This is a genomic window from Pseudomonas sputi, assembly GCF_021603585.1.
GTDB classification, from domain to species: domain Bacteria; phylum Pseudomonadota; class Gammaproteobacteria; order Pseudomonadales; family Pseudomonadaceae; genus Aquipseudomonas; species Aquipseudomonas sputi.
Window position 1 is genome coordinate 1 of sequence record NZ_BQHI01000028.1, and the last position, 55,950, is coordinate 55,950.

Annotated in this window: 54 protein-coding genes and 2 pseudogenes (1 of these 56 only partly in view); 28 read left to right on the top strand and 28 right to left on the bottom strand. The window is 62.5% G+C overall.

Annotation, left to right across the window (positions count from 1 at the left end; translation table 11 throughout):
- Positions 1-229 (top strand): annotated as a pseudogene (locus tag L6D81_RS29765) (hypothetical protein); the annotation flags it as partial.
- Here L6D81_RS29765 and L6D81_RS25140 read toward each other — a convergent pair.
- The 8 genes and pseudogenes from L6D81_RS25140 to cbiE form a co-directional block, all read right to left on the bottom strand.
- Positions 203-547: pseudogene (locus L6D81_RS25140) on the bottom strand (DUF2946 domain-containing protein); the annotation flags it as partial. The pseudogenes L6D81_RS29765 and L6D81_RS25140 overlap by 27 nt on opposite strands.
- Positions 548-568: 21 nt before the next feature.
- Complete coding sequence (locus L6D81_RS25145) at positions 569-1,048, bottom strand: copper chaperone PCu(A)C (protein ID WP_236182364.1); 480 nt, start codon at positions 1,046-1,048, stop codon at positions 569-571.
- 48 nt (positions 1,049-1,096) lie between these two features.
- Positions 1,097-1,498, bottom strand: a complete 402-nt coding sequence (locus L6D81_RS25150) for a DUF2946 domain-containing protein (RefSeq protein WP_236182365.1) — start codon at positions 1,496-1,498, stop codon at positions 1,097-1,099.
- 97 nt (positions 1,499-1,595) lie between these two features.
- The gene (locus L6D81_RS25155; RefSeq protein WP_085609233.1) at positions 1,596-1,886 is read right to left on the bottom strand and encodes an addiction module antidote protein; all 291 of its coding nucleotides are present in this window, start codon (positions 1,884-1,886) and stop codon (positions 1,596-1,598) included.
- Positions 1,887-1,889: 3 nt separating this feature from the next.
- On the bottom strand, positions 1,890-2,192 hold the full coding sequence (locus tag L6D81_RS25160; protein ID WP_236182366.1) for a type II toxin-antitoxin system RelE/ParE family toxin: 303 nt from the start codon (positions 2,190-2,192) through the stop codon (positions 1,890-1,892).
- 191 nt (positions 2,193-2,383) lie between these two features.
- Positions 2,384-3,112: a cobalt-precorrin-6A reductase gene (locus L6D81_RS25165; RefSeq protein ID WP_236182367.1), complete on the bottom strand. Its 729-nt coding sequence runs from the start codon at positions 3,110-3,112 to the stop codon at positions 2,384-2,386.
- Positions 3,109-4,206, bottom strand: a complete 1,098-nt coding sequence (locus tag L6D81_RS25170) for a cobalt-precorrin-5B (C(1))-methyltransferase (protein WP_236182368.1) — start codon at positions 4,204-4,206, stop codon at positions 3,109-3,111. The genes L6D81_RS25165 and L6D81_RS25170 overlap by 4 nt, the downstream gene beginning before the upstream one ends.
- Positions 4,199-5,410, bottom strand: coding sequence for a precorrin-6y C5,15-methyltransferase (decarboxylating) subunit CbiE (gene cbiE / locus L6D81_RS25175; protein WP_236182369.1), 1,212 nt, complete (start codon positions 5,408-5,410; stop codon positions 4,199-4,201). The genes L6D81_RS25170 and cbiE overlap by 8 nt, the downstream gene beginning before the upstream one ends.
- 144 nt (positions 5,411-5,554) lie before the next feature.
- Between cbiE and cobG the strand changes: the two genes are divergently transcribed.
- Genes cobG through cobJ form a run of 4 tightly spaced genes read left to right on the top strand, consistent with a single transcriptional unit; the run spans position 5,555 to position 9,906 of the window.
- Positions 5,555-6,853: a precorrin-3B synthase gene (gene cobG / locus L6D81_RS25180; RefSeq protein ID WP_276574241.1), complete on the top strand. Its 1,299-nt coding sequence runs from the start codon at positions 5,555-5,557 to the stop codon at positions 6,851-6,853.
- A complete protein-coding gene (locus tag L6D81_RS25185) occupies positions 6,846-7,472 on the top strand; it encodes a precorrin-8X methylmutase (RefSeq protein ID WP_236182370.1) in 627 nt (208 codons plus the stop codon). The genes cobG and L6D81_RS25185 overlap by 8 nt, the downstream gene beginning before the upstream one ends.
- Entirely contained in the window at positions 7,469-8,203 is a 735-nt protein-coding gene (locus L6D81_RS25190; RefSeq protein ID WP_373874342.1) for a precorrin-2 C(20)-methyltransferase, read from the top strand. Before L6D81_RS25185 ends, L6D81_RS25190 begins: the two co-directional genes overlap by 4 nt.
- On the top strand, positions 8,203-9,906 hold the full coding sequence (cobJ, locus tag L6D81_RS25195; RefSeq protein ID WP_236182371.1) for a precorrin-3B C(17)-methyltransferase: 1,704 nt from the start codon (positions 8,203-8,205) through the stop codon (positions 9,904-9,906). The genes L6D81_RS25190 and cobJ overlap by 1 nt, the downstream gene beginning before the upstream one ends.
- A gap of 58 nt (positions 9,907-9,964) precedes the next feature.
- On the opposite strand, the gene L6D81_RS25200 is transcribed toward cobJ, so the two are convergent.
- The 14 genes from L6D81_RS25200 to gcbA form a co-directional block, all read right to left on the bottom strand.
- Positions 9,965-10,561, bottom strand: coding sequence for a MarC family protein (locus tag L6D81_RS25200; RefSeq protein WP_179692808.1), 597 nt, complete (start codon positions 10,559-10,561; stop codon positions 9,965-9,967).
- A 62-nt stretch (positions 10,562-10,623) separates the two neighbouring features.
- The gene (locus L6D81_RS25205) at positions 10,624-13,401 is read right to left on the bottom strand and encodes a hybrid sensor histidine kinase/response regulator (protein ID WP_236182372.1); all 2,778 of its coding nucleotides are present in this window, start codon (positions 13,399-13,401) and stop codon (positions 10,624-10,626) included.
- 102 nt (positions 13,402-13,503) lie between these two features.
- A complete protein-coding gene (gene purD / locus L6D81_RS25210) occupies positions 13,504-14,796 on the bottom strand; it encodes a phosphoribosylamine--glycine ligase (RefSeq protein ID WP_236182373.1) in 1,293 nt (430 codons plus the stop codon).
- Between the two features lie 189 nt (positions 14,797-14,985).
- On the bottom strand, positions 14,986-16,593 hold the full coding sequence (gene purH / locus L6D81_RS25215; protein ID WP_039772035.1) for a bifunctional phosphoribosylaminoimidazolecarboxamide formyltransferase/IMP cyclohydrolase: 1,608 nt from the start codon (positions 16,591-16,593) through the stop codon (positions 14,986-14,988).
- An 82-nt stretch (positions 16,594-16,675) separates the two neighbouring features.
- A complete protein-coding gene (fis, locus tag L6D81_RS25220) occupies positions 16,676-16,996 on the bottom strand; it encodes a DNA-binding transcriptional regulator Fis (RefSeq protein WP_002555375.1) in 321 nt (106 codons plus the stop codon).
- Positions 16,993-18,003 (bottom strand): tRNA dihydrouridine synthase DusB, encoded by a 1,011-nt coding sequence (gene dusB / locus L6D81_RS25225; protein WP_007951027.1) that lies wholly within the window; start codon positions 18,001-18,003, stop codon positions 16,993-16,995. Before dusB ends, fis begins: the two co-directional genes overlap by 4 nt.
- Before the next feature lie 185 nt (positions 18,004-18,188).
- The gene (locus tag L6D81_RS25230) at positions 18,189-19,439 is read right to left on the bottom strand and encodes a DUF3426 domain-containing protein (RefSeq protein WP_236182374.1); all 1,251 of its coding nucleotides are present in this window, start codon (positions 19,437-19,439) and stop codon (positions 18,189-18,191) included.
- 30 nt (positions 19,440-19,469) lie between these two features.
- On the bottom strand, positions 19,470-20,348 hold the full coding sequence (prmA, locus tag L6D81_RS25235) for a 50S ribosomal protein L11 methyltransferase (RefSeq protein ID WP_236182375.1): 879 nt from the start codon (positions 20,346-20,348) through the stop codon (positions 19,470-19,472).
- 166 nt (positions 20,349-20,514) lie between these two features.
- The gene (gene accC, locus L6D81_RS25240; protein WP_085655569.1) at positions 20,515-21,873 is read right to left on the bottom strand and encodes an acetyl-CoA carboxylase biotin carboxylase subunit; all 1,359 of its coding nucleotides are present in this window, start codon (positions 21,871-21,873) and stop codon (positions 20,515-20,517) included.
- A 17-nt stretch (positions 21,874-21,890) separates the two neighbouring features.
- Complete coding sequence (gene accB / locus L6D81_RS25245; RefSeq protein WP_064379210.1) at positions 21,891-22,361, bottom strand: acetyl-CoA carboxylase biotin carboxyl carrier protein; 471 nt, start codon at positions 22,359-22,361, stop codon at positions 21,891-21,893.
- Between the two features lie 24 nt (positions 22,362-22,385).
- Positions 22,386-22,841 (bottom strand): type II 3-dehydroquinate dehydratase, encoded by a 456-nt coding sequence (aroQ, locus tag L6D81_RS25250; RefSeq protein WP_064593231.1) that lies wholly within the window; start codon positions 22,839-22,841, stop codon positions 22,386-22,388.
- A 132-nt stretch (positions 22,842-22,973) separates the two neighbouring features.
- The gene (locus L6D81_RS25255) at positions 22,974-24,731 is read right to left on the bottom strand and encodes a protein-disulfide reductase DsbD (RefSeq protein ID WP_236182376.1); all 1,758 of its coding nucleotides are present in this window, start codon (positions 24,729-24,731) and stop codon (positions 22,974-22,976) included.
- Between the two features lie 58 nt (positions 24,732-24,789).
- Entirely contained in the window at positions 24,790-26,736 is a 1,947-nt protein-coding gene (locus L6D81_RS25260) for a methyl-accepting chemotaxis protein (RefSeq protein ID WP_236182377.1), read from the bottom strand.
- A 50-nt stretch (positions 26,737-26,786) separates the two neighbouring features.
- Positions 26,787-28,457 (bottom strand): diguanylate cyclase GcbA, encoded by a 1,671-nt coding sequence (gene gcbA / locus L6D81_RS25265; RefSeq protein WP_236182378.1) that lies wholly within the window; start codon positions 28,455-28,457, stop codon positions 26,787-26,789.
- 326 nt (positions 28,458-28,783) lie between these two features.
- On the opposite strand from gcbA, the gene L6D81_RS25270 reads away from it, so the two are divergent.
- The 10 genes from L6D81_RS25270 (at position 28,784) to L6D81_RS25315 (ending at position 38,438) form a co-directional block, all read left to right on the top strand.
- Positions 28,784-29,932 (top strand): DUF2515 family protein, encoded by a 1,149-nt coding sequence (locus L6D81_RS25270; protein WP_236182411.1) that lies wholly within the window; start codon positions 28,784-28,786, stop codon positions 29,930-29,932.
- On the top strand, positions 29,932-30,651 hold the full coding sequence (locus tag L6D81_RS25275; RefSeq protein WP_236182379.1) for a hypothetical protein: 720 nt from the start codon (positions 29,932-29,934) through the stop codon (positions 30,649-30,651). Before L6D81_RS25270 ends, L6D81_RS25275 begins: the two co-directional genes overlap by 1 nt.
- Complete coding sequence (locus tag L6D81_RS25280) at positions 30,630-31,136, top strand: Hcp family type VI secretion system effector (RefSeq protein ID WP_236182380.1); 507 nt, start codon at positions 30,630-30,632, stop codon at positions 31,134-31,136. Before L6D81_RS25275 ends, L6D81_RS25280 begins: the two co-directional genes overlap by 22 nt.
- A complete protein-coding gene (locus L6D81_RS25285) occupies positions 31,133-31,609 on the top strand; it encodes a hypothetical protein (protein WP_236182381.1) in 477 nt (158 codons plus the stop codon). Before L6D81_RS25280 ends, L6D81_RS25285 begins: the two co-directional genes overlap by 4 nt.
- 137 nt (positions 31,610-31,746) lie before the next feature.
- Positions 31,747-32,814 (top strand): DUF2333 family protein, encoded by a 1,068-nt coding sequence (locus L6D81_RS25290; RefSeq protein ID WP_236182382.1) that lies wholly within the window; start codon positions 31,747-31,749, stop codon positions 32,812-32,814.
- A gap of 3 nt (positions 32,815-32,817) precedes the next feature.
- Positions 32,818-33,375, top strand: a complete 558-nt coding sequence (locus L6D81_RS25295; RefSeq protein WP_236182383.1) for an NUDIX hydrolase — start codon at positions 32,818-32,820, stop codon at positions 33,373-33,375.
- 186 nt (positions 33,376-33,561) lie between these two features.
- Positions 33,562-33,933, top strand: coding sequence for a translation initiation factor Sui1 (locus tag L6D81_RS25300; protein WP_041068080.1), 372 nt, complete (start codon positions 33,562-33,564; stop codon positions 33,931-33,933).
- Positions 33,934-34,151: 218 nt separating this feature from the next.
- The gene (gene speA, locus L6D81_RS25305; RefSeq protein ID WP_011332271.1) at positions 34,152-36,065 is read left to right on the top strand and encodes an arginine decarboxylase; all 1,914 of its coding nucleotides are present in this window, start codon (positions 34,152-34,154) and stop codon (positions 36,063-36,065) included.
- 232 nt (positions 36,066-36,297) lie between these two features.
- Positions 36,298-37,647, top strand: coding sequence for a type VI secretion system Vgr family protein (locus tag L6D81_RS25310; RefSeq protein WP_236182384.1), 1,350 nt, complete (start codon positions 36,298-36,300; stop codon positions 37,645-37,647).
- On the top strand, positions 37,644-38,438 hold the full coding sequence (locus L6D81_RS25315) for a DUF4123 domain-containing protein (protein ID WP_236182385.1): 795 nt from the start codon (positions 37,644-37,646) through the stop codon (positions 38,436-38,438). Before L6D81_RS25310 ends, L6D81_RS25315 begins: the two co-directional genes overlap by 4 nt.
- A 9-nt stretch (positions 38,439-38,447) precedes the next feature.
- Here the strand turns inward: L6D81_RS25315 and L6D81_RS25320 are convergent, their stop codons facing one another.
- A complete protein-coding gene (locus L6D81_RS25320; RefSeq protein ID WP_236182386.1) occupies positions 38,448-39,797 on the bottom strand; it encodes an MATE family efflux transporter in 1,350 nt (449 codons plus the stop codon).
- A gap of 37 nt (positions 39,798-39,834) precedes the next feature.
- Entirely contained in the window at positions 39,835-40,128 is a 294-nt protein-coding gene (locus L6D81_RS25325; RefSeq protein WP_007951010.1) for a hypothetical protein, read from the bottom strand.
- Between the two features lie 143 nt (positions 40,129-40,271).
- Between L6D81_RS25325 and L6D81_RS25330 the strand changes: the two genes are divergently transcribed.
- From L6D81_RS25330 to L6D81_RS25350, 5 genes are all read left to right on the top strand, one after another.
- Positions 40,272-40,574 (top strand): MazG-like family protein, encoded by a 303-nt coding sequence (locus L6D81_RS25330; protein ID WP_011332275.1) that lies wholly within the window; start codon positions 40,272-40,274, stop codon positions 40,572-40,574.
- The gene (locus L6D81_RS25335) at positions 40,574-41,323 is read left to right on the top strand and encodes a methyltransferase (RefSeq protein ID WP_236182387.1); all 750 of its coding nucleotides are present in this window, start codon (positions 40,574-40,576) and stop codon (positions 41,321-41,323) included. Before L6D81_RS25330 ends, L6D81_RS25335 begins: the two co-directional genes overlap by 1 nt.
- A 12-nt stretch (positions 41,324-41,335) precedes the next feature.
- Complete coding sequence (locus L6D81_RS25340) at positions 41,336-41,950, top strand: DUF4136 domain-containing protein (RefSeq protein WP_236182388.1); 615 nt, start codon at positions 41,336-41,338, stop codon at positions 41,948-41,950.
- 53 nt (positions 41,951-42,003) lie between these two features.
- Entirely contained in the window at positions 42,004-42,561 is a 558-nt protein-coding gene (locus L6D81_RS25345; protein ID WP_236182389.1) for a DUF4136 domain-containing protein, read from the top strand.
- Between the two features lie 151 nt (positions 42,562-42,712).
- Positions 42,713-44,710, top strand: a complete 1,998-nt coding sequence (locus L6D81_RS25350; RefSeq protein WP_236182390.1) for a pilus assembly protein TadG-related protein — start codon at positions 42,713-42,715, stop codon at positions 44,708-44,710.
- Here L6D81_RS25350 and L6D81_RS25355 read toward each other — a convergent pair.
- Both L6D81_RS25355 and L6D81_RS25360 read right to left on the bottom strand, forming a co-directional pair.
- Entirely contained in the window at positions 44,707-47,454 is a 2,748-nt protein-coding gene (locus L6D81_RS25355; RefSeq protein WP_236182391.1) for a PAS domain-containing sensor histidine kinase, read from the bottom strand. The genes L6D81_RS25350 and L6D81_RS25355 overlap by 4 nt on opposite strands.
- The gene (locus tag L6D81_RS25360; protein WP_236182392.1) at positions 47,451-47,897 is read right to left on the bottom strand and encodes a TadE/TadG family type IV pilus assembly protein; all 447 of its coding nucleotides are present in this window, start codon (positions 47,895-47,897) and stop codon (positions 47,451-47,453) included. Before L6D81_RS25360 ends, L6D81_RS25355 begins: the two co-directional genes overlap by 4 nt.
- A 75-nt stretch (positions 47,898-47,972) precedes the next feature.
- Here L6D81_RS25360 and L6D81_RS25365 point away from each other — a divergent pair, with 75 nt between their 5' ends.
- Together L6D81_RS25365 and L6D81_RS25370 are read left to right on the top strand one after the other, a co-directional pair.
- Positions 47,973-48,443: an A24 family peptidase gene (locus tag L6D81_RS25365; RefSeq protein ID WP_236182393.1), complete on the top strand. Its 471-nt coding sequence runs from the start codon at positions 47,973-47,975 to the stop codon at positions 48,441-48,443.
- 126 nt (positions 48,444-48,569) lie between these two features.
- Entirely contained in the window at positions 48,570-49,346 is a 777-nt protein-coding gene (locus tag L6D81_RS25370) for a response regulator transcription factor (protein WP_276574243.1), read from the top strand.
- 22 nt (positions 49,347-49,368) lie between these two features.
- On the opposite strand, the gene L6D81_RS25375 is transcribed toward L6D81_RS25370, so the two are convergent.
- Both L6D81_RS25375 and L6D81_RS25380 read right to left on the bottom strand, forming a co-directional pair.
- A complete protein-coding gene (locus tag L6D81_RS25375; protein ID WP_236182395.1) occupies positions 49,369-49,776 on the bottom strand; it encodes a response regulator in 408 nt (135 codons plus the stop codon).
- Positions 49,777-49,839: 63 nt separating this feature from the next.
- Positions 49,840-50,049 carry a Flp family type IVb pilin gene (locus L6D81_RS25380; protein WP_373874345.1) on the bottom strand — a complete coding sequence of 70 codons (210 nt, stop codon included), beginning with the start codon at positions 50,047-50,049 and terminating at the stop codon, positions 49,840-49,842.
- A gap of 340 nt (positions 50,050-50,389) precedes the next feature.
- Between L6D81_RS25380 and cpaB the strand changes: the two genes are divergently transcribed.
- The 6 genes in view from cpaB to L6D81_RS25410 are tightly spaced (at most 20 nt apart) and all read left to right on the top strand, a layout consistent with a single transcriptional unit that may run on beyond the window.
- Positions 50,390-51,331, top strand: a complete 942-nt coding sequence (gene cpaB, locus L6D81_RS25385) for a Flp pilus assembly protein CpaB (protein WP_236182397.1) — start codon at positions 50,390-50,392, stop codon at positions 51,329-51,331.
- 20 nt (positions 51,332-51,351) lie between these two features.
- On the top strand, positions 51,352-52,575 hold the full coding sequence (locus L6D81_RS25390; protein ID WP_236182398.1) for a type II and III secretion system protein family protein: 1,224 nt from the start codon (positions 51,352-51,354) through the stop codon (positions 52,573-52,575).
- Positions 52,572-53,762 (top strand): CpaE/TadZ family protein, encoded by a 1,191-nt coding sequence (locus tag L6D81_RS25395; RefSeq protein ID WP_236182399.1) that lies wholly within the window; start codon positions 52,572-52,574, stop codon positions 53,760-53,762. Before L6D81_RS25390 ends, L6D81_RS25395 begins: the two co-directional genes overlap by 4 nt.
- Entirely contained in the window at positions 53,759-55,027 is a 1,269-nt protein-coding gene (locus tag L6D81_RS25400) for a TadA family conjugal transfer-associated ATPase (protein ID WP_236182400.1), read from the top strand. The genes L6D81_RS25395 and L6D81_RS25400 overlap by 4 nt, the downstream gene beginning before the upstream one ends.
- A gap of 18 nt (positions 55,028-55,045) precedes the next feature.
- Positions 55,046-55,930 carry a type II secretion system F family protein gene (locus tag L6D81_RS25405; RefSeq protein WP_236182401.1) on the top strand — a complete coding sequence of 295 codons (885 nt, stop codon included), beginning with the start codon at positions 55,046-55,048 and terminating at the stop codon, positions 55,928-55,930.
- Between the two features lies 1 nt (position 55,931).
- A protein-coding gene (locus L6D81_RS25410) for a type II secretion system F family protein (RefSeq protein WP_236182402.1) crosses the window boundary here: on the top strand, positions 55,932-55,950 show its 5' portion. Its footprint extends 866 nt past the window's final position; only the first 19 of its 885 coding nucleotides appear in the window; the start codon lies at positions 55,932-55,934; its stop codon lies beyond the right edge, outside the window.

The following is a 55,950-nucleotide window of genomic DNA, read 5'->3' on the forward strand; positions in this document are numbered from 1 at the left end:
CTATCCGCTGACCCTCGGCGTGACGCTGGGTGAAACCCTGGCGCTGCACATGAGCTTCGACCAGGCGCATTTCAGCGTCGCCACGGTCGAGCGCCTGAGCGCGCAGTTGTTGCACTTGCTGGAGCAGCACAGCAAGAAAGGCCACCTGCTGGTGTTCGGCGATGACCAGACGGTTTTCCCGAACCTCGGCCAACCGACCGCGTACGTGCAAGGCAGCGGCATGGCCGCCGCCGGTCAGCGCCGGGCAATTGAACAGCAGGCTGCAATAACCGCATTTTTCCCACAGCACGTGGTGCGAGGATTGCGGCGGGCAGTGTTCCGCCGAGGGTTTCGCTTCATGCGCGGAATGATCCATTCCCGGCATGTCCATCGACATGTCCATGCTCATCGGCATGGAGGTCGAGGCGTGCTGATCCATCGGCATCGACTGGGAAATCAGCGGGCCGATGAAGATCATCAACATGGCGAACAGGGCGATCCAGCTGCCGCGGGTCAGGTGTTCAGTCTGACGGCGTTGCAGGGAGGGCCTGGCGCTCAGGGGGCGCATGGACGGAGTCTGCCGGAACGGTTACTGGGCGTGCGCGTGGTCTTGTGTGGCTTCCGGTGGCTTCTTCTGCACGGCGACCTCGACGGTCACGTCACCGGCCTTCTCGAAGTGCATCGTCAGGGGAAAGCGCTTGCCGTCGGTCAGCAGGCTGCGGTCAGTCGGGTTCATCAGCATCACGTGATAGGCCATCGGCGCGAAGGTCACGTTTCCACCGGCCGGGATGGCCACGTTCGGCACCTGTTGCATCTTCATCAGATCGCCCTGCATCACGTGCTCGTGCAGTTCCGCTGTCGGGGCGATCGGCGAGTCGACGCTGAGCAGGCGGTCAGCCGTCTTGCCGGCGTTGTGAATGATGAAATACGCGGCGACCGTCGGCGCGTTCGGCGGCAGTTCCTGCGACCATGGATGGGCGATTTCCAGCTCACCCGCCTTGTATTCGTGGGCATGGGCGAAGCACGCCGGCAGCAACAGCGCAGCGATGACGATGAATTTGTTCAACATGGCAGTTCTCCAGAACGATTTGAAACGCAGGTCAAATGCGGGAACAAATCAAACCAGAGGAGAGGCGCGGGGGTTGAGGCTCGGCCATTGCTGGCGCGGTGTCGGGGTTTGCAGCAAGACGGGCGCCACGCTGCGATTGCTTTCGTACCGGGCGAAATACAGCTGCGGCGAATGCCCCGGCAACGCCACCACCGGCGCCGATCCGGAACAACACCAGCAATGCTGCATGGTCGAATGAGTGTCACCGCTCTGCGGCGCTTTCTGATCGAGGCTGCCGATGTCGATCGCCACCATCTTCGTCCCGCTGCCGGTGCAGAAACTGCTCCAAAGCAACTGCTCGGCCGGCGTCTGCGCCGCCTGCGCCATCGTTCCCGTCAACGGCATGGCGAGCATGTTGAACAGCACTGCGAAGCAGGCGATCCAGGCAAATGCGAGCCGGTGTCGGTTCATGGGACAGATCCGTAGGGTGGGCGATCAGGCGCGGCTATTTAGCCTGATCAGGGCCGATAAGTAAAAAAGCGTCGTGCGGTTTGGTGTCGCAGAGGATTCAGCCTGCTACGGCATGCAGCCGCAAACCCAGCGCCTTCATGACTTTCATGATAGTCGCGAATTCCGGATTTCCAGTGCTGCTCAGCGCTTTATAAAGGCTTTCGCGACCCAGCCCTGCATCTCGTGCAACCTGGGTCATGCCTTGGGCGCGGGCAATGTCATTAAGTGCTGCACGGATGAGAACGCCATCGCCAGCATCTTCGTCAAAACAAGCGTCCAGGTAAGCCGCCATTTCCTCGGGCGTTTTAAGAAACTCTGCAGCGTCGAAGCGGGTGAATTTTTCGGTCATGACTTACTCCTCATTACCGATGCTTTGCGCCATCCGGATGGCGCGTTTGATATCTCGTTTTTGTGTCGACTTGTCGCCCCCCAGCAGTAGCAGATAAATCACGTCACCTTTATGTGTGAAGTACATCCTGTAGCCGGGACCGTAATGAACACGCATTTCATAAACGGCACTGCCAACGAACTCGCAATCACCCATGTTTCCATGCTCTGCGCCTCGAAGTCTGGCGATGATGCGAGCTTTGCCGTTGGTGTCTTTCATCGAGTCGAGCCAATCGGCAAATGCAGGGGATCGTTCAAATTCGATCATGTCGAAATCGTATTCCTTGGGATACAGACTGACAAGCCGCATTTTTCTTGAACGCTGCAATGCGCTTCAAGAATTTGCTCGCTGCAAATCTGTGGGGATTAAAGGAATCGAAATCTTGGCGTGAGGTGGCAAGAGCGAACAGTCAGCTGCTTCCTGAAAATTTGCCGGTCAAATCAAGGATTAGCTCGAAATCAGGAATTATCTGACGTAGAGAGGGCTTCCAGGACTTCAGACGTACTCATGAACTCCCGATCAACCCCCGCCAATTTCGGCCGTTTCAAAACCATCACCGGCACCCCAAGCTCCCGCGCCACTTCCAGCTTCGGCTCGGTCGCGGTGCTGCCGCTGTTCTTGCTGATCAGCACGTCGATCTGCCGGCGTTTGAACAGCGCCCGCTCATCTTCCAGCAGAAACGGCCCACGGGCGCCGATGACTTCGCAGCGTTCGTTGCCGGGGTAGGCGTCGAGGGCGCGCAGGGTCCAGAACTGGTGCGCGGGGATTTCGTCGAGGTGTTGCAGCGGTTCGCGGCCAAGGGTGAACAGGGGGCGGCGGAAGGGTTCGAGGGCGGTGATCAGTTCGGCCCAGTCGGCGACTTCGCGCCAGTCATCGCCGGGTTGCGGTTGCCACGCGGCGCGGCGCAGGGCCCAGCAGGGGATGCCGGTGAGTTGCGCAGCGGTGGCAGCGTTCCGGCTGATTTGTGCGGCGTAGGGATGGGTCGCGTCGAGCAAAAGTGTGATGCTTTCGTCGCGAATGAACTGCGCCAGACCTTCGGCGCCGCCGTAGCCGCCGACCCGCACCTGACACGCCAGATCGGTTGGCACCCGGCCCACCCCGGCCAGGCTGTAAATGTGTTGCGGCCCCAACGTGCGCGCGATCGCCAGCGCTTCAGTCACGCCGCCCAGCAACAAGATACGTTTCACACAAATGCCCCCGCATGACCGACGATGCCGCCCTGACGATCAATCGCAAACACCTCGACCTGCACCTGCGCCGGCACCACGCTGCGGGCGAATTCCAGCGCATGGCGGCAAACTTCATCACCGAGGGCAACACCCGCCGCACTGGCCATCGCCAACGCCTGCTGGCTGGTGTTCGCCCCGCGAATGGCTTGCTGCAAGGTGTCGTCGGCGCCAATTGCCGCCGCCCACTCGGCCAGTTGCGGCAGGTCGATGCTCGAATGACGCGAGTGCAGGTCCATGTGCCCGGCCGCCAGTTTGCTGATCTTACCGAAGCCGCCGCACAGGCTGAGTTTATCCACAGGTACTTTGCGCAGGTGCTTGAGCACCGCGCCGACGAAGTCGCCCATTTCGATCAGGGCGATTTCCGGCAGGTTGTAGACCCGGCGCATGGTGTCTTCGCTGGCGTTGCCGGTGCAGGCGGCGATGTGCAGGTAGCCGTTGGTTTTCGCCACGTCGATGCCTTGGTGGATCGAAGCGATGTACGCCGCGCAGGAAAACGGCCGGACGATGCCGCTGGTGCCGAGAATCGACAGGCCACCCAAAATCCCCAGGCGCGGGTTCATGGTTTTCAATGCCAGGGCTTCACCGCCCTCGACATTGACCGTCACCTCGAAGCCGCCGCGATAGCCGGTTTCTTCGGCGAGCAATGTCAGATGATCGCTGATCATCTTGCGCGGCACCGGGTTGATCGCCGGCTCGCCGACGCCCAGCACCAATCCCGGCCGGGTCACGGTGCCGACGCCCTTGCCGGCCATGAAGCGAATCCCCGGCCCGGCCATCAGTCGCACCCGCGAATAGAGCAGGGCGCCGTGAGTCACGTCCGGGTCATCGCCGGCATCCTTGATCGTCCCAGCTTCAGCGCCGTCATCAGTCAGTCGACAGAACTCCAGGCGCATCTGCACCTGCTTGCCCTTGGGCAACACGATCTGCACGGCGTCCGCCACCACGCCGCCGAGCAACAGGCGGGCAGCGGCGAGGCTGGTGGCCGTGGCGCAGCTGCCGGTGGTCAGGCCACTGCGCAGGGGCGCGGGTTGTTCGGCGGTTTCGTCACGCATCGAGGGGTTTGACCAGATCGAGCAGGGTAATCGGCAACGCCTGGCGCCAGGTATCGAATTCGCCCAGCGGTTGCGCCTGGGCGATGTGGATGCGGGTCAGCTCGCCGCCGTGGCGTTCGCGCCAGCTCATCAAGGTCATTTCGCTTTGCAGGGTCACGGCGTTGGCCACCAGTCGGCCGCCGGGTTTGAGGTGTTCCCAGCAGGTGTCGAGCACGCCTTCGCGGGTCACGCCGCCGCCGATGAAGATGGCGTCCGGACGTTCCAGCCCGGTGAGGGCCTGCGGGGCACTGCCGCGAATCAGTTGCAGGCCGGGAACGCCCAAGGCATCGCGGTTGTGTTCGATCAACTGCTGTCGGCCGTCGTCGGCCTCGATGGCCAGGGCGCGGCAACTCGGGTGAGCGCGCATCCACTCAATGCCGATCGAGCCGCTGCCGGCGCCGACGTCCCACAGCAGTTCGCCTGGGGTCGGGGCGAGGCGGGCGAGGGTGATGGCGCGCACGTCGCGCTTGGTCAGTTGGCCGTCGTGCTGGAAGGCCGAGTCCGGCAGGCCGGCGAGACGCGACAGGCGCGGTGTATCCGGATCGCCCAGGCATTCGATGGCGATCACGTTGAGGTCGGCAATGAGCGGATCGTTCCAGTCGTTGGCGGTGCTGTCGATCCGGCGTTCAGCGCTGCCGCCCAGATGTTCCAGGACGCTCAGGCGACTGGCGCCGAATCCGCGTTCGCGCAGCAAGGCTGCAACGGCCGTCGGGCTTTGGCCGTCATTGCTCAGCAGCAACAGGCGTACGCCGCTGAACAGTTGCGCGTTGAGGGCGGCAAGCGGGCGAGCCACCAGCGACAGCACGCTGACGTCCTGCAACGACCAGCCCAGTCGGGCGGCCGCCAGCGAGCAGGAGGAGGGCGATGGCAGAACCAGCATCTCGGCGTCCGTAACCTGCCGCGCCAGACTCGCGCCAACGCCATAGAACATCGGATCACCGCTGGCCAGCACGCACACCGCTTCGCCGCGACGTTCGAGAACCGGGGCCAGGGAAAACGGGCTCGGCCACAATTGGCGCTCGCCACGGATGCACACCGGCAACAGATCCAGCTGACGCTGACCGCCGATGATCCGTGAAGCGTCCATCAGGGCGCGCCGGGCATTCTTGCCCAGGCCCTTGAAGCCGTCTTCACCGATTCCTACTACTGTCAGCCAGGGTGACATCTGTAGCCCCTCAAAAAAGTGTCCGCAAACGCGCTGTTCCGACGGGCAGACTTTTCATGCCGTCGGACAAAGCAGGCATAATACCGCGCCTTCGCCCGCGAAGCGCCTTTCCCACAGAGTTGCCAGCCCTTGAACGAACGCCCGATGTCCAACGCCATACGCCCCTCGGCCTGTCCGGGGTTGCTGCGTATCGTCCAGGCGCTGGATGGCGGGATCTGCCGGATCAAGCTCGATGGCGGTTCGATCACGGCCGATCAGGCCGATGCGGTGGCCAACGCCGCCGAGCGGTTTGCCGGCGGGGCGATCGAGGCGACCAACCGGGGCAATCTGCAGATCCGTGGCATCGGCGCGCAGTCCGCCGCGCTGATCGACAGCCTGCTGGCCGCCGGCCTCGGGCCGCGAACCGCAGCGGGCGACGATGTGCGCAACCTGATGCTCAGCCCCGCCGCCGGTATCGACCGGCAGATGCAATTCGATACCCGCCCGTTGGCCGGACAGATCCTCGAGACCCTGCAAAGCCATCCGCGTTTTCATGAGCTGAGCGCCAAGTTCGCCGTGCAACTGGATGGTGGTGAAGCGCTGGCGATGCTCGAACATCCCCACGATCTGTGGTTGTCGGCCTACGCAGAGCACGGCCAAACGCTGTTGGCGTTCGGCCTGGCGGGTTGCCCGACGGAGCGACCGCTGGCCGCCGTGGCGCTTGCGCACGGACATGCGCTGGTGGTGGCGGTGCTGGAATTGTTCCTCGATCTGGCCCGGCCGGATCAGGCCCGGATGCGCCATCTGCTGGAAGAATGCCCGGCGCCGAAGTTTCTGGAAGCGCTCGGTCAGCGGATCAACCTCCAGGCTGCCAGAGGTTGGCAGCGCGAAGCCGGATCAGAGGGTTTGCACCTCGGCATCCACGCTCAGCAGTTGCCCGGTCAGGTCTATGTCGGTGCCGCACCGGCGCTCGGCCGCCTCGATCCGGACATGCTGCGTGGCGCCGCACAACTGGCCAGAACCTTCGGCGACGGCAGCCTGCGTTTCACCCCTTGGCAGAGTCTGTTGCTGCCCAATGTGCGTGAGGTGGATGCCCTTCAAGTGCTCGACGAATTGGGCAAGCTGAACCTGCTGACCCATATCGAAGATCCTTTAGCGCATCTGATCGCCTGCACCGGCGCCAACGGTTGCGGCAAAGGCCTGGCCGACACCAAGCATGATGCCCGCCTGCTGGCTACGCTGTTGCCACACGCCGTGGACGTGCACCTGTCCGGCTGCCCGCGCTCCTGCGCTGCCGCGCATCGGGCTGCGGTGACGCTGCTGGCGGTCGGCCCCGGTCGCTACGATCTCTATTTTCGCGATACAGCGCTGCCGGGTTTCGGCGCGCTGCACGCCCACCACCTTACTATCGAAGCGGTCGCGACCCTGCTCGCCGCCCGCTCACGGAGCCCCCTTGATGCTTGATTACATCCGCGACGGTCAGGAGATCTATCGCAACTCCTTCGCGATCATTCGCCGCGAGGCCAACCTCGCGCGCATCCCGGCCGATCTGGAAAAACTCGCGGTGCGGGTCATCCACGCCTGCGGCATGGTCGAGGCGATCGACGGGCTGCAATTCTCCGAAGGCGCCGGCAAGGCCGGGCGCGATGCGCTGGCCGCCGGTGCGCCGATCCTGTGCGATGCGCGGATGGTTTCGGAGGGCGTGACCCGTGCGCGCCTGCCGGCCAACAACCCAGTGATCTGCACCCTGCGCGACGAGCGCGTGCCGGCGCTGGCGCGTGAGTTGGGCAACACCCGCTCGGCTGCGGCGCTGGAACTGTGGCGTCCGCATCTGGAAGGCAGCGTGGTGGTGATCGGCAACGCGCCGACCGCGCTGTTCTATCTGCTGGAAATGCTCGATGCCGGCGCCCCGAAACCGGCGCTGATCCTCGGCTTCCCGGTGGGCTTCGTCGGCGCTGCCGAATCCAAGGCCGAGCTGGCCGCCAACAGCCGTGGCGTGCCGTTCGTGATCATGCAGGGCCGCCTCGGCGGCAGCGCCATGGCCGCCGCTGCGGTCAATGCCCTCGCCACGGAGATCGAATGATGCAGGCTCAAGGACGTCTGATCGGCCTGGGCGTCGGCCCCGGTGATCCGGAACTGATTACCGTCAAGGCCCTGCGCCTGCTGCGTGAGTCGCCGGTGGTGGCGTATTTCGTGGCCAAGGGCAAAAAGGGTAACGCGTTCGGCATCATCGAAGCGCACCTGCAGGACGCGCAGAACCTGCTGCCGCTGGTGTACCCGGTGACCACCGAAGTGCTGCCGGCGCCGCTGTCCTACGAACAGGTGATCAGTGATTTCTACGATGACGCGGCAGAGGAAGTGGCCGCGCATCTGGACGCCGGTCGCGACGTGGCGGTGATCTGCGAAGGTGACCCGTTCTTCTACGGTTCCTACATGTACCTGCACGATCGCCTCGCCAGCCGTTACGAAGCCGAAGTCGTGCCGGGCGTCTGCTCGATGCTGGGCGGCGCTTCGGTGCTGGGCGCGCCGCTGGTGTATCGCAATCAGAGCCTGTCGGTGCTGTCCGGCGTGCTGCCTCATGAGGAGCTCAAGCGCCGTCTGGCCGATGCCGACGCGGCAGTGATCATGAAACTGGGGCGCAATTTCCCGAAAGTGCGCGAGGTGTTGGCAGAGCTGGGCCTGGCCGAGCGTGCGCTGTACGTCGAGCGCGCGACCATGGCCAATCAGAAGATCGTGCCGCTGGATGAGGTCGAGCCGATGTCGTCGCCGTACTTCTCGCTGATCATTGTGCCCGGCGAACGGTGGCAAGGCTGATGACCCATTCCACACCGGCCATCGTCATTCTCGGCCAGGGCGCGCTGGCCACGGCCCGTCGTCTGCAGCAGGTCTATCCCGGCGCGCAGGTTCTCGGACTGAAAGGACGCGTCGAAGGCGCCGACCGGACTTACAGCGAATTCGGCGCGACCGTGCGCGAGCTGTATCAACAGGACACGCCGATCATTGCCTTGTGCGCGGCGGGCATTGTCATCCGCACACTGGCGCCGCTGTTGCTGGAGAAAGGCGCCGAACCGCCGGTGCTCGCCGTGGCTGAAGACGGCAGCGCCGTGGTGCCGCTGCTCGGCGGTCTGGGCGGGGTGAATGTCATGGCCCGCGAGATGGCCGCGGCGCTTGAAGTGGCCGCGGCGATCACCACCAGCGGCGAATTGCGTTTCGGCACTTGCCTGCTCAACCCGCCCGGCGGTTATGCCCTCGGCGATCTTGAGCAGGGCAAACGCTTTGTCTCCGATCTGCTCGCCGGCCACAGCGTGCGCATCGACGGCGCTGCGCCGTGGCTTGAGCAAGCGCAACTGCCGGAAGATCCCCAGGCGCAGCGCTCGATTCATGTCGGCAGCGATGCTCGCGCAGCGAGCGCCAGTGAGTTGCTGATTTTTCCGCGCAGCGTGGCGGTGGCGGTCGGTGCCGATATAGCCGACCTGTCGGGCGCGATCCGCGATGCGTTGGCGCAGGCCGGTGTGGCGATTCAATCGCTGGCCTGCCTGGTGGCGGCTGATGTTCAGATGGCCAGTCCGGCATTGCGTGAAGCCGCGCTTGAACTGGCGGTGCCGCTGCGCTTTGTCGCGCCGGCGAGCGAGATAGGTGAGCTGGCTCGCGACGCAGTGCCCGACGCTCGAATCATCACAACATCCCCCGACCTTGCCATCGCCGTGGCCGATCAGCCGCTGGACGTTTCGCAGGTGGGGCGCCCGCGCGGACGTCTGGCTGTCATCGGCCTCGGTCCGGGCGCGGCCGAGCTGATGGTGCCGGCGGTAAAAGCCGAACTGGCCCGGGCCACCGACGTGCTGGGTTACGAAACCTACGTGCGCATGGCCGGCCCGTTCCGCGACGATCAGGTGCAACATTGCACCGACAACCGTGAAGAGATGCAGCGCGCCCGTCACGCCTTCAGGCTGGCCGCTCAGGGCCGTTCGGTGATTGTCGTTTCATCGGGCGATCCGGGTGTGTTCGCCATGGCGGCGGCAGTGCTCGAAGCGTTGCACGAGTCGACGGACCCGGCGTGGCACAGCGTCGATCTGGAGATCCTGCCGGGTGTGTCCGCCTCGCTCGCCACCGCCGCTCAGGCCGGTGCACCGCTGGGTCACGACTTCTGCGTGATGTCGCTCTCGGACAACCTCAAACCGTGGTCGATCATCGAGAAACGTCTGGACCTCGCTGCCGAAGCGGATCTGGCGCTGGCGTTCTACAACCCGATCTCCCGCGCCCGTCCGTGGCAACTCGGGCGCGCGCTGGAAATCGTCGCGCAACATCGCACGCCAGAAACACCCGTGGTGCTGGGGCGCGATATCGGCCGTCCCGGCCAGACGTTGCGCACCATCACGCTGGGCGCATTGACCCCGGATCAAGTTGACATGCGCACCATGGTGTTGATCGGTTCGTCGACTACCTGCACCTTCCCTCGTGTCGAGGGTGGGGCGTGGGTGTATACGCCGCGTTGGTACGGGGAAAAGCCAAACGGCTGATGCAAAAAAGCGGCTCTTGCGGAGCCGCTTTTCATTTGTTTCTCTCGCGAAACGGGTTTCAGGGCACCAGATAACCCTTCACGCCGGTAAAGATGATCTGCGCCGCGAGCGCGCACACGAACAGCCCCATCAGGCGGCTGACGATTTGCAGACCCTGGTCGCCGAGAATCCGCTCGATGCGGTTCGACAGATACAGCACCACCCCGACCGTGAAGCTGGCGAGGGCGATGCTCATGATCGCGAACAGCTTGTCGTCCCAGTGTGGCTGGCTGACGCCCATCACCAATAGCGCACCGATGGTGCCGGGGCCGACGGTCAGCGGAATCGTCAGCGGAACAATCGTCACATCCTGCTGCACGTTGTCGGTCTGCACGGCGGACTTGCCCTGCGCCATGCCCAGCGCCGAAATGAACAGCACGCTACCGGCACCGATGCGGAAGGCATCCACCGTGATGCCGAACACGTCGAAAATCACCCGCCCGAACAGATACAGCAACACGCTCGAGACCAGGGTGGCGATCGCCACTTTCCAGGCCAGACGGCGTTGTTCCTTGCGCGAATAACCACGGGTCAGACTGATGAAACAGGACAACACGAAGAACGGGCTGTAGAGCACCAGCATCTTCAGGTAAACACTGAATAACACGTGGAGCATGGCGCAGGCTCGCTGGCGGGGAAGGTCGGGGGAGTCTAACAGGCGCTATCGCGTCTGTCGGCTCACGACGGTTGCGTCGTCGCTCGGTTCTGTTGATCGCGCTGGGCCACCCAATGCTCGATCAGCTCACGCAGTTGCGACAACTCCACCGGTTTGGCCATGTGCCCGTCCATCCCGGCCTGACGCGCGCGCTCCTTGTGTTCAGCGAGGATGTGCGCCGTCAGGGCAACGATCGGCGTGCGGATGCGCTGGTTGCTGACTTCCCATGCGCGCAATTGCTGAGTCGCCGAGAACCCGTCGAGGATCGGCATTTCGCAGTCCATCAACACCAGGTCATAACGCTGGGCTTTCATTGCCTGCAGGGCTTCTTCGCCATTGCTGGCAGTGTCCGGTTGCAGATTGAGTTTGCCGAGCATGCCACGGATGACCTTGGTGGAAATCGTATTGTCTTCGGCCACCAGAATGCGGAAGTCGCTTGGCACCTTGACCGGCGCAGCGGGGCTGGCTGGCTGCGGCTGGAACACCACCTGGCCGCGGTTGCGCTGGTTCAGCTCGTCAGCGAGCGTGGTCTTGAGGGTGTAGCCGGCCACCGGTTTGGCCAGGATGCGCTTGATCCCCGAATTGCGCGCGATGATCTTGCTCGGCGCATTGCTGATGCCGGTGAGCATGATCAGCAGGATGTCGTGGTTCAGGCTCGGGTCTTCCTTGATCTTGGCCGCCAGTTGCATGCCGGTCATGCCGGGCATGTTCTGGTCCAGCAGAACCACGTCAAAGTAATCCCGCAGGTGTGCCTTGGTGCGCAGCAGGGCCAGCGCTTCCTTGCCCGACGGCACGGCGCTGACGTTCAGGCCCCAGGCGCTGCATTGCTGCACCAGCACCTTGCGGCAGGTGTCGTTGTCGTCGACCACCAGCACGCGGGCGCCTTGCAGCGGGCTGTCGAGGTCCGAGGTCGGGTGCTCCAGACGATCGGGGTCCAGCGGCAGGGTCAGCCACAGCGTGCTGCCCTGGCTGGCGCCGCTCTTGATGCCGAACTCGCCCTGCATCAAACGGATCAATTGGCGGGCGATCACCAGACCGAGATTGCCGCCCAGGCGGTTGGCCGACAGGAAGTGCTTGCTGTGCAACTCGGCGTGCATCAGTGCGTCGCGTTCTTCCTGATCCATCGGCTGGCCGCTGTCCTGCACGGCAATGCGCAGGCGTGGCCCGGCGCCGCGTTCGTCGAGGGCGACCACCACCAGCACTTCGCCTTCTTCGGTTTTCTTCAGGGCGTTTTCCAACAGACTCAGCAATGTCTGGCGCAGGCGCGTCGGGTCACCACTGATGACCCGTGGCACTTGCGGCTGGATGAAGCTGATCAGTTCAACGTTCTGCTGTTCGGCCTTGGCGCGGTAAATACTCAGGCAATCATCGATCAGCGCGTTGAGGTCGAACTGCACATCGTCCAGTTCGATCTGGCCGGACTCGAGCCGCGAGATGTCGAGGATCTCGTTGATCAGGGTCAGCAGTTCGTTGCCGGCGCTGTGGATGGTCTGCACGTAGTCGCGTTGCTTGACCGACAGCGGCGTGCCAAGCAGCAGTTCGGTCATGCCCAGTACGCCGTTCATCGGCGTGCGGATTTCGTGGCTGATCTTGGCCAGGAATTCGGCCTTGGCATTGATCTCGGCGTTGCTCGCCGCAAGGTCGCGGCTGATGCTGAAGCGGCTTTCGGTGATGCTGCGCTGGCGCTCGCCCAGGGCGATGCTCATCAGCAGGCCGCTGATGCAGATGAAACCCATCAGGGTCATGATCAGGCCTTGTGGCGCCACCAGGGTCAGACCCAGCAAGGCCGGGAGGATGATCAGCGTGCCGATGTTGAACACCACCATGGCGGCAACGAACAGCCGGGCAGGGCGGTAGCCTTTTTGCCAGTGATAGGAACCCACCAGCAACATGCTCAGGCCGGCCAGGGCGACGAGTGCATAGGTAATGATGTTCAGCGGCAGGGTGTTGACGAACAACAGCAACAGGCTGCAGATCACGATGAACAGAATGTCGCCGATCAGCAGCTTGTTCAGCGGATGCGGGCCGAGCGGAGCGAAAAAGCGGTAGGCGAACATCAGGCCGGCCGGTGCGGTCAGCAGCAGCGCCAGATAGGCGCCGGGGGTCTGGATCGCGTGCCAGTTCGGCAGCCACGGCCCGGCGAGGTTGAGCAGCAGCAACAGGCTCAGGCTCAGCAGCGCTTCACAGACGGCCAGCCACAGGCTGCTGCGCGAGCGGGTGTAGGCGTAGCGGATCAGGTTGTGCAGGATCAGCATCGCCAGACAGCCGAACAGCAGGCCGTAGACCAGGGTCTGGTTGTGATTGGCCGCGGCCATCACCGCCGATTGCAGGGTGATGTAAGGGCGCAACTGATGATCGGAGACCAGTCGCAGGTAGACATCGAGGGGCTTGTCGCTCTGCGGCAACGGCAGCATGAAGTCGCTGCTCGGCAACGGTCGTTCCACCTGGGGTTGAGCGGTGCCGGTGTCGCGTTGCTCGATCAGGCGGTCGCCGTCGAGGACATACAGATTGAGGTGCGACAGGTCTGGGGCGAAGATCCGCAGCACTTGCTCGTGCTTGCCGGGCGCCAGCCTGAAGCGCAGCCACAAGGCGCCATCGGGTTCGGCCGCGGTGAGGCGGTCAAGCTCGATAGGGCTGAATTGATTGGTGTAGCGGGCGGAGCGGATGTCGCTCAGCTGGAGGTTGCCCTGATCGTCGAGCAATACCGACCAGCCACTGCCTTGTGCGGCCTGGGCCGGGAGCATGCAGAGCAAGGTCAACAGCGTGACGGTGAAGCCTATGGCAATCCTGAGCCAGCGCACGGCGAAATCCCTTCGTAGGTTGATGCCAGAATATAACGATGCGCAGCGTCGGAACAGTCCGGCAAGGGCGATGAGCCCCTGCCGGAAACACAGCGTAGCTTATTACTGAGACTCACCGCGTTCACGGGCAATGGCACGGTAGCCAATGTCGGTGCGGTAGAAGCAGCCTTCCCAGTCGATGGCCTTGGCCAGTTTGTAGGCCTGCTCCTGGGCAGCACTCACGCTGGCACCCATGGCGGTGGCGCAGAGCACCCGACCACCGGCCGTCACGACCTTGCCGTCCTTGAGCGCAGTGCCGGCGTGGAAGACCTTGCCTTCCAGTGCAGCGGCGGCGTCCAGACCGTTGATCGACGCGCCCTTGGCGTAGTCGCCCGGGTAACCGCCGGCGGCCAGCACGATGCCGACGCTCGGACGTGGATCCCACTGCGCTTCAACCTTGTCCAGCGCCTGGGCCAGTGCGGCTTCGACCAGCAGCACCAGGCTCGATTGCAGACGCAGCATCACCGGTTGGGTTTCCGGATCGCCGAAACGGCAGTTGAACTCGATGACCTTTGGATTGCCGGCCTTGTCGATCATCAGACCGGCGTACAGGAAACCGGTGTAGACGTTGCCTTCCTCGGCCATGCCGCGCACGGTCGGCCAGATCACCTGGTCCATCACGCGCTGGTGCACGTCAGCGGTCACTACCGGAGCCGGGGAGTAAGCACCCATGCCGCCGGTGTTCGGGCCGCTGTCGCCGTCGCCGACGCGTTTGTGGTCCTGGCTGGTGGCCATCGGCAGGACGTTCTTGCCGTCGACCATGACGATGAAGCTGGCTTCTTCGCCGTCGAGGAACTCTTCGATGACGACGCGCGAACCGGCGTCGCCAAAGGCATTGCCGGCGAGCATGTCGCGCACGGCGTCTTCGGCTTCGGCCAGGGTCATGGCGACGATCACGCCTTTACCGGCGGCCAGGCCGTCGGCCTTGATCACGATCGGTGCGCCTTTTTCACGCAGATAAGCCAGGGCCGGCTCGATCTCGGTGAAGTTCTGGTAGTCGGCAGTCGGGATCTTGTGGCGCGCCAGGAAATCCTTGGTGAAGGCTTTCGAGCCTTCCAGCTGCGCGGCACCGGCGGTCGGGCCGAAGCAGTCCAGGCCACGGGTGCGGAACAGGTCGACGACGCCAGCCACCAGCGGCACTTCCGGGCCGACGATGGTCAGGGAAACGTTTTTCTCGGCGAAGTCAGCGAGCTGCTCGAGGGCCAGCACGTCGATGGCGACGTTCTCGCACTTGGCTTCAATCGCGGTACCGGCATTGCCCGGCGCGACGAAAACCTTCTGCACACGCGGATCCTGAGCCACTTTCCAGGCCAGAGCGTGTTCGCGGCCACCGCTGCCAATGATCAAAACATTCATTTCAAAAACCTCGGATGACGCTAATTCTGTTTTAGAACCTGAAGCGCTTCACGCTCCAGGAGGTCGCAATGAAGTCGGTAGATGCAAGGCGGAGTCGACCTCGGTGAGCGGAGTTGCCGTTTGGCAATGAGCATCATCGAGGTCGGCTCCAACGCTGCAGATGCCGGCTTCTGTGCGGCCGTTGTCTGATTAGTGACGGAAGTGGCGCATGCCGGTGAAAACCATGGCGATGCCGGCTTCATCAGCCGCTGCAATCACCTCGGCATCACGCATCGAGCCACCCGGCTGGATCACCGCCGTGATACCGACCTTGGCCGCATTGTCCAGACCGTCGCGGAACGGGAAGAACGCGTCCGATGCCATCACCGAACCAGCCACTTGCAGACCGGCGTGCTCAGCCTTGATCGCCGCGATACGCGCCGAGTTCACGCGGCTCATCTGGCCGGCGCCGACACCGATGGTCTGACGGTTCTTGGCATAGACGATGGCGTTGGACTTGACGAACTTGGCCACTTTCCAGGCGAAGATCAGATCGTGGACTTCCTGTTCGGTCGGGGCGCGCTTGGTCACCACTTTCAGGTCGTCGGCGCCGATCATGCCGATGTCGCGGCTCTGTACCAGCAGGCCGCCGTTGACGCGCTTGTAGTCCCAGGCCGGAACGCGATCGGCCGACCACTCGCCGCAGGCCAGCAGGCGCACGTTGGCCTTGGCGGCGACAATGGCGCGGGCTTCTTCGCTGACGCTTGGGGCGATGATCACTTCAACGAACTGACGCTCGACGATCGCCTTGGCGGTCTCGGCATCCAGTTCACGGTTGAAGGCGATGATGCCGCCAAACGCGGATTCGGTGTCGGTGGCGTAGGCCAGTTCGTAGGCCTGACGGATACCGCCTTCGGCGTCCGGGCTCACGGCCACGCCGCACGGGTTGGCGTGCTTGACGATCACGCAGGCCGGTTTGACGAAGCTCTTCACGCATTCCAGCGCGGCGTCGGTGTCGGCCACGTTGTTGTACGACAGTTCTTTGCCTTGCAGCTGGGTGGCGGTGGCGATGCCGACTTCGGCCGGTTTGGCTTCAACGTAGAACGCCGCGCTCTGGTGCGGGTTCTCGCCGTAGCGCATTTCCTGGGCCTTGATGAACTGGCTGTTGAAGGTGCGCGGGAATTCGCTGCGGCCTTCGGTGCTCAGGGTTTCGGCAGCCTGGTTCACGGTGCCCATGTAGTTGGCGATCATGCCGTCGTAGGCAGCCGTGTGTTCGAACGCCTTGAGCATCAGGTCGAAACGCTGAGCGTAGGTCAGGCCGCCGGCCTTGAGGTTTTCCAGGACGTTGGCGTAATCGCTGGCATTCACCACGATCGCCACGTCTTTGTGGTTTTTCGCCGCCGAACGGACCATGGTCGGGCCGCCGATGTCGATGTTCTCGATGGCGGTCGGCAGGTCGCAGCCTGGCTTGCTGATGGTGGCTTCGAACGGGTACAGGTTGACGGCTACCAGGTCGATCGGCTTGATGCCGTGCTCATTCATGATCGCGTCGTCGATACCGCGACGACCGAGGATCCCGCCGTGGATTTTCGGGTGCAGGGTTTTCACCCGACCGTCCATCATCTCTGCGAAACCGGTGTAATCCGCGACTTCCACTGCGGCCACGCCATTGTCCTGCAGCAGTTTGAAGGTCCCGCCGGTGGAAAGGATTTCCACGCCCAGGGCTTCCAGCTCCCTGGCGAATTCGAGGATCCCGGTCTTGTCGGAAACACTGATCAAGGCGCGGCGGATCGGCAGGCGGGTAGTCTGGTCGGTCATCTCAATTTCCATCAAAAGCAAGGGAAGTCAGCAAAAAAGGCGACCGGTTTTACGCGGGCGCCTTTCTGGTTTGATTGAATGCTTACAGCAGATCGTACTGCTTGAGTTTCTTGCGCAGCGTGCCACGGTTCAGTCCGAGCAGCTCGCTGGCCTTGGTCTGGTTGCCCTTGACGTAGTTCATCACGCTTTCGAGCAGGGGAGCCTCGACTTCGGAGAGCACCAGGTTGTACACGTCCGTGACGGACGCGCCCTCAAGGTGGGCGAAATAATTGTGCAGCGCCTTCTCGACACTCCCGCGAAGGGTCTGGCCTTCTTCGCTCGGGGTATTGAGGTGCTGTTTCAAATTCACGTTGTCGCTCACGGGTGTTGTTCCACTCACTAAAGTCTCGGTCATCATCGTCATGCGGCCACCCCTTCTCCGTCCCCTGTCAGGCTCTTGTAACGCTCGGCGAAGAACTCCCGAACGTTGGCGCATTGTGTTTCCGTACCATCCAAACGATTGAAGTGGGCGCGAAATTCCCTGGCGCCCGGCAAGGTTGCGAGATACCAGCCCACATGTTTGCGGGCAATTCGCACGCCCATCACGTCCCCATAGAAGGCGTGGAGGGCGGCCAGATGCTCAAGCAGAATGCGTTCCACCTCGATCAGCTCCGGCGCCGGCAGTTTTTCGCCGGTACGCAGGAAGTGTTCGATCTCACGAAAAATCCATGGCCGCCCCTGGGCGGCCCGGCCGATCAACAGGCCATCGGCACCGGTCGCGTCGAGCACGTAGCGGGCCTTTTCCGGCGATACGATGTCGCCGTTGGCAAAGACCGGAATCGACACCGCCTGCTTGATCGCGGCAATGGTGTCGTACTCGGCTTCGCCGGTGTACAGGTCGGCGCGGGTGCGGCCATGCACCGCCAGCGCCGTGATCCCGGCCTGCTCGGCGATCTTCGCCACCGTCAGGCCGTTCTTGTTGTCACGATCCCATCCGGTGCGGATCTTCAGGGTCACCGGTACATCAACCGCCGCCACGACGGCATGCAGGATCTCGGTAACCAGTGCCTCATCCTTCAACAACGCGGAGCCGGCGGCCTTGTTGCAGACCTTCTTCGCCGGGCAACCCATGTTGATATCGATAATCTGCGCGCCCAGCTCGACGTTGGCCCGGGCCGCATCCGCCAGCATCTGCGCATCGCCACCGGCGATCTGCACCGAGCGTGGCTCGGGATCGCCTTCGTGGATCATGCGCATGCGCGACTTGCGGGTGTTCCACAGGCTCATGTCGCTGGTGACCATTTCCGAGACTACAAGCCCTGCGCCCAAGCGCTTGCACAGCTGACGAAAGGGCTGGTCGGTGACGCCCGCCATCGGGGCGAGGATCAAGCCGTTCTGCAATGTATATGGGCCGATGCGTACCGCCGACATAGGACTTCCCTGAAGTGGGGCCGGATCATGAGAGTTCGAAAAAGGGTTGGCATGATACCCGCTCTCGATGACTGGATAAAGGCTGAATTGAACAAAATCTGAACAGTTATTCTGTTATTACCGCCGGTTTGGTCGCGCGCTGCGCAGTCAGAAATCTGCCGTCAATCGGGGAGCGGTGAAGCGTTTCACTCGGGCGAGTGGAAACTCAGGCTGTAGTTCACGGCTTTCGGGCCTGGATCAAGGATGTCCAGCGCGATGTGGATCGGCGTCTGCGGCGGCATTTCCGCCATGCCTTCGAGGTCGCCGTTGAGGTATTCGCCGGGTTTGAAGCGACGACTGGCGATCAGGTGGCCATTGAGGTCGGCGAAGCGCAGCTCCAGCAGCGGAAACGGCTGCGAGAAAGGGGCGCGGTTGTAAATGATCGCGTCCACCACCAGCGCACCGCTGAACTCCGGGTGGCTGCGCACCACCAGGTTGCTGCTCTTGATCTTGGCGATATCCACCTTGGACGGCACTGTGCAGCCGATTTGCGGGCACAGTTGCTGGAACCACGGCCGGTATTGATCCTGGCGCGCCAGTTCGTCGAAGTGATAGGCGATGTACTGTCCGGCCAGACCGCCGGCGGCGAGCGCGATCAGCAACAGCCAGAGCAGGCGACGGCCCCAGGGCGAGCGGCGTTTCTGCCAGTCCAGTTGCAGCGGATCGTCGGTCAGGTCCTGCAACGCTTCGGCGCGCGCACTGGTTTCGACGCGTTCGCGTTTTTTGCGCGCAGGCACGATCAGTGGCCGTTCGTCATCCATGTCGTCGCTGGCCGACAGGCGTTCGCGTCGGGCATTCGGGTCGATCGGATCGTGCAGGCGCATTGGCGGAATTGGCGGTTCGTCATCGAGATCCACCGGCTCCAGCGACAGCGAGGGCTCGGTGCGCTCCGGTCGGAGCGGCTCGGGCTCGATGATTTCGGGTGTCTCTTCGACCTCTGGTGTGCGCTCATCCGCCGGTTCGCTGAACAGACTGTCCGGCCACGTCGTCTCTTCCGGTTCGTGGCTGTCGCGGCGAGCGCTCAGGGCATCTTCGCGCGGGCGACCGAGCTCGGTGGTCGGCTGGATTTCCCGTTGCTCGAGGCGGGCCAGTTCTTCGTCCAGGTCCAGGCTGTCCAGATCCAGCTCGGCGGCGCTCCATTGCTTCTGGCTGATGGCGCGTGGTTCGGGCGTTTCGACGATGGCCGATGGCTCGACAGGCGCCGGCTCGCTGATTAACGGCGCCACCGGCGTGACAGCTTCCTTGCCAGCGTGTTGCTCCAGCAATTGCTTGGCGGCATTGAACACTTGCAGGCAGGAGCCGCAACGAACCACCCCGCGGGCCACACTCAACTGAGCGTGGCTGACGCGGAAACTGGTTTGGCAATGCGGGCACTGGGTGACGAAGCTGTCGGTCATGCGGCGATCCGGATTGAGCAGGCGGTCATTCTAGCGCCGACGGCCGGTGATGCGCACCCAGCCATCGCGATTGGCGATCGGGTCGAGATCGAAGTCCTGCGCGTAGGCGGCGGCGACTTCGTCACCTTGTTCGGCGAGGATCCCGGACAGCGCCAGACGCCCGCCGGATTTGACCAGGCTGGACAGTTGCGGTGCCAGGGAAACCAACGGACCGGCGAGGATGTTGGCCACCAGCACGTCGGCTTTGACCTGCGGCAGGTCTTGCGGCAGGTACAGCGGGAACAACTCGTCAGCGATGTTGTTGCGCCCGGCGTTGTCGCGAGAGGCTTCCAGCGCCTGCACGTCGATGTCGGTGCCCACGGCTTCCTTGGCGCCGAGCAGCAGGGCGGCGATGGCCAGAATCCCCGAGCCGCAGCCGAAATCCAGCACGTTGCAGTCTTTCAGGTCCTGGCCGTCCAGCCATTCCAGGCACAGCGCGGTGGTCGGGTGAGTGCCGGTACCGAACGCCAGGCCCGGGTCCAGCAGCAGGTTGACCGCGTCCGGTTCCGGCGCGGCGTGCCAGCTCGGCACGATCCAAAGGCGCTGACCGAAGCGCATCGGCTGGAAACCATCCATCCAGCTGCGTTCCCAGTCCTGGTCTTCGATCACTTCGCTGTGATGCTCGGGCAGCGGGCTGCCGGTCAGCAGTTCCAGATGGGCCAGTACCGGGGCGGCTTCGGTGCCGCCCTCGAACAGGGCCAGCAAGTGGGTGTGCGCCCACAGCGGGGTCGTATTGAGTTCCGGTTCGAAGATCGGCTGATCTTCGGCATCCATGAAGGTCACCGAAACGGCGCCCACTTCAAGGAAAGCGTCTTCGTAGGTTTCGGCTTGTTCTGGGCTGATGGCGAGACGGACTTGCAGCCAAGGCATGGCGGGCACCTGTGAAAAAGATTGATTGCAGCCTAGCGGCCTGCGAGAAGCGCGCAAGTTTACGCGAGCGCGACGGTTTTGTGGGAACGGGGAATGTGTGAGCAGATGAAACCTTCGGAAACAACAAAGCCGCCCGAAGGCGGCTTTGTCAGGTGCGGGCTGAAGCTTAGTGCTTGTCGCCAGCCAGCTTGTGCTCGAGGTAGTGAATGTTCACGCCCCCTTTGCAGAAGCCTTCGTCGCGGGTCAGATCACGGTGCAGCGGGATGTTGGTCTTGATCCCGTCGACCACGATTTCGTCCAGGGCATTGCGCATGCGGGCCATGGCTTCGTCGCGGGTCGCGCCGTAAGTGATCAGCTTGCCGATCAGCGAGTCGTAGTTCGGCGGAACGGCATAACCACTGTACAGGTGCGAATCGACGCGAACGCCGTTGCCGCCTGGTGCGTGGAAATGCTTGACCGTACCCGGGCTCGGCATGAAGGTTTTCGGGTCTTCGGCGTTGATTCGGCATTCCAGCGAGTGACCGCGGATGACCACATCGTCCTGGGTGTAGGACAGCTTGTTGCCAGCGGCGATGCTGAGCATCTCCTTGACGATGTCGATACCGGTGACCATTTCCGAAACCGGGTGCTCCACCTGAACACGGGTGTTCATTTCGATGAAGTAGAAACGACCGTTCTCGTACAGGAACTCGAAGGTGCCGGCGCCACGGTAGCCGATGTCGATGCACGCCTTGACGCAGCGAGCCAGGACTTCCTTGCGCGCGTTCTCGTCGATGCCCGGTGCCGGCGCTTCTTCGAGAACTTTCTGGTGACGGCGTTGCAGCGAGCAGTCGCGGTCACCCAGATGGATGGCGTTGCCCTGGCCGTCGGACAGAACCTGCACTTCGACGTGACGCGGGTTGGTCAGGAATTTTTCCAGATAGACCATCGGGTTGCCGAACGCCGCGCCTGCTTCGGAGCGGGTCAGTTTGGCCGAGGCGATCAGGTCTTCTTCCTTGTGCACCACGCGCATGCCGCGACCACCACCGCCGCCGGCGGCCTTGATGATCACCGGATAGCCGACTTCACGACCGATGCGCAGTGCCGTTTCCTCGTCTTCCGGCAGCGGGCCGTCGGAACCTGGAACGGTTGGCACGCCGGCTTCGATCATCGCGTGCTTGGCCGATACCTTGTCGCCCATCAGGCGAATGGTTTCGGCTTTCGGGCCGATGAAGGCGAAGCCGGAGTTCTCGACCTGCTCGGCAAAGTCGGCGTTTTCCGCGAGGAAACCGTAGCCTGGGTGAATGGCGGTGGCGCCAGTCACTTCAGCGGCCGCAATGATTGCCGGGATGTGCAGGTAGGAGTGCGCGGCAGAAGCCGGGCCGATGCAGACGGATTCGTCTGCCAGACCCAGGTGCATCAGCTCTTTGTCGGCCTTGGAGTAAACGGCGACGGTCTTGATGCCCATCTCTTTGCAGGCACGCAGAATCCGCAGGGCGATCTCACCGCGGTTAGCGATCAGAACTTTTTCCAACTTCGCAGTCATCAAAGGCTCTCCGCAGTTCAAACGATGGTGAACAGCGGTTGGTCGTACTCAACCGGCTGGCCGTCTTCGACGAGGATGGACTCGATCACACCGCTGGTTTCAGCTTCGATGTGGTTCATCATCTTCATGGCTTCGACGATGCACAGGGTGTCGCCTTTTTTCACGGTCTGGCCGACTTCAACGAAGGACGGCGAGGTTGGCGAAGATTTGCGATAGAAGGTGCCGACCATCGGCGAACGGGCCACGGTGCCGTTCAGCGCTGGAGCAGCAGCGGCAGCTGGAGCTGCGGCTGCAGCAGCCACCGGAGCGGCAGCGGCGGCAGGTGCAGCGGCCGGAGCCTGCATCGGAGCCGGAGCGTAGTACTGCTGCGCCGGGGTCTTGCTGTGACGGCTGATGCGTACGGACTCTTCGCCTTCCTTGATCTCGAGCTCGTCGATGCCGGACTCTTCCAGCAATTCGATCAGTTTCTTAACTTTACGGATATCCATGAATCATCAACTCCCAAGGGTCGGTCAGGGGCGTATAGCTTGGTGTTCAAGCTGCTCTAGTGCAGCCTCCAGGGCCAGTCGATAACCGCTGGCGCCAAGGCCGCAGATCACTCCTACCGCTACGTCGGAGAAGTAGGAGTGATGGCGGAAAGGTTCGCGTTTGTGCACGTTGGACAAATGCACTTCGATGAATGGGATGCTCACTCCCAGCAGCGCGTCACGTAATGCGACACTTGTGTGTGTAAATGCTGCCGGGTTGATCAGAATGAAGTCGACGCCTTCACCGCGTGCGGCGTGGATGCGATCGATCAATTCGTACTCGGCGTTGCTTTGCAGATACAGCAGATGATGGCCGGCTTCGCGGGCGCGGCGTTCCAGATCCTGATTGATCTGCGCCAGGGTGGTCGACCCGTAGGTCCCGGGCTCCCGGGTGCCGAGCAGGTTCAGGTTGGGGCCGTGCAGCACCAGTAGCGTTGCCATCTGCGTGTTCCTTGTTATGGGTGAGCCTTCGTCAGAACCCGGCGACTATGCCGCAAAGACTTTGTGACTGTCCAGTTCTCTGCAATAGCCAGCACGATGTCCGATGTTTGCGCAAAATATGTGACCGACCGATTAAATCCGGTCATTCGCTTTGGCAACACGTTCGGCGAAGTCGCTGGCGTTGATCTCGCCGATCACCCGCACATCGCGACGTTCCACCCCGTCCTTGCCAAAGAACATCAGCGCCGGTGGGCCGAACAGGCTGTAGCGATCCAGCAGGGTGCGTTGCTCAGCATTGCTTTCGGTGATGTCGAAGCGGATCAAGCGATAGCCCTTCAGCCGATCCACGACCGTGGCGTCATTGAGCACTTCGTGCTCGATGACTTTGCAACTGATGCACCAGTCGGCGTACCAGTCGAGCAGCAGGGGGGTGCCGGCGGTTTTCGCTTCGAGCAACACCCGGTCCAATTCCGCCGGGGTACTGACGGTCTGCCACAAACCGCTGTTTTGTGCGGTCGCGCCGCTGTCGGCAAGGCGCGCCGGGGCCATCGGGTTCAACGGATCGGTCTGCCCGCTGAACGCGCCGTACCAGCAGGCCAGCGCATAAAACAGCAGGAACATGCCGAGCAACTGGCCGAGGCGTTTGCGCGGCGGTTTGTAGACGAATTCCAGAGCACCGAGGAACAGGCCGACACCACCGGCCAGCAAGCCGATCAGCAGCAACGTGATCTGTCCTGGCAATACCCGGCTGAGCAAACCGATGGCCAGCCCGAGCAGCAACACGCCGATGCCGTTCTTCACGTACATCATCCACGGCCCGCTTTTCGGCAGCCATGCCGCGCCGCCAGTGGCCACCAGCAACAGCGGTGCGCCCATGCCCAGGCCAAGCATGAACAGCTTCAGGCCACCGCCCAGCGCATCGCCGCTGGCGCTGATATAAAGCAGTGCGCCGGCCAGCGGGGCGGAAACGCACGGCGAGACCAGCAGACTCGACACCACGCCCAACACCGCCGCGCCCCACAGCGAGCCGCCTTCGGTGCGCCCGGCAATCCGGTCGAGGCGGCTGCTGATGAAGTGCGGCAGTTTCAGCTCGAACACGCCGAACATCGCCAGCGCGAAAACGGCAAAGAACATCGCGAACGGCACCAGCACCCACGCCGATTGCAGCCGCGCCTGCAAATTCAATTGCGCGCCGAACAGCCCCATCAAGGCCCCGAGCAGCGCAAAGCACGCAGCCATCGGCAGCACATAAGCCAGCGACAGATTGAAACCACGCCAACCGCCGACCTGACCGCGCAACACCACTCCGGACAGGATCGGCAGCATCGGCAATACACAGGGCGTGAAGGTCAGCCCCAGGCCTGCCAGGAAGAACAGCGCCAGATCACGCCAGTCCCAGCCCGTCACTGGAGCGGACGCGTCGCTCGGCGCTGCGTTGCCTTCGATGCTCAGGCGTTCGGTTTCCGGTGGATAGCACAAGCCCTTGTCGGCGCAGCCCTGATAGGTGACGGCCAGCGTGAACGCCCGGGAATCATTGCGCGGCAGTTGCACATCGAGAATGCCGTGGTAGACCTCGACGTCGCCGAAATACTCGTCGTGCTTCTGCTCGCCTTGGGGCAGTTGTGCGGCGCCGAGTTTCACTTCGGCAGGCTCGGCACGAAACTGGAAGCGATGGCGGTAGAGGTAATAGCCTTCGCTGGCGACGAAGCGCAGCTTGACCGATTGCGGCGTGCTCTCGACCAGGCTCAGTTGAAAGGCTTCGCGCACCGGCAGGAAATCGGCGCTGTTGTTGACCGAGCCCAGCGTGGCGCTGGGCTTGCTGTCGAACAGACCGGCGGCGCCGGCCGGCAGGGCGAAGACGAAAAACAGCAGGCAGAGCAGACGGCGCATGACAATCTCGCGAATCAGAGGTGCGGGAATGATAGCGGACTTGGCCCTGCGCTGTGTGTCACACGCGGAACGCCTGCACGGCGGTGTGCAGTTGACCGCCGAGCAACAGCAGGTTCTCGCCTTGCTCGCGACCCTGGCCGATGCGCAGCAGATTGTCCCCGCCCAACTGGTGAATCCGTTCGCTGTGATCGCGGATCTCGCTGACCGCGCCGCTCTGTTGCGCGGTGATGTCGGCGATGCGGATGGCCGTGTCGGAGATGGTCTGGATCGCGCCGACAATCCTGTCCAGCGCACCGTCTGCCGATTGCGCCTGATTGGCCGTAGCCTCGGCGTGTTCGACCTGGGCGCGCATGCCCTCGACCGATTGCCTCGCTGCAGTTTGCAGGCCGGCGATCAGGGTCTGGATTTCTGCGGTGGCGCCGGCGGTGCGTTGCGCCAGCGAGCGCACTTCCTCGGCCACCACGGCGAATCCGCGCCCCATTTCCCCGGCGCGGGCGGCTTCGATCGCCGCGTTGAGCGCCAGCAGGTTGGTCTGGTCGGCAATCGAGCGAATGACCGTCAGCACGCCGCCGATGGTCGCCGACTCTTCGGCCAGGTGTTCGATCATTTGCGCGTTGCCTTGCACTTCGCCGACCAGCGCGTGCAGGCCGGTGAGGCTCTGGCCGATCACTTGTTGCCCGTGTTCGACGGCGAGCCCGGCATGGCGGCTGGCATCGGCGGCCTGGCGTGCATCGCCGGCCACTTGCTGGATGGTCGCTTCCAGTTCGCCGAGGGAGTCACGGATCAGCGCTGTATCGCCGGCCTGGTGTTCGGCGCCGCTGTGCAAGTCATTGCTCAGCTCGGCGAGGGTGCGGCTGCTGCCCGCCACCTGCTCGGCATTGCCGCGAATGGTTCCGACCAGATCCACCAGATAGGCGCGCAGACGATTGAGCGAGGCTTCGATGTCGTGCAGCTCGCGGTTGGTCTTGCCCAGGTGAATATCGCGGCTGAAGTCGCCTTCGGCCCAGGTCGACAGCGCCGGCGCGAGGTTGGTCAAGGTTCGGGCCAAGCGTCGTTGCAGGGTATCGATCAGCAGCGCGATCAGCAGAATCAGGCCGATCATCACGCCTTGCATCAGCCGTACTTCGCCCTGGATCTGCCCGTGCTGGGCGCGCACCACTGGTTCAAGACCGGCGATGGCTTGCTGCACGGCGGCGATTTTCTGGTGGGTCGCGGCGCTCAGGTCGGTGCGTTTCTGGATCTGATCGCGGGTGCGCGCCAGCTCCGCCGGATAACGGCCGAGCAGGCTGTTGAGTTCGCGTTTGAGGCCGACGCCGGCGTCTTCGGCGGCGGCTTTTTCTGTGCTTTCGATGCCCATCATCGCAGCAAAATCGTCGCTGCCGGATTCACTGCTGGCGACCACGCCGAGCAAGGGCAGGGCGTCAATCGTTTGGGCCTGGGCGCGGATGTTGCTGACTTCGCGCTCGACATCGGCGGCCAGTTCGCTGCGTCCGCTGCTGACCAGTTTGTCCCGGGCCAGCGACAGTTTGCCCAGGTGTTGGGAGGCAATCAGCAGGGGCGTCAGGTAGGTCGCGTTGCCGCCGGCGTAGGTGTTGAGCTGATCAAGGCTGGCGCTCAATTCGCGCTCGGCCTGCAACAGCAGGGCTTGTGGGTCACCGGCCAGTTTGCCGGCGGCCAGCAGGTCGGTCTTGCTGAATCCATCGAGGTCGGTGAGGCTCGGGCGCAGGGTGTCGGCCAGGGCGGGCGGCAGCTCGCCGAGTTCTTTCTGCAAATGATCGATGGCCTGACTGGCGCTGCTCAGACGCAGGGCGTCGCCACTGGCCAGGTAATCCTCGACATTGCGTGCCACGTCATTCTGAAATTGCTGCGACAGCCCCAGGTAACGCTCCATCAACAGATACGGGCGTTCCAGAGCTTTCTGCGACCACCACAGCGTGGCACCGAGAGCCACGCAGACGGCGACCAGCAACAGAGTATTGAGATTGGTGAGCAACTTCAGGCGCATGACGGCTACCAACGGCAGAATGGTAAGCGCCTGAATTTATTGCGGTTCTGTTACAGGGTTATGACCGATTGGGTCGATTCCGATGAAAAAGTGGCACTTTGCTTTGAGTCGCGCGCGGTCTGCACCCGATTGCGTCCTTCGCCCTTGGCGCGGTACAGCGCCTCGTCGGCCTGGCTGGCCATCATCAGGCTGTCGGAGTCGTCGCGCATCTCCACCACGCCGGCGCTGAAGGTGCACCACAGATCCTGCGGCTGGGCCGGATAGTGAATCTCGGCAAAGCGCTGGCGGATTTCATCGAGCACTTTGTGCGCGGCTTCTATATCGGTGTCGGGCATGACGATGGCGAACTCTTCGCCACCGTAGCGGCCGATGAAATCGGTCTTGCGCAGACGCTGCTTGAGGAACAGCGCCAGGCTCTTGATCACGCGGTCGCCCATGGGGTGGCCGTGACTGTCGTTGACCCGTTTGAAGTGATCAATGTCGAGCATGGCAAAGCTCAGCGGCTTGTTCTCGCGGCGGGCGCGGAACGAGCAGTCTTCGAGCAATTGCAGAATGTGGGTGTGGTTGTACAGGCCGGTGAGGCTGTCGCGGACCATCCGCGCTTTCAGGTTGCGCGCGCGGGCGGCGCGGTTGCGCACGGTGGTGATCAGGTGACGCGGCTTGATCGGCTTGGTCAGGAAGTCGTCGCCGCCCTCGCTCATGGCGTCGAGCTGCTTGTCCAGATCGTCTTCGGCCGACAGGTAAATGATCGGCACGCTGACGTAGCGGTCGTTGTGACGGATGACCTTGGCCAGTTCGGTGCCGGTGCAGGCCGGCATGTACATGTCGAGAATGATCAGGTCCGGCTGAAAGTCCGCCAGCTCGGCCATGGCCTGGATCGGTTCGATCAGGGTGCGGGTGACGATCCCGGCGCTGTTGAGCAGGCGCTCGGTGTGCAGTGCCTGGGCGCGGGAGTCGTCGATGATCAACACTTTATAGGGTTCGTACTGGGCGACGCAGGTCAGGACTTCGATCTTCTCCAGCAGGCTCGAGGCTTCGAGGGTGCCGGTGAGAAATTCCTGGCCTCCGGCGCGTACCGCCGCGAGGCGGGTCGGGGTGTCGGTTTCGTGCAGACTGAAGAACAGCAGCGGCAGCGGTTCTTCCAGACCCTGCTGGGCTTCGGCGGCGAGTGTCAGGCCGACGCCGGCACCGCTGAAATCCACGTCCATGACGATCGCGGCCGGCAGGCGCTCGACCATCGAGGAGCGAAACGCCGACACACTGTCCAGCGCCTGGGCGCTCAGACCGAAAAACTCCAGCTGCTTGGCCAGCCGCTCGGCGCGGTCGTGATCCTGCAGCATCACGTAGATCGGTTTGCGCAGGGGCGGCAGGAAGGTCTGATCGAGCTGATCGCCATGGCGCAGCCCGGTGCGCGACAGGCGCTGCATCAAACGGTTGAGGTCGGTGATCAGGCCGCTGCTCAGGCGTCCGCGATTGGCATCCACCGCTTCCAGCGACTGGCTGATGTGGCGGGCCAGCTGCGTGTGTTCGGGCTGTTCGAAGCGCTCGGCAAAACGCAGCAGGCGCAGATTGGCCTCGCTCAGTTCGGCGAGATCGGCAGTGGACCACTCACTGCGTTGCAGGCGCTGCCATATCTCAAGAATCTGACGTGCCTGATGAATTACCCGCTGGGCAAAGTGGTGCTTGAGGCGCTCACGGCTGGGGTCTTCTGGCTCGGTCATATCCTGACTACTAGTTAGGCTGCATGCTGAGATCGACTGGTGGCTCTATGCTAGCACCTCTTTTCCCTTACATGAGTGTCGTACGTCAATAATCTGCGGTGCGTCACCATTCAGTTTCTGACTGGGCGGTTTTGTCCGGGACTTGCTCGTCGATCAAGTGCCCGTGAACCGGGCCTTAAAGGATGTTTCTCAAGGCTTTTGAGGACGCTTCCCCCGCACTGGATGGTCATCGTCTGTCAGGGCTTTCTGATTTTTCCCAAGGTCGGTTTCGCAAGGGTTTTGCGCTGGTAGGGTCAGGGAAACCCCTACCGGATGTTTGCCCGAACATGGCCCAGTGTTTCAACAAACACCCCAGCGATGCCCAGCGCCTGAATCACAGCATCACGCCCGTCGCCGACTGCGAGTGCAATGAAGAGAGGTTGTATGGCGAACGGGTGAGGGTGACCGAGGTACCGGTTTTGACGTGCCAGTGCCTTTGGCGTGCCTATCAGCGGGAGGCGGAAAAAATCGTCGCCCCTGACGGCGCGTTGATCGCCGATCCCGTGCAGCGCAATCGGGCGATCAACGCCGCGTATGCCCGACTGTGGCTGCATGATTCGCGGTTCCAGTGGGCCGGGCTGGCGGCGTTCGCGTCCAAGCAGGTCGGTTGTGGATTGCTGCATGCGGCGGACAGTATCAAGCTGATCCGCCAGGAGCATGAGGCGCGGCAGCGGGTGCGGGACGGGCGCCGAGAGTCCGGGCTGCTCACTCCGGACAAAATGCCCCGACAGGCCGAGGACTGGGGGGATTACCAAGAGGCGAGGGCGCGCAACCCTGTGCCTTCGCTGGATTTGCGTACTTCGGGTGAAGAGCTGTCATTGGTGCAGCAACAGTTCCGGCATGTGTACGACATGATGGCGATGGGCAATACCACGCTGTTTCTGGATGTTTATCCGCTGCATCAGTTTTATGCGGTGCGAGGGTTGGCGGAGTTGAAGAAGTGTTTGAGGGCACGCGAAGGCATTTATGGGTACGCAAAGTTTCCCGTGCTTTGGCCGGTAAGTCAGGAAACGCTCCCGTTTGGGAAGGCGTTTGAACAAGTCTTGAATGCCTTCGAGGCCATTGAGGCGGGAAACATTGCCTCAAGCGTGCAACATCTGGCCTGGCACGAACAGCAAAACATTCTTCAGCCGAGCATCTACGAAAACCGTCAATTGGTAATGCTGCTGCGTAGCAACCATTTTTCCTACGTGACCGGCTTCCCTTCCGGTGTAGCCCAGGCCATCGAGCTGACCCTCTCCAGTCAATGTCAGCGGGTCGATGACGGTCGCACCATCGATTTTGGCCGCAACCCGCTGGCGGACCTGTCCGATCTCGATCAGCGAATGGCGTTTGTCCTGCGGGCCGCAGCCCGTTTTCACCAGATGCTCAATGACAGCAACAGAGACGCACTGGCGCAATCCATCCGTGAGATTGCTGCCTTGGAGGGCGCTTGATGCGCTTGCGTGCCTGTCTGTCCAGATGGCGTTGTTGGGCATGGCTGGGGTTTTGTGGTGTTTTGGCAGTGGCTGCTGCACGTCAATTGACACAGCCTCTGTGGGGCGATTCTGTGATCGCCATGTCCGTTGGAGGAACGTATGAATACATGCGTGACCATTCGACCGCACCCCTCGTTATATGGGGCCATGTTGGCAGGCGCGTCTGGGGTGGCGCTTCCAGGACAGATGCGCGCCTGCGATTTGTCGATCCGCAGTACGGTTTCGAAACGCCGCTGGCGCGGTTCTTTACGTTCACTTTCAAGGGTGACGTGGTCGGTAATATTCGTATGTCTCCCCAGGTCGAACCGTTGCTGATTGAAGATGCCTTGAAGGTCGTTCTCGATCTGCAAGCCCAATGGTGCGCGAAAGGGTGGAAACCCATGGGGACGCGGCACAATCCCACCATCGCGGACACCCCCGAGTGGCGGGCCTTTCTAAGGCCGGGGGTACGGACTGGTACCACTTACTGGAAGGCCGGCGAGCAGTACGAAGCGATGTTGTTTCTTGGACGATTCGCCGACTCCAGACACCCCGATCAGGAGCGCTATCTCATCACTCTAGAGCTCAGCAGACCCTGGAGATTCGAGGAAACGGAAGACCTCTACGAAGAACCCCACCCCTTTCCTTCGCCTCAACCCAAACAAGGAGCAATACCATGCCAACCCCCGCTTTCATGACGATCTACGGCAGCCATCAGGGCCTGATCAGCGCCGGTGCCTTCACCGAACCGTCGGTGGGCAACAGCTACCAGAACGGGCGTGAGGACAAGATCATGGTTCAGGCCTTCAGCCACGGCATTCTCCTGCCCAACGGCGCGGGTGCCGGGCGGCGAATGCACAAGCCGCTGGTCATCACCAAAACCATCGACAAAGCGTCGCCGCTGATCCAGGTCGCCCTGTGTTCCGGTGAACGGCTGAGCAAGTGTTGTCTGGAGTTCTATCGAACATCGGCCCACGGTACTCAGGAGCACTTCTATACGATTGAACTGGAGGACGCGCAGATCGTCAGCGCCGAGGTCTTTATGCCCGACTGCCAGGACCCAGTCACAGCGCACCTGACACAACGGGAAAAAGTCCACTTCAGTTACCGGCGCATCTACTGGCGGCATGAGATCAGCCGGACAATGGGCTCGGATGAGTGGCAGAGCGAGGGCCAGGGATGAGGCTGGTTCACCATTCGCACCTGACCGAAAACGAGCGCCTGCATGTCTATCCGGTGGATCAGGCGCTGGAGCGGGTTTGCAAGGTATTGCTGGAAAGGCAACCCCTCGAAGGTCTCGATCAACTGCGGGCAGGCCTGATGCTCGATCTGGACAGCGCAGTGCTGGAGCACATCGAGCGCGGCGACTGGCGGTTGCTCAGGTCAGAAGCCGATTACAGCGAATGGCCCGTTGCCCAGGCAGCCTTCGATCAGGCGGTGCTCGACCTGATGAACAATCCACCGGCTCAACCCACCCGAACACCGCGAATCTATCGTCTGGTCGACAGCATGACCGGCGAGCCATTGCCGCTGCAGGCCTACATTGCAACCATCGATGGGGTTCCCACCCAGCGCCGAACTGATGCCGAGGGCATTGCTCATCTGTTCATGCCGGAGGATGCCGGGCAGATTTCAATGCGAATTTTCAACGTCTGAAGCCTGCGTCTATCCTTTCGTTCACTGACGACCTCCACTTGTTTTTCTCCGCTACCCTGATCGCGGGTGCCCGGTCGAGGCACGTTGTTGTATGGTTGTGGTCGAACCGTTGAACCCAAGATTGAAAGGATATCGCCATGCTGGACTGGAAGAACCGCGCGGGCAGCGCGCCTGAACGTGCCGCCGAGCCCAAGTCGGCCACCCGCAGCTATGTCGGCGGGCTGTTGTTCAGCCGGGCGCTGGCCACGCTGGTCGCCATTTACCTGTTGGTGACCATTGCCCTTGGCTGGTACTGGAGCCAGGAGCCGGCGCTGTTTCCCGTCGCGCAGAACGCCCAGGTTGCCGCCGAGAAAGAGGGCAGGCAGATGGTGGTCGGCTACACCACCGTCGAAACCCTGAAAACCGTTGCCGGCACTTTGCTCGACAAGCCAGGTGGCTACATTTCCAACGACCGTTTCCCGCCTGGCCTGTGGATGGACAACATGCCGAGCTGGGAATACGGCGTGTTGGTGCAGGTCCGCGACCTGACCCGCGCCTTGCGCAAGGATTTCGCCCGCTCGCAGTCGCAATCGGCTGAAGACGCCGACCTGGCCAAGGCCGAGCCGCGCTTCAACTTCGACAACAAGAGCTGGATCCTGCCGTCCAGCGAGTCGGAATATCAGGAAGGCATCAATTCCCTGAGCCGTTATCAGGCGCGCCTGTCCGACCCGGCCCAGAAAAGTGCGTTGTTCTATGCCCGCGCCGACAACCTGAACAACTGGCTGGGTGATGTCGGCACTCGCCTCGGTTCTCTGTCGCAACGCCTGTCGGCCAGTGTCGGCCGGGTCAAACTCAACACTGCGCTGAAAACCGAAGTGCCGGCGGTGGGTGAAGTGCCGCAGGTCGACGAGGAAGTGGTCGAGACTCCCTGGATGCAGATCGACAACGTGTTCTATGAGGCCCGTGGCCAGGCCTGGGCGCTGTCGCACCTGCTGCGCGCGATCGAGGTCGATTTCGCCGACGTGCTGGCGAAGAAGAACGCGACCGTCAGCGTGCGTCAGATCATCCGTGAGCTGGAAGCGTCTCAGGAACCGGTCTGGAGCCCGATGATCCTCAACGGCAGCGGCTTCGGTGTGCTGGCCAACCACTCGCTGGTCATGGCCAACTACATTTCCCGGGCCAACGCGGCCGTGATCGATTTGCGTCAACTGCTCAATCAGGGCTGAGTCATGGACGAGAGCGCCAAAGAGGCGGCTCACCGCGCCGCTTCGGATGCCGAACAGATCGCCTGGGTCGACGAGCAGGACAACCTGCTTGGTGCGCTGGTGCGTTCGGACCTGCGAGAACGCGGACTGATCGGCCGTGGTACCTACATCATGCTGTTCAACTCCGCCGGTGAGCTTTGCGTCCATCGGCGTACGTTGAGCAAAGCCATCTATCCCGGTTACTGGGACGTGGCGGCGGGCGGCATGGTGCAGGCGAACGAGACCTACGCCGAGTCGGCGGCCCGTGAGCTGGAAGAAGAGTTGGGAGTGAGCGGCGTCGAGCTGACGGCTCACGACCACTTCTACTTCGAGGACACCGGCAATCGCCTGTGGTGTTCGGCGTTTTCGGCCGTGTGGGACGGGCCGCTGATCCTGCAGCCGGAGGAGGTGCTCGAAGCGCGCTTCATTCCCGTCGAGCAGGTCATGCGGGAAATCCGGCAAAAACCTTATTGCCCGGACTCTCTGGCCGCGTTGCAACGCTATTTGAAGGCGCAACAAAGCGACGTCGCAAAGAACACATAAATTGGCGCCGATTGGCACTTAGCAATCGGCGTTTTTGCCGTTACACTGCGCGACCTTTTCAAGCTGTGCCGGTCCGCTTTCAGGAGCTGATGGCACAGTAGCGCTGCCCCTGCCTGAGTGGGGCTTCGCGGTCGATAGCCTTGCCCGAGGCTGCGATCAGTCTTTGTCCTCCCGAGAGGATTGCCGGTGGCCAAAAAAGCCGCATCCTTCGCCGCCCTGGGCGGCCTGGTATTTTCCACCGACGCAGGTCGTCATTGCCCGGAATGCAGCAAACCGGTGGACGCCTGTATCTGCAAGCAAACCGTGATTCCGGCCGGCGACGGCATTGCCCGCGTGCGCCGCGAGAGCAAGGGTCGTGGCGGCAAGACGGTGACCACCATCACCGGTGTGCCCCTGGCCGAAGACGCACTGAAGGAGCTGGCGACAACGTTGAAGAAACGTTGCGGCACTGGCGGTGCGTTGAAAGACGGGGTCATCGAGATTCAGGGCGACCATGTCGAGCTACTGCTGGCCGAACTGATCAAGCACGGTTTCAAGGCGAAGAAGTCCGGCGGCTAGCAGCCTCTGTGAAACCCACCGGCGGCTTGATTCAGCTCCAGAGTCCCTGGGTCTGACGTCGTTTCCATGGTTTTCACAGAGCCTGTTCATGAACGGTTTCTAAACTCAACGCAGTCAGCGCGGTCTACCGCCCCGCTGACGAACCGTCATTTTCATTCTTTAGACTGCGCCGGCCTGCGATCAGGCGACGCACTATGACTTCTTTATAGGGGACTTCGATGTCCGTACGACGCACACGCAAAGACGATGGCAGCCAATGGACAGTTGCGGACAGCCGCAGTGTTTACGGGATTCGCCATTGGGGGGCCGGGTATTTCGCGATCAATGACGCCGGTCGCGTCGAAGTTCGTCCGAACGGCCCGAGCAGCTCGCCTATCGATCTGTTCGAACAAGTCGACCAGTTGCGCAAGAGCGGCTTGTCCCTGCCGCTGCTGGTGCGTTTCCCCGACATTCTGCAAGACCGTGTCCGTCAGCTGACCGGCGCGTTCGACGCCAACATCGAGCGTCTGGAGTATCAGAGCAAATACACCGCGCTTTACCCGATCAAGGTCAACCAGCAGGAAGCGGTGATTGAAAACATCATCGCCACCCAGAACGTTTCGATCGGTCTGGAAGCCGGCTCCAAGCCTGAACTGCTGGCGGTGCTGGCGCTGGCGCCGAAGGGCGGGACCATCGTCTGCAACGGTTACAAGGACCGCGAGTTCATCCGTCTGGCGCTGATGGGCCAGAAGCTCGGCCACAATGTATTCATCGTGATCGAGAAAGAATCGGAAGTCGGTCTGGTGATCGAAGAAGCCGCCTCGCTCAAGGTCAAGCCGCAGGTCGGCCTGCGCGTGCGTCTGTCGTCCCTGGCGTCGTCGAAGTGGGCGGACACCGGTGGCGAGAAATCCAAGTTCGGTCTGTCGGCGGCGCAACTGCTGTCGGTGGTCGAGCGTTTCCGCGCGGCGGGCCTGGATCAGGGCATCCGTCTGCTGCACTTCCACATGGGTTCGCAGATCGCCAACCTGGCTGACTACCAGCATGGCTTCAAGGAAGCGATCCGTTACTACGGCGAGCTGCGCAACCTCGGTCTGCCGGTCGATCACATCGACGTCGGTGGTGGCCTGGGTGTGGACTACGACGGTACACACTCGCGCAACGCCAGTTCGATCAACTACGACATGGACGATTACGCCGGTGTCGTGGTCGGCATGCTCAAAGAGTTCTGCGACGCGCAGGCCCTGCCGCATCCGCACATCTTCTCCGAAAGCGGCCGCTCGCTGACCGCGCACCACGCGATGCTGGTGGTGCAGGTGACCGACGTCGAGAAACACAATGACGACGTGCCGCAGATCGAAAACAAGGAAGCGCTGCCGGAAACCGTGCAGTGGCTGGTTGACCTGCTCGGTCCGACCGACATCGAAATGGTCACCGAGACCTACTGGCGCGCCACCCACTACATGAGCGACGTGGCCGCCCAGTACGCCGACGGCAAACTGACCCTGGCCGAGAAAGCCCTGGCCGAGCAGTGCTACTTCGCGGTGTGCCGTCGTCTGCACAACTCGCTGAAGGCGCGTCAGCGTTCGCACCGTCAGGTGCTGGACGAACTCAACGACAAGCTGGCCGACAAGTACATCTGCAACTTCTCGGTGTTCCAGAGCCTGCCGGACACCTGGGCGATCGATCAGGTGCTGCCGATCATCCCGCTGCACCGTCTCGACGAAGAACCGCTGCGTCGCGCGGTGCTGCAGGATCTGACCTGCGACTCCGACGGCAAGATCAACCAGTACGTCGACGAGCAGAGCATCGAGACCAGCCTGCCGGTGCACGCGCTGAACGAAGGTGAAGACTACTTGCTGGGCGTGTTCCTGGTCGGGGCCTATCAGGAAATTCTCGGCGACATGCACAACCTGTTCGGTGACACCGACTCGGTGAACATCTACCAGAACGCCGACGGCAGCGTGTACCACGCCGGCATTGAAACCCACGACACCATCGAAGACATGCTGCGCTACGTGCACCTGTCGCCGGAAGAGTTGATGACCCACTACCGCGACAAGTGCGCCAGTGCCCGCATCAGCGCCAGCGAGCGTACCCAGTTCCTCGATGCATTGCGCCTGGGTCTGACCCGCTCCTCTTACCTGTCTTCCTGAGGCCAGGTTTCGCTTTCATCTGGTTGTCTGAAATTGTTCCGCCCATCGCGGACGTTTCAGATAACCGGGTGAGACGCTTCTTTTTCTCTTCGCGAAACGGCCTGCTTCCGGGCGAGCAAAGTGACGTCGTCTGCTTTTCGCGTAGGTCATTTCCGAATTTGTAGTTCGGCCCTCTACTCGGCCATGGGTCTCGGCGAGAATCCCCGCCCGCCCCCCTGTAGAGATTCCCTCCATGTTCGATCCAGCCGACGAGCCGTCGTTTCGTCTCGATGTAGCGGGCCTGTCCGACTCGCTTGAAGTCCTGGCATTCACGGGTTGCGAAGCCATCAGCGAGCCTTTTGCGTTCGAGATCGACGTGCTGGTCAATGATCCGCACCTGGACCTTGCCGGGCTGATGTATCGTTCGGCGCGCCTGTGTTTCGGGCCTGGTGACAATGGTGTTCACGGGCAGTTGCACAGCCTTGTCCAGCATGAACAAGGACGCGGTGCCCGGTTGTGCCGGGCGCGGCTCGGGCCGCGGTTGAGCTGTCTGGGGCTGCGCTTCAGCCAACGCATCTTCAGCGACCGCTCGGTGCCGCAGATTCTTGATCAGGTGCTCAGAGAGCACGGCATCAGTGGCAACTGGCGCCGGTTCGATCTGCAGGCTGTGTATCCGCCCCGGACATTCTGCACCCAGTACGGCGAGTCGGATCTGCAACTGGTGCAGCGGTTGTGTGGGCAGGCACGCATTCACTATCACTTCGAACATGGGAGCCGAGGACATTGCCTGGTGTTCGGGGATGACCCGGCCCGGCTGCCGCGCGCCGGCAATCTGCGATTCGAGGGCGAACAAGGGGAGCGGTCGCCGACAGTGCGCCGCTGGCAACTGGGCGAGCACGCGTGCCTGCACGCAGAAGGCTCGCGGCGAACACGTACGGCGCAGGGGCACTCCGACTCGCCAACCCTGCGCAGTGGCCAATGGTTGACGATCTCCGGCGAGCCCCTGGCAGACGCGAATACGCAATGGCTGGTGAGCCGAATCGAGCACCGGGCCGATCAGTCACTCGAACCGCCCTACAGCAACAGGATTTTTGCCGCTGACCAGTTATCGACATCCCGGTCATCCGTTGACCACCAGGGGGCGCGCATGTGCAGCCCGCAACGTGCGTGGGTGGTGTCGGTCGAGGAAGCGCAACCTGATGCCGTGCGGCCGGTGGCCGTTCAGTTCGACTGGCTTTATCAGGGCGAGGGGGCCCGTCCCAGCCACTGCTGGCTGCCGCTGGCTCCGGCGTTGGCCGATACGCCGATGGCATCATTGAAGGACGGGGTCGAGGTGGTGGTGAGCTTTCTGGAAGGTGACCCCGAGCGGCCCGTGATCAGTGGCGTCTTGCAGGCCCCGGCACTCACCGAGGCCATCGAGGATGACGCACCGTCACCGCTGCCCGAACACCTGGATATCACGGGCTTGCCTCAATGGTTGAAGGCGGCCGAGCCTTTGTTGTTGCTGTGCCTGATACCGGGGGGCGGCAGTTATCGCCATTGCGCGGCATCACTGTGCAGCTGTCGATTGGTCGCCGGGCTCAAAACGAGCGACGGAAGATGAGCGTCGCGGCTCCCGGGCAACGTGCGCAGTGGTTGCTGCTGGACATCGCACAGGCACCGCAGGCAGTGAAGACGTTACGCCAGGGATTCTCCGGTGTGAACAGCCTGAAGCTGTTTGACGGTACCGAGTTTGAGCCGGCCAGTGAGCAAGGACCATGGCTGGTGGACCTGCGCGATAGCCCTGCGCTGTCGGCGCTCTGCCACACCGACCCGCTGACCTGGCAAGGGCTGTTGCTGGGCAGCGACGCTGCGGCGCAGGCATTGCGCGAACACTTGCAGCGGATGCTGACCGTGTCCATCGGCCTGAACCACCGGGCACTGCTCAATTTCTACAATCGTCAGACCGCCAGCTACTTTTTCGATGCCTGCGATGCCCGGCAATTGAGCTGCTGGCTTGGGCCGATCGGATGGCTGCGCTGGTTCGGCGGGACCTGGGCCGATCTGGCCGGCGGCAGTCAGGGCTGGCAGCAACTGCGCAATCCGGGGCTGGCCGTGGAGCCGCTGCGGATCGAGCAAAGCCTGACCCGCCGACAGCGTGAACGCTTGCATCGTTGTCTGCTGGATCAGCATGTCTGGCGCTGGAGTCAGGCGACGGGGAACGACTATCGGCTGATGTCAGCCTTTCAGGAGCAAGGCCTGGCGCTGGGGTTCAGCGAGCAGGCGCTGCTGGACGACTGGTTGTGGCTGCGGTTGCAGCATCCGCGTGCCGAACTGATGCCGCTGCCGCAAGGTTTGACCCCACGGGAGCGGCTCGAACTGTTACGTCGGCGCTGGCTGAATGATCCGTCGTGAGGCGTCGCTTCAGTGAGCGGCACCGTTGAACCAGCCATCGGTGCGCCGCAGCCACCACGCCAGTCCCCCGAGCGTCAGGCTGCGCAGCACCATGAACAGCAGGAATGAAATCCACAGGCCGTGATTGCCCAGACCTTGGAGCGCCCAGGCGATCGGCAGCAGCAGAATCACGGTCGCCAGCATGCCGTTGCGCATTTCCCGGGCGCGGGTGGCACCGATGAACAGGCCGTCGAGCAAGTAGCTCCAGACCGCGATCAACGGCAGGACGGCCAGGTAGGGCAGGTAGATGAACGCGGTATCGCGCACGCTCTGGATGTCGGTCTGCATTGCGATGAACAAGTGGCCGGCCAGCAGAAACAGTGCGGCAAAGCCCAGGCTCGCCAGCAACGACCAGCCACCGGCAACCACCAGCGAACGACGCAGGGCCAGACGATCCCGGGCGCCGATGGCGTGGCCGCACAGGGCTTCGACGGCGTGGGCCAGACCGTCCAGTGCGTGGGCGGTCAGCAGCAGGCCGTTGAGCAGCAGCGCGTTGGCCGCGACCGTGGCATCGCCGAGCCGGGCACCCTGCACGGTGATCAGGAAAAACACCGATTGCAGAGCCAGGCTGCGAATGAAAATGTCGCGGTTGACCGCCAGCAGCGGACGCCAGCTCTGCCAGACCTTCAGTGCCGCCCAGGCGATGTGGCCGGGATAGGCACGAAGCGCCTTGCGGGTCATCCACAGGCCGAGCAGGGCGCCGCTCCATTCGGCGATCACCGAGGCCCGCGCCGAACCGACCACGCCCCAGTCCAGGCCGATCACGAACCACAGGTTGAGCACGATATTGATCAGGTTGGTGCTCAGCAGAATGGCCAGCGGCGCCCGGGCGTTCTGGGTGCCGAGGAACCAGCCGACCAGCGCATAACTGGCCAGCGCCGCCGGCAGCCCGAACAGCCGGGTGTGGAAGAAGTCGCGGGTCAGCTGATCCAGTTCCGCCGACGGTTGCATGAAGTGCAGCGCAACCCCGCTCAGCGGTACGCCCAGCGTTCCGAGCAGCAGCGCCAGCCCCATCGCCAGCAGCAGACCCTGAAGCAGAATCTGTCGCAAGGCCGCACCGTCGCTGCGTCCGGCGGCCTGGGCGGCGAACCCGGTGGTGCCCATGCGCAGAAACCCCATGGCCCAGGCCAGAAAGGTATACAGGCTGGCGCCCACCGCCACCGCGCCCAGCTGATGGGCGTGGGGCAGATGGCCGATGACGGTGCTGTCGACCAGTGCCACCAGCGGCACGGAAATGTTGGACAGGATCATGGGGGCGGCGAGGGCCCAGACCCGGCGATGGGTCGGGCGATCGCGCCAGTCGGCGATCAGGTTGGACATGCGGGCTCCTTGGGGAGCGGCATTGTAACGGGAGGCGTCAGTGAATGATCCAGCTCAGCAGCCACAATCCCAGCAGCAACCAGATGATCCCGGCGATGATCGAGGCATTCATGAACGCGCGAATCGCCGACCACAGCAGCATCAGGCCGACGATCAGCGCGATGATGCTGATGATCGAGGTGTCCATGCCCAGCGCCTTCGACAGCCCGTCGACAAAGTTGCCACCGGCGTTGCCCAGCAGATTGAACAGGCCGCTGAGGCCGTCGACGATGAAGCGGATGATCGAGCCGAGCGCCTGCCCGAGCCATTCGAAAAAGCTTTCTACCTGCATGTCTGTTTCCTGATGAAAGAGCTGAGCCTTGGGCCGCAGCGAGGGCGGTCGAGTTCCCTGCAAGCATAGAGGGTTTTACCGGGCGACTGGCGCTTGCCTTCGCTCCGCATCCCCCCGAAGCTATACGCCTTCAGGAGAGCCCGATGAACCTTGTTGAACTGACCGAACGCCTGCACGCCATTCGCGACCGCAATGACTGGCGGCAATTTCACAGCCCGAAAAACCTGGCCATGGCCGCCAGTGTGGAAATGTCCGAACTGGTGGAAATCTTCCAGTGGCTGACCGAAGACCAGTCCCGCGAACTGCCGGCGGACAAACTCGCCCACGCCGGCCAGGAAGTCGGCGACATTGTTCTCTATCTGTTGCTGCTGTGCAGCGAGCTGGGCCTGGACATGAATGAAGTGGTGCGCAGCAAACTCGCCGACAGCGAACGGCGGTTCAGCTGATGAGCGACCGTCATTTCGACCAGTTGGCGACCCGTTTCGCCGAGAAAATCTACGGCGGTGCCAAAGGCGCGATCCGTCTCGCGGTGCTGCAGGCTGACCTCGCCGAAGCCTTGCCGGATCGTCCGTTGCGGGTGCTGGACATCGGTGGCGGCCTGGGCCACATGTCGTTGTGGCTGGCTGAGCGCGGGCACGAGGTGACCTTTACCGAGCCGGCCGAACCGATGCTCGAAGGCGCACGCCAGCGCTTTGCCGAAGCCGGGCAAACCGCGACGTTCATTCAAGCGCCCTGGCAGGAACTGCTCGGCCAGCTCACCGAACCCTACGATCTGGTGCTGTGCCATGCGGTCCTGGAATGGCTGGCCGAGCCCCACGCGATCCTGCCGGTGCTGCATCAGTTGACCAAACCCGGCGGCTGGCTGTCGCTGGCGTTCTACAACCGCGATGCGCTGATTTACCGGAACCTGCTCAAAGGCCATTTCAAGAAAATGCGCAAGAACGACATGGCCGGCGAAAAGCAGAGCCTGACCCCGCAGCAGCCGCTCGATCCACGGGAACTGGCGACGCAACTCACCGGGTTGTGGCAGGTCGAAACCCAGAGCGGGGTGCGGGTTTTCCACGATTACATGCCGGTGGAATTCCAGGCCCGCGCCGAGTTGACTGATTTGCTCGAGATGGAACTCGCCCACCGTCGTCACCCAGGCTTCGCCGGGCTTGGGCGTTACTTGCACTGGATCTGCCGGCCGATCTGATCGGAGCGAGATATGAAAGGTCATTCAGGGTTACTGCTGATCTGTCTGGGGTTGGCCGCTTGCCAGGGCAGCAACCCCTACGTAGCGCAGTCGCGACCGTTGCCGCCGGCCCCTCCGCAGGCAGCGACCACTTTCGACCGCAGCGCTTATCCTGCGCCGCCTCGGGATTACGGGCGCTATCGCAGTTGGGCGTGGCTCAACGGTCAGCTGCCGCCGGGCACGGCCTGGGCGGATTCGGCGCAAGTGGCCGAAGCTGTCAGCAGTGCGCTGGACCAGCGCGGCCTGCGCCCGCTGCATGACAACCGCCCCGCCGATCTGCTGGTCAGTGCCCACCTGAGCCTGGAAACCCGCCTGCGTCAGGTGCAGGACGATTACGGTTACTACGGCGGCGGATACGGCGGTTATGACCGTTACGGCCGCGGTTACGGGATGTACAACACGGTGCCGATCGTGCGTACCTATCAGGAACAGGTCGTGGTGGTGCGGGTCGATCTGTTCGACGCCGGCAGTGGTCAACCAGTCTGGAGCGCCAGCGCCGAAACCGGCACCCAGGGCAAGCAAAGTGATCGCACCGATGCGATTCGGCAGGCTGTCGAAAAGGCCCTGTCGGCGTATCCTCCCGGTTAGCCTTCTGCAAATGAAAGCGCCCTCAGGTTCATGTCTTCCACCGGAGAAAAACCATGTTCCGCCGTCTTGCTTTACTGGTCGTGGTCGCGCTGCTCAGTGCCTGCGCCTCGAACCAGGTCAATCATGATTTCGACGCCAGCCGCGACTTTGCCGCTTATCGCAGCTGGAGCTGGAAAGACCCCGCCCTGCAATACCGCCCCGATGATCCACGGATCAAGAGCGACCTGACCGAGCAGCGCATCCGTCAGGCCGTCGCCGATCAACTGGATCAGCGTGGCCTGCGCCCGGCCGCTTCGGGCGCCCGAGGCGATCTGTTTGTGCAGACCTACCTGATCGTCGAGGACCGTCAGCAACAGGTGACCACCAACTACGGCGGCGGTTGGGGCGGCCCGTGGAACGGTTACTGGGGCGCCCCGATGTACAACGAAACCCGCAACATCACCTACAAGGTGGCGACCATTCAGGTCGATCTGCTCGATGGCAAGGACGGCAAACTGGTGTGGCGCGGCAGCGACGAGCAAATGCTCAGCCGCACGCCGAACCCGGCGGATCGCAGCAATGCCATCCGCGAAACCGTGGCGCGGATCCTGTCCAACTATCCACCGCGTTGAGTCTGTTGAAAAAAGTACGGGAGCCAGATGGCTCCCGTTTTTTATGGGCGGGTGAGAATGGCGCGTTGCCGGCAGTGTTGTCTGCGCGTGTCTACACTCATACCCATCCATGGAGGTTGCGCCCGGCCGTGCGCCGGCAAAGGAGTGCGCCATGTCGCGTCATCCGCAGTGCAGCGGGCCAGCCCGGCAGCGGGGAGCCATCGGCCTGATGGCGGCCGCCACCCTCAGTCTGGCGCTGGTGTTGATGTTGCTGGTCGTGGACACCGGTCGCCTGTACATGGAACAACGCAAACTGCAGCGTCTGGTGGACACCGCCGCCCTCGAAGCCGTCAGCCGTGGCGGCAACTGCCTGCCGGGCCTCACCGCCGCCAGTTACGCGGGGCAAAGCGCGACCCGCAACGGGTTTGTCGCCGATGCCACCAACGTCCTTGTGATCGATTGCGGTCGGTTGGCGACAGCCGCCACCGGCCTTCGCACCTTTACGGTGGACGCGACGCAATCGGAGGCGGTCAAGGTCGCGGTCAACCGAACCGTCACCACCAGTTTTGCCGGTGGTGTGCAGGCGCTGTTCAGTGGTACACCGGTCAGTCTCAACACCGTGCTTTACGCTTCGGCAGTGGCAGCCAAACCCCGGCCAACCGTCGCTCAATTGAACATCCGCAGTAACCTGGCCAGCATCAACACCGCGCAATCGAACATCCTCAACCCGCTGTTTTCCGGACTGCTTGGCGGCAACGTCAACCTGACGGCCCTGGGCTGGGACGGCCTGCTCAACACCGACATCAATCTGCTTAGCTACCTGAATCAACTGGCGATCAACCTCAACGTGGCCGCCGGCAATTACAGCCAGTTGCTCAATACCCAGGCCACGGTGACGCAACTGATCCAGGCCGCGATTACGGCGGTGCAGCTCAACGGTGCAACCGCTGAGGTGATTACCGCGCTGGGTCAGCTGCAAGTGGCGGCGATCAATGCTGCGCCGGTCAAGCTTGGCGACATCCTGCAATTGCAGACCGGCACCACGGCCGCCGGGCTGGATGCCAATCTGCAGTTGCTGCAACTGGTCCAGGGCGTGATTCAGCTGGCCAACAGCAAGAGTGCGGTGGCCGCGACCCTGCCGATCAGCGTGCTGGGGCTGGCGAATGTCACGGTGCGGGTCAAAGTCATCGAGCCGCCGCAGTTTTCCGCTATCGGCGATCCGGCGCTGGCCAAGGCCGATCCCACCGGGCCGAACCGGATCTATGTGCGCACCGCGCAGATACGCACGCTGCTTTCGGTGAATCTGCCGGTGCTGTCCGGGGTGACGGGGTTGACCAATGCGGTACTCGGGCTGGTTGGCACGCTGACACCGACCCTCAATGCACTGTTGGGCCTGAATCTGGTCGCCACACTGAATTCGGTCGGCTGCCTGCTCGGTGCCGGTTGCGAGCAGCTGGATCCGAAACTGCTGCCCTCGCCACAAATCGACATCAGTCTGGATGCCGGCGGTGCCATCAGTTATGTCACCGATTACAGTTGCCCGACCGACAACACCGGGACCAAAAGCCTGACGGCACACACCATCACTTCGATTGCCGACCTCAAGCTGGGCAAGATCGACCCGACCAACGCCTTCTCATCTGCCGCCCAACCCACCGTCACACCGCTGCCGCTGGTGGATCTGGGCACGGTGACCTGCCACAAGATTCTGGGGATCGGCAGCTGTGACCCGAGCACCCGCGTGCCATATGGCGCCGGCGGTATTGCGATCATGGTCAATACCAGCGTGGCACAGAACACCCAGAACCTGGTGTTCTCCAGCGGTAATCCGTTCGCCACCCCGCCCAACCTGAAACTGCCGCCCAGCGTGATTGCCGCCGCCCCCAGCAGCAACATCGTCAACAGCCTGGCAAGCACCCTCGCCGGGATCAATCTGACCGTCTACAAACCCCAGGGCAGCAACCCGCTGGGGGCGGTCGTCACCGGCGTGGCCAACCTGATCAGTGATGTCACGACGATCCTGCAACCGCTGATCACCAACGTGGTGAGTCCGCTGCTGGATCCGCTGCTCAACAATGTGCTCAAGGGGCTGGGGATCAACCTGATGGATGTCGACGTCGGCGCCAACATGACCTGCGGCCAGACCGGCAAGGCCTATCTGGTGATCTAGTCGTCGGGGGCGATCGGCAGCTCGATGCAGAACCGCGCACCGTCCACCGAGTTGCGCACACTGAGGTGGCCGCCCATGTTCTCGATGATCCCGTAACTCACCGACAACCCCAGGCCGGTGCCGACACCTATCGGTTTGGTGGTGAAGAACGGTTCGAAAATCCGCTCCAGCAGGCGCGGGTCGATACCGCCGCCGTTGTCTTCGACCCACAGTCGCACGTTCTGCTCGTCGCGTTCGGCGTAGATCGAAATCCACGGCTTGAATGCCGAGTCGGACTCGCGTTTGCCCAGCAGCGCATCCCGGGCGTTGACCATCAGGTTGATCAACACCTGTTCAAGCTGATCGACGTACCCGCGCACCTGAACTTCGAATGCGGTTTCACTGATGCGCAAATCCACGCCTTTGCCGCGCATGCCTTCGGCCAGCATCGACAGCGTGCCTTCGATGGCACTGGCCGGGTTGAACAGTTGCTGCTCGATCTCGGAACGGCGACCGAACACCCGCATGTGATCCACTACTTTTGCGGCGCGCTGCACCTGGGCGTCGATGCGATTGAGTTTGTCGGTCAGGTAATCGATCTGCGCATCGCCGTTGCTCAGGCGCTTCTGTACGTTGACGATGGCCATGCGCATGACGTTCAGCGGCTGATTGATTTCGTGGGCCAGGCCGGTGGCCATTTCGCCAAGGGTGGCCATTTTTGCGCTTTGCGTGAGCTGCTGTTGAGAGCGGCGCACTTCGGTGTTGTCACGGCCAACGGCTTGTACTTCGATCAGTTTCCCGTGCTCATCGAACACGCCGCGATCCGACCACACCCACCATGCATGTTCGCGCCCCGGTAATTGCAGGTTGATTTCGGCGGTGCTGACGGGAGATTGCGGGGTCAATTGCGCCAGGCGCTCAACGAAGGCCGCGCGCTGAACGTCGGACATCCAGCTGCCCAGATCGACCCCGGCCAGGGCTTCGGGGGCGCATTCCAGATAGGTCGCCAGCGGCCGGTTGCCGAACGTCAGAACCAGATCCGGGCGATAGCGGCAGATCATCGCCGGTGAGTCCTCCACCAGAATCCGGTAGCGTTCCTCACTCTGTCTGACCTGCTCGGCGGCCAGCGTTGCTTCGGTGACGTCCAGCCACAAGCCGACAGCTTCCACCGGCAGGCCGAGGTCGTTGCGCAACAGCCGGGCTTCGTCGAGCAGCCAGTGGTAATCGCCGCGACTGTCGCGCATGCGATAGCGGGCGCGCACCGAGCCTTCGCGCAGCAGTTGCCGGGTTCGCTCGAAATACAGGGCGCGGTCATCCGGGTGAATCCGCTCTGTCAGCCCGCTGACGTCGCAGTCTTCCAGGCTCCAGCCCAGCAGCGGTTGCAGGCTGGCGCTGAAAAACGCCGGCAGCAAAGCGCCTTCGACGTAGTGCTGGACGTAAATCACCGCCGGTGAGCTGGCGATAAGGTTGTCCAGCCGTGCATGGGCGGCAGCGGCCCGTTGCTGCTGGTTCTTGATGTCGCTGATGTCGAGCATGAACCCCGCCAGCCGCCGATGCTCCCCGGTGCCGGTCACCTGCCCCTGAAGGCGATACCAGGCCGGCGCCTGGCTGGCATCTCGAGTCTGCAGGCGCACGCACAGGTCGAGGACTTCCCCGTGCAGTTGCAGGGCTTGCAGGCGGCTGCGGACTTCCTCGCGATCGGCGGGATGGATCAGGCTCTGCCAGGCGTCGAGCGTCAGCGTCGAGCTGTCCTGTTGCAGGATGGCGGCCAGCGTCGGGGCCAGTTGAATCTGCTCGCTGTGGCTGATTTCCCACCAGCCTGTACCGAGCAGCGTCTGCAACGACTCCAGCCGTTCCAGTTGCAGTTGATGCTGTTGTTCGCGCAAGCGACCGAGCAGAGGCCCGGCCAGTGCGCCCGCCAGCATCAGCCAGTCGCGGTCGGTCAGATACGGCGCGGTCTTGTCCACCGCATAAAAACCGCAGAGCAGCCACGCCATCACACCTCGATCATCGCTGTAGGGCACGGCAAAACCTTCGGCATTGCCGAACAGCCCCTGGACCCGCGAGTGTTCGTACTGGCCGTAGTGCTCACCCAGGCGCTGCGGGCCGGTGCCATTGAGGCTGTCGAGCGGCGTACCCAGACGCTGGCCGTCATGCCACAGCGCCGGGGCGTCATGGGCGTGGAATTGCTGATGGATTTGCCAGCCCTGTTCCTGTTCATCGAGCAGGGCGAGCGCCAGGCACGGGATCTGCCAGCGCTGGGCAATCACCTGCAACTGTTCGCTGACGAGTATCGGCAACCGTCCCAGGCTGCAGCTGCGCAACTGCTTGCTGATCTGCTCGGCGAGCATGTGGCATGCCTCGCGCTGATGCGCTTGTCGGCGTTCGGACAACAGGTCGGCAATGTCGATCAGTTGCAGCAGCCAGCCATTGGCCAGCGGCTGGACCCAGCCACGCAGGTGCAAGGTCTGGTCGCCCAGGCCGGGAAAGTCCAGGTCCAGCAGCTGGCCTTGCCAGTCCTGCGGACGACCCTCGATGGCCAGTGTGCTGTGCGCCAGCACGTACTCGTGCAACGGCAACGGTTTGTCACGGGGCGTCTGCTGCGCCAGCAGCAGACGCAACGGGCCGGCCACTTGCAACACGCCAGCTTCGCTGTCGAGGTGGATATGCAGGCCCGTCAGAGGAGTGCCGAGCACGTCCGGCAGATCGCTGGCGACCATGCTTCGCTTGAGCAGGCGGCCGAGCAGGTTGTCACCCGGCGTCAAAATTTCAGGCTCGAAATGGCGGTCAGGTTGTCGGGCAGGCTGGGGACAGCGCCGACGCCCGGCAACACCAGAAACGGGATGACCTGATTGAGTTTGCTCACCGGGTAATTGACGCTGACGGTGAGCGTGCCCTGAGTCGGGTCGTAGACCGTTGACGTATCCGTGCCGACCACCACGTTCAGCGACGACGGCAACACCGACAATTGCTGGGTCAACGCGGCATTCGCGGTGCTGACCAGCACAGTCGAATAATTGGCAACCGTGGGGTCGACCGCCACCGCGCGGCGGATCGCTTCGGCGGTGACCTGGTTGAACGTCTGCATCAGTACGAACGGCAGGCTGTAGCTGATCAGGCCATAAAACACCGCGAAAAAGATCACGAATACCAGGGCGAACTCGATCGCCACCGCACCTTTTTGCGCCTTCCGAGAGCCGGTTTTCATCCGTGCGTCTACCCTGACAGTCACTGCTTAGTATCAGCATAGAATCATTCAGCAAAAACGGACGGTTTTTACCGCATGCAAAGCCTTGTCCTTCTGATCTGGTTGACGGTCTGCGCCGCCCAGGATGCCCGGCAACGAAGGATTGCCAACGTTCTGACGCTGGGCGTCGGGACACTCGCGCTGGTCTATCTGTTGTCTTTCGGTACCACCTGGATGGGGGCCGAAGCCGTGCAGGGCGGCTGGGCCTGTGTCGTGGCGCTGGCATTCACGCTGCCAGGGTATTTCATGGGGCGAATGGGCGCCGGCGATGTAAAGCTAATGACAGCTCTTGGCCTTTCGACGGATGGCCTGTCGTTGCTCGGGATATTCATCGGTGCCGGTGCGGCGAGTCTGCTCTGGATGCTGCTGGCGCCAAGAGTCTGGCTGCATATGAGTCAAGGGCTTAGGGCGCGTCTTCGGTATATGGCGCCATCCGTGTCAAAAAAGCTGCCATTTGCACCGTTCGTGCTGATCGGATTCATGCTTGCACTACCCTGGATCCATTAGTCGTCAAGCGCCACTCGTCTTATGTACATAGTCGGAAAGTGCGTCTACCTTCAAAAGTAACGGGTTATTCAGTCAGCGGCTGACAGTGCAGGAATGGTCAGTTTTGGCCTGGGCATGGAGTGGCATGTGAACAAGCTTATATCCGCGGTAAAAGTCATCGTTGTCGATGATCAGCCTCTGATCGTCGAAGAGCTCTGTGAATTTCTCGAGAGCAGCGGCTACCGCTGTGTTCCGTGCGAGTCCAGCAAAGAGGCGATCGAGCGTTTTACGGACGACACTGCGATCGGTCTGGTGCTGTGCGATCTGCATATGCCGGACATGGACGGCATTCAACTGGTGCAGGAATTACAGCGTTTGTCCGGCAAACACCGGGCGTTCGAAGCCATCATGCTCACCGGTCGCGCCGACAAGCAGGACGTGATCAAGGCCTTGCGCGTCGGGATTGCCGACTACTACCAGAAACCGGTCAATCTGGATGAATTGCTCGAAGGCCTGCAACGGCAGGAAGCGGTGCTGCAGGAGCGGCAGAAAACCCTGCAACTGGGCCATCTGAATCACAAGCTTCAGGAGCTGTCCTCGTCCATCGATGATCTTTATCAGGATCTGGACAAGGTGCGTCGCGGACCGGCGCCCGTCAGTGACGAAGCCACCTGTGAGACCGCTGAACTGGAGATCCCGGCGATCTTCAATCAGCTGTCGCCACGGCAACTGGACGTGGCGCGCCTGGTGGGCAAGGGACAGACCAATTATCAGATTGCCTGTGAGCTGGGCATCACCGAAAACACGGTGAAGCTGTATGTTTCGCAGGTGTTGCGCCTGACCCATATGCATAACCGCACGCAGTTGGCGCTGGCGTTATCGCCGGGCAATTCCGCTTTGCGTCAGCGCGTGACTGCCCACTGAAACGGACTGCCGGGCATTCGTTTCACCCGGCATTCACCCTCGGCTTGGGAAACAGATTGTCCAGGGTCTCCAGCAGCCGCACGTGATAGATCGGCTTGCGGAACAGGTCCAGCACCTGCAACCGCAGCATGTCGCTCACGTCCTCCATGTCCGCATGCCCCGACGTCACGATCACCGGCAGATGCTGACGCGAGGTGTGTTCGCGCAAGCGCTTGATCAGCGACATGCCGCTTTCCTCCGGCATGCGCAGATCGGTGATTACCAAGGCTATATCGGGATGGCGGGTCAGGTGATGCAGGGCGAGTTTGACCGAGGTCGCGGTATGACAGATGAAGCCTTCGCCTTCCAGCAACTCCGCCAGTTCCAGCAACGCGTCCTCTTCGTCGTCAACCAGAAGTAACTGTTGGCGGGCAGAAGAAGACACGTTCATGGGCAGTACCTGAAGGCTGAATGGAAGATCGAGTGCAGCCCGACATCCGCAAGGTGCTGTCGATTACGGGACGGTTGGCCGGGTTTCCGCCGTGCCGCCCAGCGACACCAGAACGTTGTTGAAGATCGCCAGCATACGATCACCCAGCGGAGTGACGAAAGCGACAACCACCACGGCGACCATGGCCACGACGATGGCGTATTCGATGGCCGAAGCCCCGTCTTCATGTTTGTAGAGCAGCAGAGCTCTGGCCATTAAATAATCAACGATCATTCGCAACATATGCCCACTCCTTTGCGCTCCTGGCGCCGATGTAACAGCAGCGGCAAAGCGTTCGCCGTGCCATTTGAGCATTGTCAACAAACCCCCACCCAACAACTGTAAGAACGGATTAGTCATAAAGTATGAGTCGCTCCTTCATTCCCTGTATTTCGACTGCTGATTGGCCAACACCCATACTTTCGTGGGTAATTTGCCTGTCAGTAATGGCGTTTTGGCTTATTTCAGCTAGCGTGGAAATAGCGAAATAGTTGGATGTTCATAGCTGCCTGATTGCGAAGTTCCCTAGGTAGGAAGTGCGGGCTGGTAGTGCAGCAGGGAAGGGAGAGCCGTCATGAACAGTCGTGTGACCATGGGCCTTGCAGCGGTGCTTTTACTGGGAGCCATCGTTGTCGGATATTGGGGCCTGGTGCTCAGCCGGCATCCCGCTCCGGTTGCCGAGGCTCCCGCACCGACCGTGGTCACGGTCGAAAAAACCGTCGCTGCCGCCGAAGACCAGACCCGCCAGCCCGTCGTGGTGCTGGTGCGAGACGTCCCGCCCTTCACCCCCCTCACTGCCGCCGATCTGGCCGTTGAAAAACTGCTCAGCGCCCCCGCCGGCAGCCTCGGCACAATCGAACAGGCTGTGGGCCGCACACCGTGGCGCCATCTGAGTGCCGGCACCTGGCTCAACGAAGAAAGCTTTGAAGCCGGCGGCACACTGGCGCGCATGATCCACAGTGACGAGCGCGCACTGGCGGTGTCGGTCGATGAAGTGATCGGCGCGGCCGGGCAGTTGATCCCCGGGGATTACGTCGACGTGCTGTTGTTCCTGCGCCAGGACGCCAGCAACCCGCAGCAGTCGGCACAGATTGTGGTGCCGGCCATGCGTGTGCTCGGTGTCGGCGAACAGTACGGCCTGACCAACGACGGCCAGCCGTCCGCTCCTGCAATGAGTGCCGACGACAAGATCAAACAGGACCAGCGCCGGCTCACCGCGCGCACCGTGGTGCTGGCGGTGCCGGAACAATTGTTGAGTCGAATGATGCTCGCCACCCAGGTCGGGACGTTGCGCCTGGCCGTGCGCAGCAGCGAAGAACAGCGCCTGGCCAGGTATTGGGCCGGCGAACGTCAGGCGCCGGACAAACTGGTGGCCGCCAACAGCCAGCTTTTCCAGTTCACTCAACTGGCGCTGGGGACAGCGCCGAAGGCCGCGGCCGGTGGCGAACACGGCGGTTCGGTTCGGTCCGCGGTGGAAGTGATTCGCGGCAATCAGCCCCCCCCAAAAAAACCATGATTGAGCAAGGATCCAAGTGCATGCAGAGTCGTTCCTGGCCGATCTTCAATCCCGTGCTCCGGGCCTTGCTGGTGATGGGACTGTCAATCAATGCCGCGCACGCGGCCACTGGCAACTGCGCGGCCCTCGGACGCTTGCCTGCGGTGATCGAGATCAACGAAGGCTGGCAGCAGGACATGCAATCACCGGTGGCGATTACGCGCCTGGCCATTGGCGATCCGAAAATCGCCGACGTGCATGCCAATGGCAACTCATCGTTCCTGCTCACCGCCGTGGCGCCGGGCGCCACCAGTCTGATGGTCTGGACCGGCTGCTCCAGTGAGCCCCGCCAGAGCATGGTGTTCGTCAAGGGCGCCGCGACCTCGGCCCTCACCAACACCGGTGCGCTGCCGTCGGATGATGCGCTGCTGCCCTCCCAGGTGCAGACGGATATTCGCTTCGTCGAAGTCAGCCGCACCAAGCTCAAACAGGCCTCGGCTTCGCTGATCGGCACCCGCGGCAATTTCCTTTTCGGCTCGCCCGGAACACTGCCGCCCATCGACGGCGTCCCGCAGCCGCGGTTGCCGGTGGACAACTCGCTGTTCAACTTCTCGTGGATCGGCGGCAAGACCATGGCGATCATCAATGCCCTGGAGGGCAGCGGCTTCGCCTACACCCTGGCGCGGCCGAGCCTGGTGGCCCTCAACGGGCAGAGCGCCAGCTTCCTCGCAGGCGGGCAGATTCCGATTCCGGTGCCCAGCTCCGGCAGCGACAACGTGTCGATCGAATACAAGGAGTTCGGCATCCGCCTGACCCTGACGCCCACCATCATCAGCCACGATCGCATCGCCCTGAAAGTGGCGCCGGAGGTCAGCGAACTGGATTTCAGCAACGCGGTGAACATCGCCGGCACCACCGTGCCGGCCCTGACCATCCGCCGCACCGACACCAGCATTTCCTTGGCCGATGGCGAGAGTTTCGTCATCAGCGGTTTGATCAGCACCTCCAACAGTTCCCAGGTCGACAAGTTTCCAGGGCTGGGCGATATCCCGGTGCTCGGGGCTTTTTTCAAAAGCTCGCAGATCAAACGCGAAGAGCGTGAGCTGCTGATGATTGTGACCCCGCACCTGGTGCGTCCGCTCTCGGCGGAGGCACAACTGCCATCGTTGCCGGGTGAAAAACTGCGCAACTACGACCCGAATTTCTACCGCATGTTTTTCCTGGAAAACGGAAACTTCGACAAGCGCAGCGGGTTGTCCCAATGAGCCAGAACCTGAGTCAGACCTTTCTCGCCATCACCCGCAACAGCACCGATCTGGAGTGGCTGCAAAGCGCACTTGCGCCGCTGGGCCAGGTGGTCAGTGCCGGTGGCGGCAGTCTCGACGAATTGCTCGCACTGGTGGACGTCACCTTCGCCAGCCTGGTGTTCGTCGGCCTTGACCGGGAACACGTGGTAGCCCAGAGCGCGCTGATCGAAGGTGCGCTGGAGGCCAAGCCGATGTTGGCGATCGTTGCCCTCGGCGACGGTATGGACAACCAGCTGGTGCTCAATGCCATGCGCGCCGGGGCGAGGGATTTCGTCGCCTATGGTTCGCGCTCCAGCGAAGTGGCCGGGCTGGTGCGCCGCTTGAGCAAGCGCCTGCCGCCGGTGACCCACAACGCGCAACTGGGTGCCCTGACGGCGTTGTACGGCGTACAGAGCAGTTCCGACGGCGCACTGCTGGCCAACCATATGGCACTGGTGGTGCAAAAAAGCGGGCAGCAAACGCTGCTGCTGGATCTCGGGCTGCCTCGTGGCGACAGCCTGGCGTTGCTGGGACTGGAGAGTTCGTTCCACTTCGGCGACGCCTTGCGCCACCTGCGCAGGATCGACGCCACGCTGATCGACAGTGCGTTCACCAGCGCCGAAGCGGGGCTGCGGATTCTGGCGTACGCCGACAATGACGAACCACTGGAAAACACCAGCGCCGCCGAGCTGTTCATGTTGCTCAGCACCTTGCGCCAGCATTTCCAGCATATCGTCGTGAACCTCACCGGCCAGCCTGACAGCGAGGCCCTGCGTACCTTTGTCAGCCATTGCGACAAGCTGATCTGGTACACCGACCAGAACGTGCTCGATTGCCGGCGCAACCTGGCGCTATTCAACCTGTGGCGGGAAAAAGGCATGAAGCTCGATCACGGTCGGCTGCTGGTCGACCGCTATCTGAGCCATGTCGCGCCGGATGCGGACACCCTCGGCAAGACCTTCAACCTGGAAGTGATCGCGGTGCTGGCCTTGAGTCCGGAGCTGCGCATGAACGCCAAGAATCAGGGGGTCAGCCTGTTTGAACTGGCGCCCCGAGAGAAACTCACCCAGAGCCTGCGGGTGCTCGGCGAACGGCTGGCCAAACGCTCCGAAGGGCTGGCCAAACCCAAGGTCTCCTGGTTCGACCGGTTGCGAGGCACCTCATGAGCCCGGAAAAACTTTTCGGTGCGCCGGCGAGTGGCCAATCGGGCAACGCCGATCACGAAGGCCTGAAGCTGGTCCTGCATCGCTACATCATCGATGCCATCGAGGAATCCGGGAAAAACCTGCTGGAAGGTTCACGGCAGTTGCTGGCGCAATTCGTCACCGACAAGGTCGCCGAATACATCGCCCGTCTGCACCTGGCGATTTCCCGTTACGAGATGGAGCGGCTGGGCGAAGAAATCGTCGATGAGCTGACCGGGTTCGGCCCGCTGGAAGTGTTGCTGCGCGATACCGCCGTGACCGAAATCCTGGTCAACGGCCCGCACCGGGTGTTCGTCGAACGTGACGGCGTACTGCATCAGAGTGACCTGCGCTTTATCGATGCGCACCACGTCGAACGGGTCATGCAGCGCATTCTCGCACCGCTCGGTCGGCGACTGGACGAATCTTCGCCAATGGTTGATGCACGCCTGCCCGATGGCAGCCGGGTCAACGCGATCATCCCGCCGATCGCCCTCGACGGCCCCTGTCTGTCGATTCGAAAATTCCGCAAGGACATGCTCAAGAGCAGCGACCTGATCGCCATGCAGACCATCGACCTGCCGATTTTCGAGTGCTTTCAGGAGGCCGTCGGCAAGCGCTGCAACATCCTGATCAGCGGCGGCACGGGCACCGGCAAGACCACGTTGCTGAACATCCTCAGCCAGTTGATCAACCCACACGAACGGCTGGTGACCATCGAAGACGTCGCCGAACTGCAGCTCGGGCATCCCCACGTGGTGCGTCTGGAAACCCGGCCGCCGAATGCCGAGGGCCATGGCGAAGTCAAGGCCAGCGACCTGATTCGCAATGCCCTGCGGATGCGTCCGGACCGGATCATTCTCGGCGAAATCCGTGGCGTCGAAGTGCTCGACGTGCTCACGGCGATGAACACCGGTCACGACGGCTCGATGAGCACCGTGCACGCCAACAATGCCCAGGATGCGTTGCTGCGTCTGGAAACTCTGGTCGGCCTGACCGGGCGCACCGTGGCCGAACGCACCCTGCGGCAGATGATCTGCGCAGCGCTCGACGTGATCATTCAATTGACCCGCATGCCCGACGGCCGCCGCTGTGTCAGTGAGGTGGTGGAAGTGGTCGGCGTGCGCGAAGACGTCTACGTGACCAATACTCTGTTCCGTCTGGATCGACGTACCGGTTTCGGCTTCCTGCGCGAAGCCGTCAATCCGGCCGGCGACAAGTTGCGGCACGAGTCGAGTCTGGGCTGAGCGCATGGAGGCTTCGTCATGATCGCACCGGTGATCCTGATTGTCCTTTGCCTGTTGCTGTTGGGATTGTCGATTCGCCTGTTCCTGCAGGGCGTGCGCAAGACTGCCAACGAACGGGTGCTCTCTCGCCTCGCCGCCGGGCAACCGCAAGCAACGGCCGGAAAAACCTCGTGGACCGGGCTGGAGCGGATGTTCCTGCGGGCAGGCCTTGGCCGGCCGAGCGAGCGATTCGGGCTTTGGCTGTCGTTGTGGGGCGTGGGCATGATGCTCGGTTATCTGCTGGCCGACTGGATCGGCCTGTTGCTGCTGATACTGGCACCGCCGCTGATTCTGCGGTTGTACATCGCCTGGCTGTACCGGCGTCGGCTCAAGCGGATGATCGAACAGTTACCGCAGTTGCTCGACCACACCGTGCGCAGCCTCAAGTCCGGGCGGACCCTGAGCGATGCAGTGATGGGCGGCATCGAAACCAGTGAGGATCCGTTGAAAACCGCGATGGGCCGGGTGCAGCGCAACGTCCAGTTGGGGGTGAACCTGCCGGACGCGGTCAGCGATTTCGCCGAGCTCTACGAGCAGGACGAACTGCGCATGTTCGCTCTGGGCCTGAAGGTCAACCATCGCTACGGCGGCAACGCCAGCGAGCTGCTGGAGAACCTGATCAAACTGATTCGCGAACGCGACCAGGGTGCCCGCCAACTGCGTGCCCTGACCGGCGAAACACGGATGACCGCGTGGGTACTCGGATCGTTGCCGGTGATTCTGGTCAGTTACTTCATGCTGACCAATCCCGGCTACATGCTCGGCATGTGGAACGACGCGGGCGGTCGGACCATGCTGATTGTCGCGGTGGTGCTGCAGGTCTCCGGTTGCCTGGCGCTGTGGCGCATGTTGAGGAGTGTCTGACATGCTGATGCTGGCCAGTC

Excerpts from the sequence above, each read along its gene's own strand:
- L6D81_RS25230 (WP_236182374.1), bottom strand. The coding sequence starts at position 19,439 with ATGACCGACAGCTTCGTCACCCAGTGCCCGCATTGCCAAACCAGTTTC.
- accB (WP_064379210.1), bottom strand. The coding sequence starts at position 22,361 with ATGGATATCCGTAAAGTTAAGAAACTGATCGAATTGCTGGAAGAGTCC.
- L6D81_RS25185 (WP_236182370.1), top strand. The coding sequence starts at position 6,846 with ATGCTTGATTACATCCGCGACGGTCAGGAGATCTATCGCAACTCCTTC.
- L6D81_RS25150 (WP_236182365.1), bottom strand. The coding sequence starts at position 1,498 with ATGAACCGACACCGGCTCGCATTTGCCTGGATCGCCTGCTTCGCAGTG.
- L6D81_RS25145 (WP_236182364.1), bottom strand. The coding sequence starts at position 1,048 with ATGTTGAACAAATTCATCGTCATCGCTGCGCTGTTGCTGCCGGCGTGC.
- L6D81_RS25365 (WP_236182393.1), top strand. The coding sequence starts at position 47,973 with ATGCAAAGCCTTGTCCTTCTGATCTGGTTGACGGTCTGCGCCGCCCAG.
- cobG (WP_276574241.1), top strand. The coding sequence starts at position 5,555 with ATGTCCAACGCCATACGCCCCTCGGCCTGTCCGGGGTTGCTGCGTATC.
- fis (WP_002555375.1), bottom strand. The coding sequence starts at position 16,996 with ATGACGATGATGACCGAGACTTTAGTGAGTGGAACAACACCCGTGAGC.
- L6D81_RS25170 (WP_236182368.1), bottom strand. The coding sequence starts at position 4,206 with ATGCGTGACGAAACCGCCGAACAACCCGCGCCCCTGCGCAGTGGCCTG.
- purH (WP_039772035.1), bottom strand. The coding sequence starts at position 16,593 with ATGACCGACCAGACTACCCGCCTGCCGATCCGCCGCGCCTTGATCAGT.
- L6D81_RS25200 (WP_179692808.1), bottom strand. The coding sequence starts at position 10,561 with ATGCTCCACGTGTTATTCAGTGTTTACCTGAAGATGCTGGTGCTCTAC.
- L6D81_RS25400 (WP_236182400.1), top strand. The coding sequence starts at position 53,759 with ATGAGCCCGGAAAAACTTTTCGGTGCGCCGGCGAGTGGCCAATCGGGC.
- L6D81_RS25310 (WP_236182384.1), top strand. The coding sequence starts at position 36,298 with ATGTTCGATCCAGCCGACGAGCCGTCGTTTCGTCTCGATGTAGCGGGC.
- cobJ (WP_236182371.1), top strand. The coding sequence starts at position 8,203 with ATGACCCATTCCACACCGGCCATCGTCATTCTCGGCCAGGGCGCGCTG.
- L6D81_RS25255 (WP_236182376.1), bottom strand. The coding sequence starts at position 24,731 with ATGCGCCGTCTGCTCTGCCTGCTGTTTTTCGTCTTCGCCCTGCCGGCC.
- L6D81_RS25315 (WP_236182385.1), top strand. The coding sequence starts at position 37,644 with ATGAGCGTCGCGGCTCCCGGGCAACGTGCGCAGTGGTTGCTGCTGGAC.
- L6D81_RS25285 (WP_236182381.1), top strand. The coding sequence starts at position 31,133 with ATGAGGCTGGTTCACCATTCGCACCTGACCGAAAACGAGCGCCTGCAT.
- L6D81_RS25275 (WP_236182379.1), top strand. The coding sequence starts at position 29,932 with ATGCGCTTGCGTGCCTGTCTGTCCAGATGGCGTTGTTGGGCATGGCTG.
- L6D81_RS25335 (WP_236182387.1), top strand. The coding sequence starts at position 40,574 with ATGAGCGACCGTCATTTCGACCAGTTGGCGACCCGTTTCGCCGAGAAA.
- speA (WP_011332271.1), top strand. The coding sequence starts at position 34,152 with ATGTCCGTACGACGCACACGCAAAGACGATGGCAGCCAATGGACAGTT.
- prmA (WP_236182375.1), bottom strand. The coding sequence starts at position 20,348 with ATGCCTTGGCTGCAAGTCCGTCTCGCCATCAGCCCAGAACAAGCCGAA.
- L6D81_RS25375 (WP_236182395.1), bottom strand. The coding sequence starts at position 49,776 with ATGAACGTGTCTTCTTCTGCCCGCCAACAGTTACTTCTGGTTGACGAC.
- L6D81_RS25270 (WP_236182411.1), top strand. The coding sequence starts at position 28,784 with ATGGCCCAGTGTTTCAACAAACACCCCAGCGATGCCCAGCGCCTGAAT.
- cpaB (WP_236182397.1), top strand. The coding sequence starts at position 50,390 with ATGAACAGTCGTGTGACCATGGGCCTTGCAGCGGTGCTTTTACTGGGA.
- L6D81_RS25260 (WP_236182377.1), bottom strand. The coding sequence starts at position 26,736 with ATGCGCCTGAAGTTGCTCACCAATCTCAATACTCTGTTGCTGGTCGCC.
- L6D81_RS25390 (WP_236182398.1), top strand. The coding sequence starts at position 51,352 with ATGCAGAGTCGTTCCTGGCCGATCTTCAATCCCGTGCTCCGGGCCTTG.
- L6D81_RS25330 (WP_011332275.1), top strand. The coding sequence starts at position 40,272 with ATGAACCTTGTTGAACTGACCGAACGCCTGCACGCCATTCGCGACCGC.
- L6D81_RS25345 (WP_236182389.1), top strand. The coding sequence starts at position 42,004 with ATGTTCCGCCGTCTTGCTTTACTGGTCGTGGTCGCGCTGCTCAGTGCC.
- L6D81_RS25290 (WP_236182382.1), top strand. The coding sequence starts at position 31,747 with ATGCTGGACTGGAAGAACCGCGCGGGCAGCGCGCCTGAACGTGCCGCC.
- L6D81_RS25340 (WP_236182388.1), top strand. The coding sequence starts at position 41,336 with ATGAAAGGTCATTCAGGGTTACTGCTGATCTGTCTGGGGTTGGCCGCT.
- L6D81_RS25405 (WP_236182401.1), top strand. The coding sequence starts at position 55,046 with ATGATCGCACCGGTGATCCTGATTGTCCTTTGCCTGTTGCTGTTGGGA.
- accC (WP_085655569.1), bottom strand. The coding sequence starts at position 21,873 with ATGACTGCGAAGTTGGAAAAAGTTCTGATCGCTAACCGCGGTGAGATC.
- L6D81_RS25380 (WP_373874345.1), bottom strand. The coding sequence starts at position 50,049 with ATGATCGTTGATTATTTAATGGCCAGAGCTCTGCTGCTCTACAAACAT.
- aroQ (WP_064593231.1), bottom strand. The coding sequence starts at position 22,841 with ATGGCAACGCTACTGGTGCTGCACGGCCCCAACCTGAACCTGCTCGGC.
- L6D81_RS25155 (WP_085609233.1), bottom strand. The coding sequence starts at position 1,886 with ATGACCGAAAAATTCACCCGCTTCGACGCTGCAGAGTTTCTTAAAACG.
- L6D81_RS25295 (WP_236182383.1), top strand. The coding sequence starts at position 32,818 with ATGGACGAGAGCGCCAAAGAGGCGGCTCACCGCGCCGCTTCGGATGCC.
- L6D81_RS25325 (WP_007951010.1), bottom strand. The coding sequence starts at position 40,128 with ATGCAGGTAGAAAGCTTTTTCGAATGGCTCGGGCAGGCGCTCGGCTCG.
- L6D81_RS25395 (WP_236182399.1), top strand. The coding sequence starts at position 52,572 with ATGAGCCAGAACCTGAGTCAGACCTTTCTCGCCATCACCCGCAACAGC.
- L6D81_RS25350 (WP_236182390.1), top strand. The coding sequence starts at position 42,713 with ATGTCGCGTCATCCGCAGTGCAGCGGGCCAGCCCGGCAGCGGGGAGCC.
- L6D81_RS25160 (WP_236182366.1), bottom strand. The coding sequence starts at position 2,192 with ATGATCGAATTTGAACGATCCCCTGCATTTGCCGATTGGCTCGACTCG.
- L6D81_RS25280 (WP_236182380.1), top strand. The coding sequence starts at position 30,630 with ATGCCAACCCCCGCTTTCATGACGATCTACGGCAGCCATCAGGGCCTG.
- L6D81_RS25190 (WP_373874342.1), top strand. The coding sequence starts at position 7,469 with ATGATGCAGGCTCAAGGACGTCTGATCGGCCTGGGCGTCGGCCCCGGT.
- cbiE (WP_236182369.1), bottom strand. The coding sequence starts at position 5,410 with ATGTCACCCTGGCTGACAGTAGTAGGAATCGGTGAAGACGGCTTCAAG.
- gcbA (WP_236182378.1), bottom strand. The coding sequence starts at position 28,457 with ATGACCGAGCCAGAAGACCCCAGCCGTGAGCGCCTCAAGCACCACTTT.
- L6D81_RS25360 (WP_236182392.1), bottom strand. The coding sequence starts at position 47,897 with ATGAAAACCGGCTCTCGGAAGGCGCAAAAAGGTGCGGTGGCGATCGAG.
- dusB (WP_007951027.1), bottom strand. The coding sequence starts at position 18,003 with ATGTCGGCGGTACGCATCGGCCCATATACATTGCAGAACGGCTTGATC.
- L6D81_RS25320 (WP_236182386.1), bottom strand. The coding sequence starts at position 39,797 with ATGTCCAACCTGATCGCCGACTGGCGCGATCGCCCGACCCATCGCCGG.
- purD (WP_236182373.1), bottom strand. The coding sequence starts at position 14,796 with ATGAATGTTTTGATCATTGGCAGCGGTGGCCGCGAACACGCTCTGGCC.